The organism is Citrobacter sp. MGH106, from assembly GCF_001037495.1.
Lineage (GTDB): Bacteria > Pseudomonadota > Gammaproteobacteria > Enterobacterales > Enterobacteriaceae > Citrobacter > Citrobacter murliniae.
Genome location: NZ_KQ089822.1, coordinates 3448653 through 3506323, shown reverse-complemented (window position 1 = coordinate 3506323; position 57671 = coordinate 3448653). Strand labels below are relative to the sequence as shown.

Annotated in this window: 52 protein-coding genes and 1 pseudogene (1 of these 53 only partly in view); 30 read left to right on the top strand and 23 right to left on the bottom strand. The window is 47.6% G+C overall.

Annotation, left to right across the window (positions count from 1 at the left end):
* The 12 genes from SK36_RS16420 to kwaB all read left to right on the top strand — a co-directional run.
* Window positions 1–1061, top strand: partial view of a tyrosine-type recombinase/integrase gene (locus SK36_RS16420; RefSeq protein ID WP_048222002.1) — the 3' portion only. The gene continues 121 nt to the left of window position 1, outside the view; the window shows 1061 of its 1182 coding nt (coding positions 122–1182); its start codon lies beyond the left edge, outside the window; it ends in the stop codon at window positions 1059–1061.
* A 3-nt stretch (window positions 1062–1064) separates the two neighbouring features.
* Window positions 1065–1853 carry a hypothetical protein gene (locus tag SK36_RS16415; protein WP_003838766.1) on the top strand — a complete coding sequence of 263 codons (789 nt, stop codon included), beginning with the start codon at window positions 1065–1067 and terminating at the stop codon, window positions 1851–1853.
* A gap of 107 nt (window positions 1854–1960) precedes the next feature.
* Window positions 1961–2161 carry a helix-turn-helix transcriptional regulator gene (locus SK36_RS16410; RefSeq protein WP_000507057.1) on the top strand — a complete coding sequence of 67 codons (201 nt, stop codon included), beginning with the start codon at window positions 1961–1963 and terminating at the stop codon, window positions 2159–2161.
* A gap of 36 nt (window positions 2162–2197) precedes the next feature.
* Complete coding sequence (locus SK36_RS16405; RefSeq protein ID WP_048222001.1) at window positions 2198–3070, top strand: hypothetical protein; 873 nt, start codon at window positions 2198–2200, stop codon at window positions 3068–3070.
* A 22-nt stretch (window positions 3071–3092) separates the two neighbouring features.
* Complete coding sequence (locus SK36_RS16400) at window positions 3093–4097, top strand: P2 family phage major capsid protein (protein ID WP_048222000.1); 1005 nt, start codon at window positions 3093–3095, stop codon at window positions 4095–4097.
* 87 nt (window positions 4098–4184) lie between these two features.
* Window positions 4185–4757, top strand: coding sequence for a host cell division inhibitor Icd-like protein (locus tag SK36_RS16395; RefSeq protein WP_082138889.1), 573 nt, complete (start codon window positions 4185–4187; stop codon window positions 4755–4757).
* On the top strand, window positions 4754–4990 hold the full coding sequence (locus SK36_RS16390) for a hypothetical protein (protein WP_003838756.1): 237 nt from the start codon (window positions 4754–4756) through the stop codon (window positions 4988–4990). The genes SK36_RS16395 and SK36_RS16390 overlap by 4 nt, the downstream gene beginning before the upstream one ends.
* Window positions 4983–5393 (top strand): hypothetical protein, encoded by a 411-nt coding sequence (locus tag SK36_RS16385; RefSeq protein ID WP_048221999.1) that lies wholly within the window; start codon window positions 4983–4985, stop codon window positions 5391–5393. Before SK36_RS16390 ends, SK36_RS16385 begins: the two co-directional genes overlap by 8 nt.
* Window positions 5390–8077, top strand: a complete 2688-nt coding sequence (locus SK36_RS16380; protein ID WP_048221998.1) for a DUF927 domain-containing protein — start codon at window positions 5390–5392, stop codon at window positions 8075–8077. The genes SK36_RS16385 and SK36_RS16380 overlap by 4 nt, the downstream gene beginning before the upstream one ends.
* Before the next feature lie 282 nt (window positions 8078–8359).
* On the top strand, window positions 8360–8632 hold the full coding sequence (locus tag SK36_RS16375; protein ID WP_000783295.1) for an Ogr/Delta-like zinc finger protein: 273 nt from the start codon (window positions 8360–8362) through the stop codon (window positions 8630–8632).
* A gap of 609 nt (window positions 8633–9241) precedes the next feature.
* The gene (gene kwaA / locus SK36_RS16370) at window positions 9242–9844 is read left to right on the top strand and encodes an anti-phage protein KwaA (RefSeq protein ID WP_048221997.1); all 603 of its coding nucleotides are present in this window, start codon (window positions 9242–9244) and stop codon (window positions 9842–9844) included.
* A 9-nt stretch (window positions 9845–9853) separates the two neighbouring features.
* The gene (gene kwaB / locus SK36_RS16365) at window positions 9854–10810 is read left to right on the top strand and encodes an anti-phage protein KwaB (protein WP_050597351.1); all 957 of its coding nucleotides are present in this window, start codon (window positions 9854–9856) and stop codon (window positions 10808–10810) included.
* A 491-nt stretch (window positions 10811–11301) separates the two neighbouring features.
* Here the strand turns inward: kwaB and SK36_RS16360 are convergent, their stop codons facing one another.
* Together SK36_RS16360 and SK36_RS16355 are read right to left on the bottom strand one after the other, a co-directional pair.
* A complete protein-coding gene (locus SK36_RS16360) occupies window positions 11302–11652 on the bottom strand; it encodes a helix-turn-helix domain-containing protein (RefSeq protein ID WP_048221996.1) in 351 nt (116 codons plus the stop codon).
* Between the two features lie 57 nt (window positions 11653–11709).
* A complete protein-coding gene (locus tag SK36_RS16355) occupies window positions 11710–11961 on the bottom strand; it encodes a YdgH/BhsA/McbA family protein (protein WP_045440279.1) in 252 nt (83 codons plus the stop codon).
* Window positions 11962–12410: 449 nt separating this feature from the next.
* On the opposite strand from SK36_RS16355, the gene SK36_RS16350 reads away from it, so the two are divergent.
* Window positions 12411–13304, top strand: coding sequence for a LysR family transcriptional regulator (locus tag SK36_RS16350; protein ID WP_045440282.1), 894 nt, complete (start codon window positions 12411–12413; stop codon window positions 13302–13304).
* A 34-nt stretch (window positions 13305–13338) separates the two neighbouring features.
* Here SK36_RS16350 and SK36_RS16345 read toward each other — a convergent pair whose 3' ends face one another.
* Window positions 13339–14328, bottom strand: coding sequence for an aldo/keto reductase (locus SK36_RS16345; protein ID WP_048221995.1), 990 nt, complete (start codon window positions 14326–14328; stop codon window positions 13339–13341).
* Window positions 14329–14354: 26 nt separating this feature from the next.
* The gene (locus SK36_RS16340) at window positions 14355–15206 is read right to left on the bottom strand and encodes an aldo/keto reductase (protein WP_048221994.1); all 852 of its coding nucleotides are present in this window, start codon (window positions 15204–15206) and stop codon (window positions 14355–14357) included.
* A gap of 238 nt (window positions 15207–15444) precedes the next feature.
* On the opposite strand from SK36_RS16340, the gene SK36_RS16335 reads away from it, so the two are divergent.
* The 3 genes and pseudogenes from SK36_RS16335 (at window position 15445) to SK36_RS16330 (ending at window position 17078) form a co-directional block, all read left to right on the top strand.
* Complete coding sequence (locus SK36_RS16335; RefSeq protein WP_045440287.1) at window positions 15445–15963, top strand: 2-thiouracil desulfurase family protein; 519 nt, start codon at window positions 15445–15447, stop codon at window positions 15961–15963.
* Window positions 15964–16025: 62 nt separating this feature from the next.
* Window positions 16026–16118 (top strand): annotated as a pseudogene (locus SK36_RS25270) (hypothetical protein); the annotation flags it as partial.
* Between the two features lie 33 nt (window positions 16119–16151).
* A complete protein-coding gene (locus SK36_RS16330; protein WP_048221993.1) occupies window positions 16152–17078 on the top strand; it encodes an alpha/beta hydrolase in 927 nt (308 codons plus the stop codon).
* A 245-nt stretch (window positions 17079–17323) separates the two neighbouring features.
* Here the strand turns inward: SK36_RS16330 and SK36_RS16325 are convergent, their stop codons facing one another.
* The 5 genes from SK36_RS16325 to SK36_RS16305 all read right to left on the bottom strand — a co-directional run bounded on the left by SK36_RS16325 (window position 17324) and on the right by SK36_RS16305 (window position 22998).
* Window positions 17324–18388, bottom strand: coding sequence for an alpha/beta hydrolase (locus SK36_RS16325; RefSeq protein WP_048221992.1), 1065 nt, complete (start codon window positions 18386–18388; stop codon window positions 17324–17326).
* A 107-nt stretch (window positions 18389–18495) separates the two neighbouring features.
* Complete coding sequence (locus SK36_RS16320; RefSeq protein WP_048221991.1) at window positions 18496–19080, bottom strand: flavodoxin; 585 nt, start codon at window positions 19078–19080, stop codon at window positions 18496–18498.
* Between the two features lie 275 nt (window positions 19081–19355).
* Window positions 19356–20813 (bottom strand): heavy metal sensor histidine kinase, encoded by a 1458-nt coding sequence (locus SK36_RS16315; protein ID WP_048221990.1) that lies wholly within the window; start codon window positions 20811–20813, stop codon window positions 19356–19358.
* Window positions 20814–20828: 15 nt separating this feature from the next.
* Window positions 20829–21509, bottom strand: coding sequence for a heavy metal response regulator transcription factor (locus tag SK36_RS16310; protein ID WP_045440301.1), 681 nt, complete (start codon window positions 21507–21509; stop codon window positions 20829–20831).
* A 376-nt stretch (window positions 21510–21885) separates the two neighbouring features.
* A complete protein-coding gene (locus tag SK36_RS16305; protein WP_045440304.1) occupies window positions 21886–22998 on the bottom strand; it encodes an agmatine deiminase family protein in 1113 nt (370 codons plus the stop codon).
* Between the two features lie 401 nt (window positions 22999–23399).
* Here SK36_RS16305 and SK36_RS16300 point away from each other — a divergent pair, with 401 nt between their 5' ends.
* Window positions 23400–23963: a DJ-1/PfpI family protein gene (locus SK36_RS16300; RefSeq protein ID WP_045440307.1), complete on the top strand. Its 564-nt coding sequence runs from the start codon at window positions 23400–23402 to the stop codon at window positions 23961–23963.
* A 143-nt stretch (window positions 23964–24106) separates the two neighbouring features.
* Here the strand turns inward: SK36_RS16300 and SK36_RS16295 are convergent, their stop codons facing one another.
* Window positions 24107–24568, bottom strand: a complete 462-nt coding sequence (locus SK36_RS16295; RefSeq protein WP_048221989.1) for a DUF302 domain-containing protein — start codon at window positions 24566–24568, stop codon at window positions 24107–24109.
* Window positions 24569–24611: 43 nt separating this feature from the next.
* Complete coding sequence (rclC, locus tag SK36_RS16290) at window positions 24612–25172, bottom strand: reactive chlorine resistance membrane protein RclC (protein ID WP_404842376.1); 561 nt, start codon at window positions 25170–25172, stop codon at window positions 24612–24614.
* Window positions 25173–26282: 1110 nt separating this feature from the next.
* On the opposite strand from rclC, the gene pepT reads away from it, so the two are divergent.
* The 7 genes from pepT (at window position 26283) to foxA (ending at window position 35746) form a co-directional block, all read left to right on the top strand.
* On the top strand, window positions 26283–27539 hold the full coding sequence (gene pepT, locus SK36_RS16285) for a peptidase T (RefSeq protein ID WP_048221988.1): 1257 nt from the start codon (window positions 26283–26285) through the stop codon (window positions 27537–27539).
* Window positions 27536–28897: a C4-dicarboxylate transporter DcuC gene (gene dcuC, locus SK36_RS16280; protein ID WP_048221987.1), complete on the top strand. Its 1362-nt coding sequence runs from the start codon at window positions 27536–27538 to the stop codon at window positions 28895–28897. Before pepT ends, dcuC begins: the two co-directional genes overlap by 4 nt.
* 574 nt (window positions 28898–29471) lie before the next feature.
* Window positions 29472–30101, top strand: a complete 630-nt coding sequence (locus SK36_RS16275; protein WP_048221986.1) for a DUF2913 family protein — start codon at window positions 29472–29474, stop codon at window positions 30099–30101.
* Window positions 30102–30748: 647 nt separating this feature from the next.
* On the top strand, window positions 30749–31156 hold the full coding sequence (locus SK36_RS25075; protein ID WP_048221985.1) for a Tar ligand binding domain-containing protein: 408 nt from the start codon (window positions 30749–30751) through the stop codon (window positions 31154–31156).
* Window positions 31071–32342 (top strand): methyl-accepting chemotaxis protein, encoded by a 1272-nt coding sequence (locus SK36_RS23125; RefSeq protein WP_231593084.1) that lies wholly within the window; start codon window positions 31071–31073, stop codon window positions 32340–32342. The genes SK36_RS25075 and SK36_RS23125 overlap by 86 nt, the downstream gene beginning before the upstream one ends.
* Window positions 32343–32532: 190 nt before the next feature.
* The gene (locus SK36_RS16260) at window positions 32533–33516 is read left to right on the top strand and encodes a helix-turn-helix transcriptional regulator (protein ID WP_048221984.1); all 984 of its coding nucleotides are present in this window, start codon (window positions 32533–32535) and stop codon (window positions 33514–33516) included.
* A gap of 121 nt (window positions 33517–33637) precedes the next feature.
* A complete protein-coding gene (gene foxA, locus SK36_RS16255) occupies window positions 33638–35746 on the top strand; it encodes a ferrioxamine B receptor FoxA (protein WP_136345275.1) in 2109 nt (702 codons plus the stop codon).
* Between the two features lie 53 nt (window positions 35747–35799).
* Here the strand turns inward: foxA and SK36_RS16250 are convergent, their stop codons facing one another.
* The 4 genes from SK36_RS16250 to SK36_RS16235 all read right to left on the bottom strand — a co-directional run bounded on the left by SK36_RS16250 (window position 35800) and on the right by SK36_RS16235 (window position 39938).
* Window positions 35800–36309, bottom strand: a complete 510-nt coding sequence (locus SK36_RS16250; protein WP_045449462.1) for a hypothetical protein — start codon at window positions 36307–36309, stop codon at window positions 35800–35802.
* Between the two features lie 205 nt (window positions 36310–36514).
* Window positions 36515–37609, bottom strand: coding sequence for a 4Fe-4S binding protein (locus tag SK36_RS16245; RefSeq protein WP_048221983.1), 1095 nt, complete (start codon window positions 37607–37609; stop codon window positions 36515–36517).
* Between the two features lie 229 nt (window positions 37610–37838).
* Window positions 37839–39224, bottom strand: a complete 1386-nt coding sequence (locus SK36_RS16240; protein WP_048221982.1) for a diguanylate cyclase — start codon at window positions 39222–39224, stop codon at window positions 37839–37841.
* A gap of 81 nt (window positions 39225–39305) precedes the next feature.
* On the bottom strand, window positions 39306–39938 hold the full coding sequence (locus SK36_RS16235; RefSeq protein WP_045449464.1) for a LysE family transporter: 633 nt from the start codon (window positions 39936–39938) through the stop codon (window positions 39306–39308).
* A gap of 358 nt (window positions 39939–40296) precedes the next feature.
* Here SK36_RS16235 and yahO point away from each other — a divergent pair, with 358 nt between their 5' ends.
* Entirely contained in the window at window positions 40297–40572 is a 276-nt protein-coding gene (gene yahO / locus SK36_RS16230) for a DUF1471 family periplasmic protein YahO (RefSeq protein ID WP_045440330.1), read from the top strand.
* Between the two features lie 48 nt (window positions 40573–40620).
* On the opposite strand, the gene prpR is transcribed toward yahO, so the two are convergent.
* Entirely contained in the window at window positions 40621–42216 is a 1596-nt protein-coding gene (gene prpR, locus SK36_RS16225; protein WP_048221981.1) for a propionate catabolism operon regulatory protein PrpR, read from the bottom strand.
* Between the two features lie 250 nt (window positions 42217–42466).
* On the opposite strand from prpR, the gene prpB reads away from it, so the two are divergent.
* From prpB to prpE, 4 genes are all read left to right on the top strand, one after another.
* The gene (gene prpB / locus SK36_RS16220) at window positions 42467–43345 is read left to right on the top strand and encodes a methylisocitrate lyase (RefSeq protein ID WP_048221980.1); all 879 of its coding nucleotides are present in this window, start codon (window positions 42467–42469) and stop codon (window positions 43343–43345) included.
* A gap of 109 nt (window positions 43346–43454) precedes the next feature.
* Window positions 43455–44624 (top strand): bifunctional 2-methylcitrate synthase/citrate synthase, encoded by a 1170-nt coding sequence (gene prpC, locus SK36_RS16215; protein ID WP_048221979.1) that lies wholly within the window; start codon window positions 43455–43457, stop codon window positions 44622–44624.
* 38 nt (window positions 44625–44662) lie between these two features.
* Window positions 44663–46114, top strand: a complete 1452-nt coding sequence (locus SK36_RS16210) for a bifunctional 2-methylcitrate dehydratase/aconitate hydratase (RefSeq protein ID WP_048221978.1) — start codon at window positions 44663–44665, stop codon at window positions 46112–46114.
* 40 nt (window positions 46115–46154) lie between these two features.
* Entirely contained in the window at window positions 46155–48041 is a 1887-nt protein-coding gene (gene prpE / locus SK36_RS16205; RefSeq protein ID WP_045440339.1) for a propionate--CoA ligase, read from the top strand.
* 59 nt (window positions 48042–48100) lie between these two features.
* Here the strand turns inward: prpE and SK36_RS16200 are convergent, their stop codons facing one another.
* The 5 genes from SK36_RS16200 to SK36_RS16180 all read right to left on the bottom strand — a co-directional run bounded on the left by SK36_RS16200 (window position 48101) and on the right by SK36_RS16180 (window position 54862).
* A complete protein-coding gene (locus SK36_RS16200) occupies window positions 48101–48373 on the bottom strand; it encodes a YceK/YidQ family lipoprotein (RefSeq protein ID WP_045440341.1) in 273 nt (90 codons plus the stop codon).
* Window positions 48374–48598: 225 nt separating this feature from the next.
* The gene (gene lacA / locus SK36_RS16195; protein ID WP_048221977.1) at window positions 48599–49210 is read right to left on the bottom strand and encodes a galactoside O-acetyltransferase; all 612 of its coding nucleotides are present in this window, start codon (window positions 49208–49210) and stop codon (window positions 48599–48601) included.
* 29 nt (window positions 49211–49239) lie between these two features.
* Window positions 49240–50499, bottom strand: coding sequence for an MFS transporter (locus SK36_RS16190; RefSeq protein ID WP_048222779.1), 1260 nt, complete (start codon window positions 50497–50499; stop codon window positions 49240–49242).
* Between the two features lie 52 nt (window positions 50500–50551).
* Window positions 50552–53629 (bottom strand): beta-galactosidase, encoded by a 3078-nt coding sequence (locus tag SK36_RS16185; RefSeq protein WP_048221976.1) that lies wholly within the window; start codon window positions 53627–53629, stop codon window positions 50552–50554.
* Window positions 53630–53782: 153 nt separating this feature from the next.
* Window positions 53783–54862 (bottom strand): LacI family DNA-binding transcriptional regulator, encoded by a 1080-nt coding sequence (locus SK36_RS16180; protein WP_197086130.1) that lies wholly within the window; start codon window positions 54860–54862, stop codon window positions 53783–53785.
* 175 nt (window positions 54863–55037) lie between these two features.
* On the opposite strand from SK36_RS16180, the gene SK36_RS16175 reads away from it, so the two are divergent.
* Window positions 55038–55646, top strand: coding sequence for a class I SAM-dependent DNA methyltransferase (locus SK36_RS16175; protein WP_045440353.1), 609 nt, complete (start codon window positions 55038–55040; stop codon window positions 55644–55646).
* Here the strand turns inward: SK36_RS16175 and SK36_RS16170 are convergent.
* The gene (locus SK36_RS16170; protein ID WP_045440355.1) at window positions 55643–56593 is read right to left on the bottom strand and encodes a GlxA family transcriptional regulator; all 951 of its coding nucleotides are present in this window, start codon (window positions 56591–56593) and stop codon (window positions 55643–55645) included. The two genes, SK36_RS16175 and SK36_RS16170, sit on opposite strands and share 4 nt — an antisense overlap.
* A gap of 18 nt (window positions 56594–56611) precedes the next feature.
* Entirely contained in the window at window positions 56612–57388 is a 777-nt protein-coding gene (locus tag SK36_RS16165; RefSeq protein ID WP_048221975.1) for an MBL fold metallo-hydrolase, read from the bottom strand.
* Window positions 57389–57671 lie beyond the last annotated feature (283 nt).

Genomic DNA, 57671 nt, shown 5'->3' with positions numbered 1-57671 from the left:
AGTACCGTTTTGCTGGTAAAGAGAAGCGCTTGTCCTTTGGTGTCTATCCAACAGTCACCCTCGCAGATGCCAGACAAAAACGCGAAGATGCAAAGAAACTACTCGCAGCAGGTGAAGATCCTGGCGAAGTGAAAAAAGCAAAGAAGCATGCTTTAAACGCAGCGATCGAGACACTTAACCCATTCAGAGAAGTGGCGTTAGAGTGGCACAAAATGAAATCTCCCAAATGGTCTGAGGGCTATGCTTCAGACATCATTGAGGCGTTTGAGAAAGACATTTTCCCGCATATTGGACACAGGCCTATAGCTGATATTCAGCCCCTAGAACTACTTGAAGTACTGAGGTTGATAGAAGCACGAGGCGCTATGGAGAAAGCGAAGAAAGTCCGTCAGCGATGCGGTGAAGTTTTCCGCTATGCCATCGTAACGGGTAGAGCAATCTACAATCCTGCACCGGATCTTGCCAGTGCGATGCAAGGACATGAAGCAGTCCACTATCCATTCCTCAAAGCCAACGAGCTGCCGGAGTTCTTTACTGCCCTTAACGCTTATTCAGGAAGCCCAATTGTATTGCTGGGGGCACATTTACTTATCCTGACGGGGCTAAGAACAGGAGAGCTAAGAGCAGGTGAGTGGCGTGAGGTGGATTTTGATAATGCGGTGTGGGAGATTCCCAAAGAACGTATGAAAATGCGACGTGCTCATATTGTGCCGCTTTCAAATCAAGCATTAGTCCATCTTCAAACCTTAAAAGAACTGACTGGAAACTATCCTTTGATGTTTCCTGGGCGTAACGATCCAAGTAAGTGCATGAGTGAGGCCAGTATTAATCAGGTCTTTAAGCGTATTGGATATGCTGGCCGTGTTACTGGCCATGGCTTCAGACACACAATGAGCACTATTTTGCATGAAAAAGGCTTCAATAGTGCATGGATTGAAACCCAGCTTGCACATTTGGATAAAAATGCTATTCGGGGGATATACAATCATGCTCAGTATCTTGAGGGGCGTCGGGAAATGATGCAATGGTACAGTGATTTTATTGGTGGAACGGAGTCTTGAGTAATGGCAAATAATACTCTCAAGCTTCATCGAACTCATTATAGCATTAGTGAGACCGCTAAAATATTGGGCTGCGATGAGCAAGATGTTATTTATATTGCGGATGAAAAAGACATTCCATTGTCGCTAAGAATGTGTGGGCGATGGTCTTTTTCAAAGCATAAAGTAAGAGATGTGGACTCCTTTATTCAGAATATAAACTCTTTGAAAAAAGACAAAGATGGTTTTAGTTATATATCTGAGTTTAGTTTGATTAAGATTAATGAAGTTAAAAAAGATAAAAAACTAGTGCTGGCGAGTACAAAAGGCTATTTCCAAATGCCACCAAAAGTTAAAAGTGATTTCGTTTTTTATGAGGGGCAGTTCCCGGAGTACCCATCATTGTTATCTCCTGCTGGTACCACCTATTCTGAAATGGTCAAATATATTCAAATTGACTGGAAAAATGATGATGGGTTTGGATATGAGGGAGATGCGTACCTGGAGCGGGAAGATGTAAAGAAATTGCATCTAATATTAAATGATGATGTTTCTAATGATAAATATAAATCGTTATCAATTGCACAGCAAGAAAGACATGCTACCAAGAGAAATGAGATTCTAAGTGTAGCATTATATCTTTATAAAGAGGATATGGCATACCGAAAGGAAAATGCAGCAGCCCTTGCTGACCTTATCTTTAGTCGGGCTGAGGAATTTTGGCCTGATAAAAAAGAGCCTCCGCTATCACACCCAATTATTAGCAAACTAATATCATCTATATTCAAGAAACCATCATTTACAAAAAATTAACAATTTTGGCGAGTAAGGAGATTTTTCTTACTCGCCTTTTTTATATTTTTGAACGATGTTTTAATCCTCTTCGTTGATATAGATTGATACATAGAGAGGAACTCATTATGGGGTTTACTGATAATCGTCCTTCTGCTGACTCGCTCATTGATATGAAATTCATTACATCTGATTGTCTTTTTACTGATAAATGGATTTATAAACTGATTTCTCTGGGACGTTTTCCTAAACCAATCAAGTTAGGTCGTATGTCCCGATGGCGTGCTGGTGACTACTATGCTTGGCGTGATAGTCATTCTTCAGAGTAAAAACATTAGTATTATAAGCATTTATGAGGAGTTTATATGAATTACCGTCTACAACCGGCGGGGAGTCAATACATATCCCTTCCAATTAAGAATGAATATGTTTCCGTGTTAGGAAACTATAAAGTAAGTCCGTTTAAAGAAACTCATAGCGACACTGCATGTATTGTGCGAATTATTGAAATATTTTCATTGAATAAGCTGCGCGCTAAAGGTGAAAAGCTGTATTCACTTACGGGGTTAACAGTACCTGATACGGAAGCTGTGGCGAATGAGATCAACCTGCTCCTAAGCCGTTATGCCCAGTTGTGTCGTCAGGAAGAGGAAGAGTTATCTTTCCGGCAGCGTGAAGTGACAAATGCGGAAGTTGCATGGAAAAGCACATTCTCAAAAAACGGCGTCAGTAGCATTGCTGAAGCCAAAACGAATAAAACGGGGCATGCTGAACGAGCGGATGCTGAACGGTGTTACCATCTGGCTGTTTCCCGGCTGAATGAGCAACATAGCAGACTGAGCACAATCAAGCTTTTACCGGGCGTACTGGCCGATGAAGTTAACTACATTGGTAAAGGAGTTGAGAAGCGTTTACTGAGCATATTTCCTCAATCCGGCCAGATCCCTGTTGATTTTATTTCTGTGTTTAATGACGGTGACGTTGTCCGTGATATTAAATTTATTACAGATGCACTCAAATCTTTGTCTGATTCTGTGAATGAAATTATTAGCCGTTGTAGCGTTCCAACTGATCGTTATGTATTAAATAACGGTGGAATGGCAAGAGCTATGGCTTACAGGGAGTACTATCGAGCAGATAATTATGTATTACGTTCAGTCGTTAGTGACCGGGATTATGTTGAGCATGTAATGAAATACAATCGGGTTACTGAGTACAAAAATAAAATCTTTTCTTAAATACTAAAAAAGGTGAAAAACTATGTATGCCTTCAAAACTGAAAGGCCGGACGCAGCACGTCGTTATCATAATAAATTCGTCACTGGTACTAACTATCAGGAGGAATCAAACAGACGCTTTGCATTAAGCGAACCCACTGAAAATATACTGCGTACCTCAATTCTGGAATCCGGGTGGCTTATTAAAAATATCACCCTACGTGATGTTAACGCCGTGTCAGGTAATGCCGTCAATATTGGTGCCAGTGAACTGCATACCGGACGTGTGGATGGTGGCCGTTTCCACAAAAAAATGGCAATCAATGGTACGGAGTTCTTTCTGACAGAGACGGATACCTGCGCCCGGATCAGCTATTCCGATATGTCTCATATTTACCATACCGGCGTGCCGGATGAGTTTGATAAAACGGTTGAGAGCTTTTTTTCCCAGGCATATGCGCTGGACATGCTGCGGGTCGGTTTCAACGGTGTGTCGATTGCAAATACTACAAACCCGGAAATCAATAAAAAAGGCGAGGATGTCAATATTGGCTGGCATGCACTGGCGAAAGCCTACGGGAACGGGAAGCAAATCATCTCTGAGTCTCTCACTCTGGGAGAGACTGGCACCTGGAAAAATATTGATGCTCTGGCCAACCATCTGATTACTGAGCTTATTGCTGAGCAGTTTCGTGAAGATCCCCGTCTGGTTGTACTGGTTGGGGCAGAGCTGGCAGCACATCAACGCCTGAAGTTATTTAATGCTGCAGACCGCCCGGCTGATGTGAATGCCGCACAGATGGCTACAAGTTCTGTTGCTGGCCGCTTTGCGTTTATTCCCCCGTTTATGCCGGGTAAGCGTCTGGCAGTAACGACGCTGGATAATCTGCACATTTACACCCAGGCGATAACACGCTGGTTCCGTGCTGAGTTTGATGATGAAAACAGCGAATACGTGCATTCCTACCTGCGCAATGAAGGCTATGCACTCGGTGAACCTGAACTGTACGCGGCTGTCGATGAGGGCGCCCTGACGTTTGCGGATTGACTTAGCAACAGAAAGACCCGCTCAGAGGCGGGTCTCGTTAACATCATCAGGAAAAATGAAGAACTATTTTTAAGCAGAGGCTTAAGCATGCCAGCGTTAATTAATCCAGGCAATGATCAGTTTTCGGTTATAAATTTCTTGCCTCACCAGGAATACGCGAGATATAGTTTAAAGGTTGCCGCAAAATCGGCAGCCGGGCGTGGAAACCCGAGTAATCTAACGGCGACACCAGACGCGCCATGCGTCTTTTTTTGTGTCTTTGCCTTTGTGCACCTGTTACCTGTACAGCGGTTTCTTTACTGCTGTAGCTATCGTGTAATGGTGGCTCAGGCGGGGCTGACCTCGGTCAGGCCGGTATCCGTTAGAGCCGGTATTTCCACCCCCGTCTGGGCTACCACCCATGAGCGTGGAAACTCCGGTGGTAGCGTTACCCGCTATCTAACGGAGGTTGCCATTATGGCTACAGTCCCTGCTTTATCTCACCCTGAATTTACCTTTGTCTTTCTGGCTGTCCGCCGTACAGACCGTGATGCCCGTCCACGTCCTGTGCGTGTAATCGCAGACTGTGAGCATGCTGCACGCCTTAAACTTGCCACTGAATTTATCCTGAGCTTTGCTGCCCGTATCCCTGTGAAAAACGCCGGGGAGGTGGTTGCATGAAATCCATGAATTTTAAGCAAGGCTGCATATTGAGTGAACTGGGGGAGAGTCGTCTGTTACGGGCGGCACTGGCCAGTGAGTTCCTTGCAGAGGTTCTGTCCGTTCCCACAGTGAATGGGGCGAGAACTGTTTCAGCCGAAGGCGCTGCGGCTTTAGTGGCCTGTATTGCCGAACAACTGGATGGCGTTGTTAAGGAGACCAGCACCATTAAGGGAGTGATGCGCGATGAATAATAATCAAAATTTAAAGGCGCATGCTTTACGAACAGCAGTCTTACGGTATTACATTGCTGATGCATTCATTTCCTTAATGGAACGTGTTCATAATGAACCTGTTTATATTGAAGATGGCGAACGAATAGAACTCACCCACGAAAAAGTGGTGAATAATATTATTTACCATATTGAAATGCCGTGGGTGAATGAGTTTGGGGCTGATGCAGGTTGCATACTGGCCGCAGAGAAACTGGAAAAAATGCTTAAACCGGGCTTTATGTCAGAAAATATTCGCCTGTCAGTTTTTGGTGTCACAGAGATGCGTGAGGTTTACCGGGATATTATTTTCGGTGCACCTGATGGCGAACTACCCGAAGGTTTTGAATTTGTGAAGCCGGAAGGTCAGGAGGTGCTGCTGTGAAAACACCGTCTGTATCCACGATTTCCGGGGCTGCAATTGGGCGCTGGCCTTATATCCTGTCAGCATTAGGTATCAAAGTACCGTCCGCAGGACATCATGGGGCTTGCCCTGCCTGTGGTGGCAAAGATCGCTTTCGGCTGGACGATAAAGCGGGGCGTGGGACGTGGTTTTGTAATCAGTGCGGTAATGGCGATGGTCTTGATCTGGTTCGTCTGGTGACAGGAAGAAAGATAAAAGAAGTCGCCGGGATGGTATCTGAGGCGCTTGCATTACCAGAAATACAGGAGAAGCCCGCTTTGCCCGCCAGGAAAAAGGCCGCAGGAAAAGAAGCGGGCGCGGAGCGATATACCAGACTCAGACAGCAGTCCTGCAATGGTGAACCGGTTTATCTGACAAACAAGGGCTTACACGGGTATTCACTTCCCTTGCTGTCACAGCCTTTGAATCTGGCCGGAATAACATTTTCCTCCGGTTCATTACTGCTGCCGTTGACGGATATTTCCGGGAATATTACTGGTGGCCAGCTTATCAATCCTGACGGGGATAAAAGTCTGCTGCCCGGTAGCCAGCTGTCTGGCGCATTCATTGCCCTGACCGATATACCCGCTGAAACACCTGAACAGGTGATTATCACTGAGGGTTTTGCCACAGCACTTACCGTCAGTCTGCTGACTGAAGGATGGATCGTGGCGGCTGTTGCTGCCACCAATTTACTGAAGGTGACGGAGCAGATCCGAAAACGCTGGCCGGAAACCCGGATCATTCTGGCTGGCGATAATGATCTGGCTGACGGGAAAGAAAACACCGGGCGTATTCAGGCAGAGAAAGCCGCCAAAGCAGTGGATGGCTGGGTAACGCTCCCTCCGGTACGCCATAAGGCTGACTGGGATGATTATCGGCAGGAAGTGGGGAAAGAACGGGCGAGAGATGCCTTTCGTGAAGAAATGACGCTGCATGGCAAAGGGCAGACCCGTTTGCCAGAAGGATTCCGGCTGACAAAAGAATATTTGTGGTACGACAAGCTGGTTAATAAATCTGATGGTGATACGGAGATACGTAATATCAAAATTTGCAGTCCGTTGCGGGTGACGGCAATCACCAGTGATGCTGATGGGAGTAATTACGGGCGTTTGCTGGAATGGGAAGATACCAACGGAAACAGCCGTAAATGGGCAATGCCGATGGAGATGCTGGGTGGCAGCGGGGAAGAGTTGCGCCGCGTTCTGCTGGTTAACGGGCTTTCTTACATCAACATTAACGGTATGGCCAGAGCATTCCTGATGGAATATATCTCGCTGTGTAAACCGGACAGAAAAGTAACCTGTGTGAATAAAACGGGCTGGCACGGCGGGGTTTACGTTCTCCAGGATGAAGTGATAGGGCGCGAGGCCCAGTCAGTCATCTTACAAACATCGAGCGTGCAGGGGCGTGATTTTCGTGTCAGCGGCACATCAGAGGACTGGCGTGAAAATATAGGCCGTTACTGCATAAATAATGCCCGTCTTGCCTTTGCGGTGAGTCTGGCATTTGCTGCCCCCCTTCTGAAACTGGTTGGTATCGGCGGTGGAGGTTATCACCTCAAAGGGGAATCAACGGACGGTAAAACCACGACGATGAAAGTGGCTGCATCGGTATGTGGTGGAACAGATTTCTGGCATACGTGGCGGGCGACGGGGAATGCATTAGAAGGAACGGCGAGCCGCCGCAATGATGCCACGCTGATGCTGGATGAAATCCGGGAGGTTGACGGCAGGGAGGCGGGGAATATCGCTTATATGCTGGCTAACGGGCAGGGCAAAGCCAGAGCCAGAACAGATGGATCGGTAAGGGAAACCAACCGCTGGAATCTGTTGTTTCTGTCCACAGGGGAACTGTCACTGGTGGAACATGCGGCAAGTGCCGGGGAACGCACGTATGCCGGGGTTGAGGTCAGAATGATCCAGATCCCAAGCGATTCGGGCAAATATGGCGTGTTTGAAGAACTTCATGGCTTCAGTAGCGGGAAAACCCTGGCGGAGCATCTTGAGCAGCACGTAGCGCATTATCATGGTGCACCATTCCGCGACTGGCTTCATTGCCTGACCGCTGATCTGCCGGAACTGACCAGCCAGGCGAAAGCCTTATTGAAAGAGTACACCCGAAGGCTGACGCCGGAAAATGCCGGGAATCAGGTTGGCCGGGCTGTTACCCGTTTTGCTCTGGTTGCGATGGCCGGGGAACTGGCCACAAAAGCGGGCATCACAGGATGGCCGGAGGGAGAGGCCTTTCGTGCCGCTCAACGTTGTCTGGCTGCATGGATGGCTGACCGGGGCCATACAGCTAATCAGGAAGATAAAGCGGCACTTGAACAGGTACGGGACTTCATGACGCGTAATCAGTTCAGCCGGTTTGCTGACTGGAATGACGACAGGAACCGGCCTGTTTCAATGATGGGATTCAGAAAAGTCGATAAAGGAGACAACGTGACAGAGCCGGTTGTAACGTTCTACGTTCTCCCGTCAGGCTGGAAGGAGATCTGTAAGGGATTTGATTCGCGTAAAGTGGCCAGGTTGTGTGTGGACGCGGGCTGGCTGAAGCCCGGTGAAGATGGCCGGACGCAAAACAGCATTCGCCTGCCAGAAATAGGGCTTAAACGTGTGTACCAGTTCAATACACAGGTACTGGGAAGCGCCGAACCGGAGTAATTATCGCGTGAGTCTTATTTTTATGAGGTAACACTGGTAACAGAGGTAACACCCGCTACTGATACGGTGCTTCAGTGTTACCAGTCAAAAATACTGACTGGTAACAGAGGTAACAAAAAATGGTGTGTTACCACGCGTTACCTCTTGATTATGCTAACTGGTAACAGATTAAATCCTTTTAAATCAATAGCGTTACACGTGTTACCAGTGTTACACGTTCAGAACAAGAGGTAGGGATCCAAATCCCTTCTTCTGGCGGGCAACAGTATAGGGCACAGAACGATGAAGATGATGAGAATGTACTGCCCCACATGTCAGGCAGTAGCGCGGATAGGTAAAACAAACAGGAAACACCCACAGCTGTACGATGTGTATTGCTATTGCTCTAATGTGGAGTGCGGTCACTCGTTTGTGATGAATGTTGCTTTCTCCCATTCCGTTAGTCCAAGCGCGCTGAATGGGCAGGGGAGGGTTAAAGAGTTAATTGATGCCATTCCACCCGAGGAGCGGGAAAAGGCTTTAAAGTTGCTGCTGGCTGCGCAAAAGAATGGGTAAAGTATGCGTCGGGAATGGCCGATCCGTTCCCGGAACCTGAACACAGGATTTCAGTTTATGCGGACATAAAATTATTATTTTTCATATGGTTATATTTTTCGTGTTTCACGAACCTCCATAAAATTACACACCTAAAATAAATTATCCATTTAATATCATAGTGTTACGTATTCAGGCCACAAATGCGACGGACAGTAAAACTGAAAAAAGCTGAATTTCTTTTCATTCTTTTCAGTTCCTGTCTCGCAGAGCATCCCCAGAACGGGCGCGGGCTGGCGGTATCGTTTGTAAAAAATCACAACTGAAAAATTTTAGTAATATGAAAACCGCAGGCGGGTGCGGTGTAGTGCGATTTTGGTCATATGAAGTTTTTTTGGTCAACAATGATTCATAATTTCAACTATTAATTTTTTCATCTATTATGTGATAGACATGTTTGAATTGTGATATGAAAGAGTATATGCTCGATTTAGAGAAATATTACTGTTTTTGTGTTCCAATTGAATAGTGTTGATGTGCCTATAGAACTGGTATTCTATATTTTTATTTTTTGGGAGATATTATTAGTATTTATATTTTTACAAAAGTATTAGTTATAAAGGTGTTAATATGAAAAATGATTCAAAAGAAACAAAGGAGTATGTTAGGCGTAAAATTGATTTATATATTCTATCGCTGGCTATTTTATTCTGTTTTTTCATTTTTATTACATTGAAATTCCCTGTGTGTTTTGGTGCTAAATGTGAGTTTATCGGCTGGTCTTTGTTATTGAAGAATAATGTTGTTCCCTTGGTATGTCTTGGATTGCTCATTTATTGTTGGATTGCCTACCGTAGATTTAAATATGATACTAATAAGACTGTAGAGCTCCCATTAAAAATAATAAAGATAGAAAAAATAAATTACGAGCATCTAACTTTTTTAGCTACATATATTATTCCGTTAATTACCTTTGATTTTGAAAAAGAGAGATATGTTATCGTTCTGGCAGTTCTCTTAATAATCATGGGGGTGATTTATATTAAAACGGATTTGTTTTATGCCAATCCTTCCTTGGCTTTATTGGGGTTTAATATTTATAAGTTGGACGTTAGTATAACTGGAGGTATTAATAAAACAGGGTTGATATTAATTACTAGGCGACAATTGAAAGAAAATGACATGGTAAGTTATATTGTGCTTGATGAAAGAGTTTACTATTCTGGAGATTAAGGATTAAGTATGTCACCACAGCAAATGGATAAGAAAGACTTAGATGACAATCTGAGTTATTATATAAATAATAAAGATGATGTTTCTGTAATTATTTACGCTATTCTTAAAAGCAGCCCTGACGCATATCGTATGGATATCGAAGCGAGCGCTCAGGATAGCTTAAAAGAGTTATTTTTAGATAGTATTAAGAATAATATCATTGATGATGGCGATCTTAGTGTTTTGCCTCTATCGTCAGCGGATGAAAGAAATAATGTTATTTATCAATATGATATAGGGTGGCCTGATGAGTTAACCTCTATGCAAAATATGCTTGGACAACCAGGTGAAGCCGTTTTTGATTTCAAAACACAACAAATAGAAGATATCAGAGTATTGCTAGTTTGCATTGGTAATGCAGATCAGCAAATTGTACTCTACAAAACCATGGCTCCAGTTAATATTTTCTCTCGTACTGGTTTTTTTCTAAAAAAATCAGCTACAAGACTTGAAGAAATTAAGGATGACTTCTTCAGGGTAAGTGATAACTTCCAAATTATTAAAGTAGAAAATGATTTATATGTAGTGGATCTTAAATTAATCGAAAAAATGTTTGGTTTTCATGAGGTTATTAAAAAAGAAGCCACTCTTGGCATGACTGCCATTGAAGGGATGAATATTATCACTGATATAGAGGTGATAAAAGAGTTAATAGATGATATAAAATATGCGCGAAAGTTAACTAGAATAGCAAAATCTTCTCCAGTTATATTAGCCAAGATTGAAAATGAAAAAATTATTGAGTTTTGTAAGACCTATCCTGTATTGATCAACAGAATAAGATTTAACGAAGATGGTACAAAAATCGCCCTTGATACTAAAGTTTCAAAAGATCTGTTTATTAAAATATTGATGGATGACTTTTTAACTTCGCAACTGACTCAGTTCTATTATGAAAGCCTTGCAAAGGATGCTGTAAAGTAGCTGCAGACAATGCAAAAAATAGCTAATAAATATTGTGGTGATATTTTCACCACAATTGAATATTCTCATGTATTGACGAATAATGTGCGGATTTTCATTAATCATAGTGAATCATGAAAAATATAAACTATCTTTTTATATAAGCTTTAACAGCTTTGTATTTTTTGTTTTGACACATGCTCTATGAATCTCAATGAAGGTGTAGCCACATACAAGCCGGAGGGGAGGGGGGCATTTTAGGGGGCATTATTTCGTTGTTAATTTTTTTTGTTATATAAAACAATGCACTGAGGCTGTGTTTCGCTCCTATTATCGGCACCATTTTAAACTCTTCCCTGGTCTACCTAAATCAACGCAAAGCCCGTATGCTGTGGCTTCTGGCCCATATCTATCTGCTGTTATCAACCGGAATCAAGTTATTGTTGGGGGGCATAAGTGGGGGCACTATCGTAGGTTGCATCATTTTAAATGCGTTTAAAATTTTAAATGTATCAGGGAGTTTTTGATTTTTTTATCCTTTTGATTTTTCTATATTTTAAAGGTGACAGTCGATAATTATTTGAAAACACCCTTGTGAACGTCTGTTGAGAGTCAAAACCATACTTAAAAGCGATTTCTATAATCGATTCATTGGTTTCAACAAGATCCCTGGCCGCAAGTCTGAGTTTTTTATCTCTAATATATTTACCAAGACTAACGTCTTTAACCTGCATGAAAACCCGCTGAAGATGCCACTTCGAGTACCCTGCTCGCGTTGCAACATCCTCGATCTTCAGCGGTTTGTGTATGTTTAAATCAATCCATTGGATTATCTCATCGATGATGTCTTCTGTTCTGAACATAAGTTGACGCTCATTATGAAAGGTTTATGACACCATCCTTCTCAGGATATTGATAATTTATTTATAAATTGCTGCAACACCGTGCAAACGATTGTTCCCTGTGATTGACAGAATTTTGAATGATGTTGCACCTTGTTCATCAGCCTTGCGAGAAAGCTCATTCGATAAATCATTAAGTGTATAGGCATTGCTGGTCGAGACTACGCCAATCTTTTGTTTACCATCTGTATGATTAATATGCTGGGCTGCAGATGCAACATTCATTGAAATAAATCCGATGAGGAATGTCGTCACAAATAGTGTTTTCATATTGCGTACCTCTTCTGAGTAAATTTTTTACCAGACCTGAGAACAGAAGGAATTCCTGCTGGTTCTCACAAATAAATATACGGTTCTAAGCTGTCATAAAACTGACAGCCATATGACAAAATTGTCAGGTTTTTAGATGGTTAACTTGTTTTGAATACAGGTTTCTCTGTTGATAATGCACGCATGTTCTTTACCGCGAGGTGTCCATATCTAAAAAAAGTCACGGGGTGATGGGCCAATTTAATGGTAGTGTTCATGACGAAAAGTAATATTTTTAGGTGCCGCGGTAACGCGTATTTTCATGACAAACCTTCTGATAACACAGACTTATTTCTGGTATGAACAGAATATCAATTATCGCTATTGTCAGTAATGAGGCTAAAATGATGGTGCCTGTGAACATCCATCATGGTCCTCTTTGGGGGAATGCTTTAATAAGGAAATAGCCAATGCTTAGAGAAAACTTCAACGAACTGCAAATCTTTCTTGTGGTAGCAAGGGAGAGAAGTTTTACCAAAGCCGCTGGCAAACTTGGTGTTTCTCAGTCAGCACTTAGCCATGCGATAAAAGCGCTGGAGGAAAGGTTAAACATCCGCCTTTTAACCCGAACCACCCGAAGCGTTGCCCCCACAGAAGCAGGTGAGAGAATTATTGCCTGTCTTGAACCGCGTATTGCCGATCTTGAGCAGGAGCTGGAATCGCTCGTGCAACTTAACGGTATTGCCTCTGGCAATATCCGCTTATCCGCCGGGGAACATGCTGCGCGAAGTCTTGTATGGCCGAAGCTAAAACCTTTCCTCAGGGAATACCCGGAAATCAATGTCGAACTGGTTGTTGATAATGGTTTTGTCGATATTGTTGAAGGGCGTTTTGATGCCGGAATTCGTCTGGGCGAGAGCGTGGCTAAAGACATGGTCGCTGTGAGGATCGGACCGGATATGCGGATGGCAGTGGTTGGCGCACCGTCATATTTCGCCGCTAACCCTGCTCCTGAAACACCACACGAATTACAAAATCATCGCTGCATCAATATGCGTCTGCCGACTGCCGGTGGGCTTTACCACTGGGAGTTCGAGAAGGAAGGGAAACCGTTACGGGTCAGAGTTGAAGGGCAGGTGACCTTTAATCTACTGGCAGAAAGGATCGATGCTGTTTTATCTGGTTTTGGTATCGCTTGTGTTCCTGAGGATATGGTTGAGGATTATATAAAGTCAGGAGAACTTATTCTGGTTCTGCAGGAGTGGTGTCCTTCATTCCCCGGTTATTACCTTTATTATCCCAGCCGCAAACAGCATCCACCCGCTTTTGCGCTGATGATAGATGCGCTTCGGTACTCTGAATAGCGGGTCCGTAATTCACGGTGGACCCGCTTAAGTTTTAACGGCCTACACGAGCCTGATGCTCAGGCGAGTAGCGCGCGCCGACGATTTTGATTGTTTCAAGCGCCTGTGTTACCTGAAATAAATCATCCTGCGAAAGAATAAGGTCAGCAGCCCCCAGGTTTTCCTCCAACCGGTGGAGTTTGGTTGTACCCGGAATAGGAACAATCCACGGTTTTTGTGCCAGTAACCATGCCAACGCGATTTGCGCAGACGTTACACCTTTCTCGGCAGCCAGATCACCCAATAAATAGACCAGCTTTTCATTGGCTTCAATCGCTTGCTCGGCGAAGCGCGGCACGGTGCTGCGGTAATCATCCTTCCCAAAAGTCGTTCCTGACTTAATCGAGCCTGTCAGGAATCCTTTGCCTAATGGGCTGAATGGCACAAAACCAATGCCCAATTCCTCCAGCAACGGCAGGATCTCCTGTTCAGGCTCGCGCCACCACATGGAGTATTCGCTTTGCAGGGCAGTGACAGGATGTACAGCATGCGCACGGCGAATGGTTTGTGCTCCCGCTTCGGACAGACCGAAATGTTTGACCTTCCCTTCTGCTATCAGGTCTTTTACCGTTCCGGCAACATCTTCAATTGGAACATCAGGATCGACACGGTGCTGGTACAGCAAATCAATAACGTCTGTCTTGAGACGGCGTAATGATCCTTCAACAGCTTCACGGATATGCTCTGGACGGCTGTTTAAAATCTGCTGCTTGTTGCCATCTCCAAAGGTAAAACCAAATTTAGTTGCGATAACCACGCGGTCGCGAAAGGGTTTTAAGGCTTCGCCGACAACGTCTTCATTCAGAAATGGACCATACACTTCAGCGGTGTCGAAGAAAGTAACGCCACGTTCAACCGCTGCGCGAATGAGTTCGATAGCCTGACGGGTATCTGTCGCCGGGCCGTAGCCGTGGCTGAGTCCCATGCAACCGAGCCCAAGCGCTGACACTTCTAACCCGGATTTACCCAGATAACGTTTTTGCATTTAATGAATACCTCTTTTATCGCGGCTTAAACATCAAGTTTGCGGCCAGTCAGCCATTCCACCATTGCTGGATCGCGGTGTGAGAAGAATGCGCTGGTTGCGGTGTCAAGGGCGGCAATCTGCAGCATATCCTCAGTAGTGAGTTCAAAATCGAGAATGTTGATGTTCTCTTCCATACGTTCTTTTCGTACTGATTTAGCCAGCGAAACGATGCCTCGCTGGAAGATCCACCGCAGAACAACCTGGCCTACGCTTTTGCCGTACTTATGACCAATCGCCGTTAATACGGGATGCTGGAACAGACCATTTTTACCTTCAGCAAACGGAGCCCAGGCTTCCGGTTGAATCCCACGGCTTTGCATCCAGGCAACGGCATGCAGTTGCTGGTTGAAGGGGTTAACTTCAATCTGGTTTACTGCGGGGACAACGCTGTTGAAGGCGATAAGGTCGGCCAGTCTGTCAGGATGGAAGTTACTGACGCCAATGGCGCGAATTTTGCCTGCCTGTTGCAGTTCTTCCATGGCACGCCAGGCACCATGGACATCACCGTAAGGCTGGTGAATCAGGTACAGGTCAACGTAGTCCAGTTGCAGCCGGTTCAATGAACGCTCAAACTGAGCTTTAGCACCTGCGTAATTGGTATCCTGTAGCCAAAGCTTGGTTGTTACAAAGAGCTCGCTACGAGCGACACCGGTCTGTTTCAGTGCGCTCCCAACCTGGGTTTCATTCTGGTATGAAGCAGCGGTATCGATCAGGCGGTATCCCGTATTGATTGCATCAATAACGGCACGCTCGCATTCGGCGGCATCCGTCATCTGAAACACACCAAAACCCAGCAGGGGCATTTCGATACCATTGTTCAGTTTTACAGTTTGCATGACGTTATCTCTCAGCTGTTGTCCGGGAAAAGCATAACGCAAACTGATTTATTCGATTAGATAGGGTAATTAGCTAGGGTTTATTAGATATGTTCATTAATCTTGTGGATATATGACAATAGGCTTAGTACAGGAGCGGAAGTCACTTCTGTCGATATGTGTTGTTAATGGTGAGTAATTAATGCATCGTGACGAAGTGTTATGATCAAAATGTTCTGTACATAAATTGAAAAAAACGATGGTAAATAAAATACTGGTAAGTGCCTGCCTGATGGGGTTAAAAGTCCGTTATAACGGAAGTGAGAAAGCACAGGTGACGGCTCAACTTGCTCGCTGGCAAGAAGAACAACGTCTGGTAATTCACTGCCCCGAAATGGCTGCCGGGTTGCCTGTGCCACGCCCACCGGCAGAGATTATTTCTGCTTGCGGCACAGATGTGATGCAAGGGCGAGCCAGCATAATAGAGAACACGGGGCGAGATGTTACGGAACAATATCGACTCGCAGCCTGGCTGGCATTGCGCACGGCACTGGAATCTGGTTGCACCGCTGCGTTGTTAACTGACGGCAGTCCAACATGTGGTGTCGAGTTTATTTATGACGGCTCTTTCAGTGGCCAGCGTAAATCAGGTATGGGAGTTGCGGCATCGCTACTCTCAGAGCATGGTATAAAAGTATTTTCAGATACACAGGTTGTGGAGCTTATTTCCTGGATTAAGGACAGAGATTTTGAGTTAGCGTCCGCTTCCCGCTCTTAACGGGTATCATCCGTCTTAATTCAGACCGCTTCGTGCCAATCTGTGAATGAGAAGATGATCTTGTTCAGTTTGAAAATCCTGATTACTCTGGCGGGGCTAATACTTTTAGTTTAAACGAGGCAAGATTGATTTTTTTCAAAAGTAAAGGCTGTTAAATGTAGGGCTACTCCTCCCATTGAGTCAAACTTATGACGAATTTACCTTACGAAACTTTCCTGGAAGCAGATGGTCCACTGGGCCCCCTTAAAGGCACTTTACTCAGTTCTTCTCCAAATCCTGAGAATATTATTTTGATCGTTCCTGGCTCAGGACCCACTGATCGTGAGGGCAATAATCCGCTTGGCGTCAATGCCGGGACTTACCGACTTCTTGCGGAAGGGTTGGCTAATAAAGACAAAGCGGTGTTAAGAATTGATAAACGTGGCATGTTTGGCAGTTCATCAGCAGTTATGGATGCGAACTCGGTAGTCTTGAAAGATTATGTCGACGATATTCGGTCGTGGTTGAACATTCTGAACCGCCGATTCAATACAAAATGTGTTTGGCTCCTTGGACATAGCGAAGGTGGGATAGTTACACTAGCTTCAGCTCAGGAAAATCAGATCTCTGGCATAATCCTGGTCGCAACACCATCACGCCCCCTGAGCGAAGTTTTGCGGCATCAGTTCAAAACAAATCTAGAGGACGCGACTCTTCAAACGCTGGGGGGTAAAGTTATCGATGCGCTTGAACAGGGCCAATATATCGATGTTGAAAATATGCCCCCCGTATTACAAAGTATATTCAATCCTTCAGTTCAGGGATTTCTTATAGACCTTTTTACATACAACCCGAGCCAAATGATAGAGGCTGTAACTAAACCGATATTGATCTTACAAGGAGAACGAGATATTCAGGTGGATAAAAACAACGCAGGAGAACTTGCAGCAGCAAACCCTGGAGCAACGGTTGTAATGTTTCCTGATACAAATCACGTATTAAAGCCGGTTACTTCAGATAACAGGCAAGAAAATATTGCTGCTTATACAGACCCATCACTTCCTCTTGCGCCCGGTATAGTTGATGCCATTTCTCAATTTTTGTCTAAAAATGCAGGCAACATTAGCCCTGAATAAGGATATGCAGCCCTGGGAAATTGCACAAGTTTTCAGATTCGAGCGGGTTGGGCGACTACCCACCCCGATATGTATGATTAAACTATGCCTGATGTTATTAGCGCAACGCAGTTTCTCGCTCACAGCAGATAGCCTGATTTGAAAGTCTCACAACTGAGATCAGACTACTTCAAACCAGAGAAAATCTTTATAAATAGGATATTCGTTCTGCGCCTTCATCACTGGAGGCTCAATATTTTCTCGTGCTACTGCAGTTTTTTCTCTTTCAGGAACTGGCTTACTAAATCCGCGATCTGAACATTATTCAGATCAGAAAACGGGAAGTGAGTATTGCCTTTGATCCCTATCTCCGGAAGGTGCGTAACCGTCACATCCCCGCCGTGTTTGTTCACCACGTTGCGCCACTCACGAGCCATTGCCAGGCGTACTCGCCAGCTGTCCTGCGCGGGCATCGCCACGGGTTTATCCGGTATGTTATCGCCGTAAATAATCAGAATCGGGATTTTAGTCAGTGCCATAAACTGTTCCATTGGAACAGGTTCACCTTTCAGCGTGTCGAAAGCACTTGGCATTGGTGCCGGTAATTCTTTCTCCGGAAAAACAAAACTGCTGCCTGGCTCAAAGGCGATAATGGCTTTGACCTTGTCGTTTTTCATCGCGGTATACCAGCCTGGCCCGCCACCCTGAGAGTGGGTGAAGAGGATAGCCGGACCGGATTTATCCACTACTGCGGACATCGCATCAGAAATTACATTGATATCAAACGGCCCTGTATTCGGAGTCATCTGACGGAAATACTGATTCAGTGCCTCTTTGTCGTGAGAGAACTGAACGCCTTTAAAATACTCAGGCCACACGCCAACACGGAACTGATTAAACCACATCTGCTCATCGGGTTTTGGCGTGACAGTACCTTCTACTGTAGAGCGCCCGGCGCTGCCCCGACGCGGTTGATCGACAAGATAAGTAGAGAACCCACGGCGCAGGAATATATTCTGAAACCCTTCGCGACCGTCCGGTGTGCTTTCCCAGGTACGGGAAAACTGACCTGCGCCGTGCAGCATGACAATAGGGTATTTATGCGGATTTTCCGGAATTTGGTAGAAAACAGACGCATGATCACCATGATAAGTTTGACCAGCAGAATCCAGTGGTTTTTTCGCGTTAAATGTACCTGGTGCTGCGATGATAGCGCCGCCAGCAGAAAAGCTTCCTTGTTCCTGAATGATTAATGGCTCTGCATACACCGACTGAACCGCCAGACCACCCGCTATCACGCTGATGGCCAGCGCTTTTAAGATTGTCTTCAAGATTACATCCTCTGTTATGTTTGCAGCTTAATAATATCTGAGTTGGCCCTGGCGATAATTTCGTTCCGATGAATACCCTTATTTGTCCGGTTCATGAATACGAACGATTAGCTACGTATTGTCTCTAACCAGTTAGTTACCATCTCTGTGGTTCTCCGCTCCTGATCGCATTCAATGACCAGCGGTTTTTCCCGGCGCGCGGTTGGGGCAAGTTTTGCAAGGATGCCGTCGCTGTCCCCTTTACCGTAACCGCCGTGGGTGATAAAGGGGATGAGTAATTTTCCCTCGAGGTTATGGCTGCTCAGAAAGGTTTGTACTATGGGTGGCACACTGGTGCTCCAGACGGGAAAGCCTAAATACACGGCCTCATAACGTTCGATATCTGCGACGCTATTTTTTAATGCCGGTTTAATTCCCCGGGCCCGTTCATTTTTTGCTTGTTCAACGGTCTGAAAATAGTCTTCCGGATAAGGTTTCTCCGGCTCGATTGTAAACAGATCGGTATTCAGGCTTCGGTGAATGATACCCGCAACCACCCGTGTGTTCCCGCTACGAGAAAAGTACGCTACCAGAATGCGGCTATTGCCCCGCACGTTTGTGTTTCCAGTTGCCGCTGAAGCCAGAGAAACGTTCGCCAGAGTGAGCCCGGCAAGCGCTGTAAGTAACATTCTTCGGGTGGAATCATGCTCCATAACTCACTCCTCTGTTTGCTTGCCACCGCCCATTCCAATGCTTCTTCAACGTGAATGGCTGCAGAATTTTCGCCATATTCACGCCGAAACTGCGCCAGCGGGTGCAGCATTTGCCGAGAGATTAAAACCAAAGGTCAGCAGTATCGCTGTCCAGGAAGAAAACGTAGAGAAGGGCAGTAAAAGTGCGGGGTAAGGTAAATATCGAGTCATGCAAAGCGTCCTTATCAAGGATGGGAAAGATAGCCTGCGATGATTCTAAAGAGTGGGACATGTCTTCAGGCTGACGACCCCCTGACATCTGTGTCAGTTAATCTTATTTCTGGCTCTGTCCCGGGGGGAGCGTGGCTAAATGCGTTATCCGGCTGCATTGCAAACGTGACACCAAATGTGTTGATACCGTCCTCACTACGCGCAAAGACGTCCCCCTGGTGCATAATGGCGACGGCACGTACGATTGATAAACCCAGCCCGTGATGGGTATCGCTCCTGGCTCTGGAAGTATCGACGCGATATAAACGTTCAAAAAGCCGATGTAAATGTTCCGGCGCAATGGGAGCACCCGGGTTAGAAACTTCAACGCAGGCGTGATTATTCGTTTCGCTCAACCGAACGGTAACCGTGCTGCTGGATGGCGAATGTCTTGCACTGTTTTCCAGTAAATTTGCAAGTGAACGGTGGAACAGCCGTCGGTCGATATGCGCGGTGACGTCACCTTCAATATCAAGGGAAAGCTGTTTTTCAGCAAAGGAAGGCTCTACATACTCCGCTGTTTTAAGGGTCTCTTGACGCAGGGAAACCTGCATAAGCTGGGAAGCGTGTTCACCCGCGTGAGCATGTGACAAAAAAAGCATGTCGTTTACGATCGACGTCATACGCTCAAGCTCTTCGAGATTCGAACCTAAAAGCTCTTCCAACTCATCATGCGAACGTCGGCGTGACAACCCCAGTTGCGTCTGGCCAATCAGGTTGGTCAGCGGCGTACGAAGTTCATGGGCTACATCAGCGTTAAAACTTTCAAGCTGTCGCCAGGCTACCTGCTGCCGTTCCAGCACCCCGTTAAATGATGAAGCGAGTTGCTGCAATTCTTTTGGTAGTGCTTTGGTATCAAGGCGTTGGCCGTGGTCTCCCGGAGCGAGCTGCTGTGCCTGTTTACTGAGTGCGCCTAGCGGACGTAGGCCGATCCTTGAGACCATATAACCCAGCAGCGCTACAATAAACACCCCCAGAGCGGCAATAATCAGCAGGGTGCGCGTGAATGCATCAAGCGTGCCCATATACGGAGTGGAGTCGATGGCAACCACATAGCGCAACTCAGGTCTTTCGCCGTTGGCGGGGATTGTTTTTACCAACAAATGAAGTGAGCATGCCCCTTCGGATGCGCCGGGCATTTTATTAAACCCCTCCCGTAAAGAAGACCACTGGATCCCAGTCGGCGGTGTTCCGCCTACGCTAAAATGTGGGTTATCACTCACTACCCAGTAGCGAACAAGTTCGCCTTCTGAATTGGTTAACATGTTGAATTTACTGGCAAGCGTAGACCAGCCGTCAAGAGAGGTTCGCGCAGTGATCCACGGGCTCATTAATGATTCACGAAACAGTAGCTCGTTGTGTATCTGTTTTTGCAATGAGTCATGCAGCGAGCTTCGTAGTGTTATACCGATAACGGAGAGAATCAGCAGAGCGGATAACGCAAACATCAGTGCCAGATGGACGGATATGGAGCGCTTAAGCATGCTTATCCTCTTCATTTATTCTGGCCTGACTTCGAGAACGTATCCCATACCACGTACGGTATGTAGTAATTTTATGCCGAACGGAGCATCAACTTTGGCCCGCAGACGTTTAATAGCAACTTCAACCACGTTGGCATCGCTATCAAAATTCATGTCCCATATCTGCTCAGCAATCATCATCTTTGACAGAATTTCCCCCTGATGACGGGCCAAAAGGCTCAACAGGGAAAACTCTTTCGCGGTCAGTTCCAGTCGCGTTCCTGCACGAAACACACGGCGAGCCAGTAGATCAAGATGCAGATCGTAGATCTGAAGTTGGGTGATGTCGGCTCCATCCGTTGACCGGCGACGTACCAGCGCCTGAATACGCGCCACCAATTCAATGAGTGAGAAGGGCTTAGGAAGATAATCATCAGCACCAAGTCGAAGCCCTTTAACGCGCTCGTCGACCGACCCTCGAGCAGATAACATTAACACGGGGGTCTGTTTACTAGCCCGTACGCCCTCGAGTACCCGGTAGCCATCCATCCCCGGCAACATCACATCAAGGATTATCGCGTCGTAGTCGAACTCCAGCGCGTAATGGAGGCCTTCTGCACCATCTGCTGAGACATCCACCGTAAATCCAGACTCGCCCAGCGCACGGCTGAGGTAGGTAGATGTTTTTTCTTCGTCTTCTACTAAAAGTAACCTCATCCTGTTTCCTCCATTCGCTGTCCGTTCAGCAGCCGCACCCGGGGGATGGTAATTATTCAGCCCCAACAGCTGGCTGACATTTTTCTGACATTTCTGTCAGTTACAGATTCGGTCTTAAGTGACAATGCCAGTCAGTCTGACTGTTTCATAAGCTTGATTAGTGCTTATCCGCGTGTACATCTAAGACTAACGATGTCGGGATGAAAGATAATTACACACATTAAATAGGCGCTATGAACGAAACTCATAAACCGGACAGGGGCATGTAATCGTTATTTTTACCTGAAAGGGATGTTGAATGCTGTGTTTGTAGCGGCATAAATTTACTGTGCCGCTACAATTTCTGCGATAGCAAAAGTCAGATTGCTGATTGCCGCTAGCGAGGTTGCTGCTGGGTAGTGCAGTGAATGCCACCGCCACCTGCCGCGATGCCGTCGATATTGAGTTGAATAATTTCACGTTCAGCAAACAACTCCTGCAAAATATCGCGAGTATTGCGGTCAGTGCGTTTATCGCCAAATTCCGGTGCAATAATCGCACCGTTGCAGACATAGAAATTGATATAACCTGCGGCGAAATCATTGCTTGCGTAGGCTGGACGGATAGCGGAAGGGCCTTCCAGCGTGATCACCTTCAGGCGCCGTCCTTTTGCATCCGTTGCGGCGCGCAAGATTTCCAGATGACGTCTGGTTACGGCATAATCAAATGAGGACTGATCCTGCTCGAGTCCAGCCACCACCGTACCTGGGTGAGTGAATCTGGCATAAAAGTCCGTATGTCCGTCGGTAATATCTTTCCCGGCAATGCCGGGTAACCAGATGATTTTTTCCAGCCCTAGCAGGTGCTTCAGCTCTCTTTCACACTCGGCTTTGCTGACGCCGGGGTTACGATTCGGGTTAATAACACAGCTCTCGGTGATAATCGCCGTGCCTTCGCCGTCGACCTCAATCCCACCACCTTCCAGCACCAGTGATGAGCGAATAAACGCGGCCCTAGTGTAATCTGTAACGAATTCTGCCACTTCAGCATCTCGAGCGTGCTCTTGCTTATCACCCCAGCCGTTGAAGTTAAACCCAATGCCCCCGAGCTCCCCGCTAGAATTATTCACAAACACTGGCCCGGTGTCGCGGATCCACAGATCGTCAATCGGATGAATCAACAGGTTGACCGTCGACCCGCACAGCCGTGCTGCCAGGTCGCTGTCCTCTTCGCGTACCAGCATATTCACTGGCTCAAATGCGGCGATGGTTTTTGCGATTGTCGCCAGATTTTCCCTAACCACTGGTAGCAGATGAGGTTCCCAGATATCCGCACTGGCGCCAAACGCCATCCAGGTTGCCGCATGAGGTGCGCCTTCATCCGGCATTTGCCATCGGCGGCGTTCTGCAGCACTGGCTAATTTACTGAAGCTGCAGCCCATCATACTGGCGAGTAACATACTCGTTGAAGTTACCAGACTCTGCTTGACGAACGAACGTCTTGTCATCATGGGGAAACCCTTTGTGATTATTCACCCAATATACGGTGAACAGAATAATAATAGATGGTAAATAACACGAGTATATTATTAATAATATAGGTGATATGAAAACCTGAGCGGAATATAACACAGGTGTTATAACTTGCAATTGCTCTGTTTTATATAATGAGAAAAAATGGATGATATTAAAATTTCTCAACTATATATTTATATATAATTTATATTTATTCGCTGTATTTGTCTTGTCAGTAGAGTAACCGCGCCGTCTGACAGCGGGTTGCTGAGCAGAGTGTGATCTGCCCGAATGTTCCGCAGGTCTCGGGGTGGATTTTCAAATAACTTTTTGCCGGTAGACTATAGTAAAGATGGCCATTATTTCTCATCATGAATAACCATGGGCGGGGACGGAAATGAAGAAGATACTGATGCTGGTCGGAGATTATGTCGAAGATTACGAAACTATGGTTCCTTTTCAGGCGCTAAAAATGTTAGGTCATCAGGTTGACGCTGTCTGTCCAGATAAAAGCCTGGGGGATTATGTTCAGACCGCCATCCATGATTTTGATGGGGCACAGACGTACAGCGAGAAACCAGGGCACCGTTTTACCCTGAATGCGAATTTTACTGATGCGCGGGCAACAGATTATGATGCATTACTGATCCCCGGAGGACGTGCCCCCGAGTATTTACGACTGAACCCTGATGTCATTCAACTGGTGCAAGACTTTAACGCGGCGGGTAAACCTATTGCCGCCGTATGTCACGGCCCTCAGATTCTGGCTGCAGCAGGGGTGTTAGAAAACCGTACATGCAGCGCCTATCCAGCTTGTGCGCCGGAGATTCGGTTGAGCGGTGGACATTACGCAGATATCGGGATTGACCAGGCATACGTCGATGGCAATCTGGTTACGGCACCTGCATGGCCTGCGCATCCTGAGTGGCTGGCTAAATTTGTCGAAGTATTAACGAAGTAAGAGGCCCATTGAGTAGAAAGTCGGTATAACCTGTTCGGCTATACCGATTGGGGCATCATGATTGTTTATAAATGAGGCACCAATATATGCAGGTGCCTTTTCTCTGGTGAAGGGGCAGAAATCGGAATACGACGAGACAAAAATTACCGAATCGCATTTTGAACGAGTTTTTCGAGTTTTTTTAGTGTGTTAACCGATGCCGTATCAAGACCATGGACTTGTAGACTTTCCATTGGGTGATAGCTTACTAAAACCCGTCCATCTTGCTGCTGGCTAATCAGAACCCGAAACGGTAGATCAAGAGCCAGATCAGGATGTGCAAGCATTAATGGTGTCCCTGCTAAAGGGGTTCCAAAGACAAGCACTGTTGTCGGTGGCATTGATAACTGGACACTCTGGGCTGCTTTTGCGTGGTCAAATTCACCAAATAACACCAGGTTATTGCGGTTAATTGCGTTTATTAAATGTTCTCTTGTTTGCGGATAGTTATAAGCACTAAAATTTTTTTGCATAGTGTCAGCGTTATTATTTTCAGCATATCCTGTTATTGTTGCAGAGATGTATAGAACCAATAATATGAGGCCTTTTTTGATAAAACGTTGCATTATTACCTCCATAAGTCAGAGTGCGAAAAAATTTTTGCAGATACTAACTTTTTCTCTGACTCTCTCTTTTGACGATACACTTTGCTGAGTGCACCATTACGATAAATCCTGCGGCTAGCATTATTGTATCTTTCAGTACTAGTCGGCCGGCACCAGAAAGATAAGGAAACCCTGTATGGGCATCAGCACCATGCACCCACGTTTCTGGCGTAAATATCAGGAATGTTAACGTTACAAAAGGTGTCAGGAACGCCATGGTCGCTCCCCAGAATCCAGCTTTTGGCGAAATGTAATGAGACAGAATGAGCAATGCAAATATTACTTCTATGACGCCTAATCCAGTTGAGTATCCGTAGGTATTGTTTGCATTATGCCAAGCACGATGAGCTTCGACTAATTCGCCTTCATGATTCATAAACTGTGCATAGTTCATGGGATCATTGTAAAAGAATGACATAAATGGGCTGTTAGCAACAAAGGGGACTATGCTGTCTGCCTCATAAGGTATAAATTTCAATAAACCAATCCACATAAATACAATGGCAATGGAAATACGACACAGGTTAACGCCTATGTTTTCTTTTGTTGAAATATATTTGTAGATATCATTGAGCATTGGATTTTCCTTTTGGGTATTAAACACAATCCTTTATATCAGTAGTTCACGAGCAGACCCTGTTCTGACGTCCATGCTTTTTGTTCAGGAGTCTTTTTTATAAATTAACGTACTTGACCTCACATTTTGAATGTGATTTTAATGTTGCAATAAAGTAAATTATAATCGAGAGTGTAAATTGGATATGGCGGCTTGTGTTGATAGATGTCGTTCAAAATGAGGGTAATTAGACTGATAACTTTAAATTCTCGTTATGTAATGAAGAGATTAATGTATTAATTTATTTTATATTTCTTCAGTATCTGCTGGGCTATCTGTACCAATACAAGAGTGTTGGTCTTCACTAACTTACATAATAGATTAATATGGTTTAATATTCTTGGGAGTGAAATCCTGTTTTTGATAAGCTATTGTTTATTATAAACTCAGTAAAGGTAGTAAATACTATTTTAAGAATTTTCTCTCTGTAATAAATTGTGTATACTCGATCCTGCAAGAAGCTCTTCCGTTATCACTAAAACAATAAATCTGTCCTTAACACCCGTATTGCCTCTACTCTGTATCTCTTCTCAGGGTAGAGGTTTTTTTTTACGTCTATGCAATAAAATATTCACTACACGGGTAAACATTATTATGGCTAATATGATGATTAGCGACGTAAGTTTATAATGCTGCGATATTTTCTGTGTACAGATATATTAAGGCTCAATAGTACCAGCGCGTTTCTATTTGAAGGTGAATTGTTTTGTTGTGGTCTTATATACAGGGGTATAATAAAGATGGGCTTATAATTTCCTTGTTTTCAGTGTGATAGGTATTTTTAACCATTAAAATAAATGTGACTTTGTTCACGGATTTTAATTCATTAAGTGGGTATTCCTAGATTAGTGCAACAGCGTTGCACTTTGTTTTTGAAAATTTGCTCATTGAAAAATATAAAATGATTTGTTTTGAACATAGCATTTGTTGTCGAAATCCCCACAAATAGGCGCTCAGGGATAGGCACTGTTTTTTACTCTCCGGGTTTATCTGGCTCGCGCTGCATGCAGGTCTCCTCTCGCAGTACCTCGTAAATAATACATTAAAGGATGTCCCACAATGGATATTGTTGAACGCTTTATTAACTACACCAAAATCAATACAACGACTTCAAGGGAAAACGGTGCAAACGGGATAATGCCTTCTTCCCCTGGTCAGATGGTGCTGGCAAAGCTGCTTGCAGCAGAGCTTGAAGCATTAGGAATGGAAAACATCGAGGTTAGAGATACTGCTATCGTGACGGCAACATTGCCAGGGAATACTGACGACAGCGTTCCAGTTGTCTCTTTCTTTGGTCATCTGGATACCAGTGCAGAACAGACCGCGAATACGAATGCACAACGTCTCCCCTACAGTGGCGGCGATTTGTGTCTGAACAAAGAGCTGAATATTTATCTTCGTGAAAGTGAATTCCCTGAACTGAAAAATTATATCGGTGATGACCTTCTCGTGACAGATGGAACCAGTCTTTTGGGAGCGGATGATAAAGCCGCTATCGCGGCTATTATGAATGCGCTGCAGTACCTTGTTGAACATCCAGAAATTAAGCATGGCACTGTGAAAGTCGGTTTTGTGCCTGATGAGGAGCAAGGCTTACGGGGGGCAAAAGCCTTTGATGTTTCGGCATTTGGTGCTGACTTTGGCTATACCCTGGATTGCTGTGGAATTGGTGAGTTTGTTTATGAAAACTGGAATGCAGGCGATGCAGAAATTATCTTTACCGGTCAGTCTGCACACCCTATGTCAGCCAAAGGCAAGCTTAAAAACTCTCTGCTGATGGCCCATAAGTTCATTTCTATGCTCCCAGGAGGAGAAGCGCCTGAATATACGGAAGGGCGTGAAGGTTATTATTGGGTGAAACAACTACAAGGCAACAGTGCCCGCACGGTGCTCAAGCTGGATATTCGTGATTTCAGTGAAGAAGGCTATCAGGCACGGATGGAATTTATTCGGCAACTTGCACAGAGCACCAATATGCTTTGGGGTGAAAATAGCGTGGTCTGCCACTTATCCGATCGCTATGCGAATGTTTTTAATAGTCTGCAGGGCAATGCTCACTACCCCATTGATATTGCTCTACGCGCCTATCAGAAATGTGGTATTACACCGGTACCGGTAGCTATGCGTGGCGGCTATGATGGTGCGGTTCTCTCTCAGAAAGGATTGCCTTGTCCGAATATTTTTACCGGTGCCCATAATTTTCATTCAATTTATGAATACCTGCCGGTACGTTCTCTGCGCGCTGCCAGTGATGTCGTTGTGGCAGTCATTGAGGAAACCTTTGCTGAGTTCGCGGAGCGGAGAACTCAGTCATGATTCAGGTACTTATTGCCCTTTTGATTATTGTTGTCGTCGCCCGTCTGATCCTGAAAGGTTATCGCGCTGAGCCGGTGTTATTCATTGCGGGTTTGGTGTTGATGATTTGTACCGGATTGACTGGATGGGGGTCTGTATTGCCGAAAGGGGTTGCCGGTACGGGAATTTCATTTCTCGATCCTTTCGAAGTTATGCGCGATCTTTTCAGTACGCGCGCTGCCGATCTTGGTCTGATGATTATGGCGTTAATGGGATTTGCGCATTACATGGATCATATCGGGGCGAATGAAGCAGTGGTGCGTGTAGTAACGAAACCATTACGGGCGCTGCGGTCGCCATATATTTTACTTTTTTTCTCCTACCTGCTTGCCAGCCTTCTTCAATTGGCCATCCCTTCAGCCACCGGACTCGCGGTGTTACTGATGGGGACGATGTTCCCTATTATGCTGGGATTAGGGCTCTCCGCGGCCTCTGCTGCGGGAGTGATTGCGACCTCGCTTGGTGTGGCGTACACCCCAACAGCGATAGATGCCATCAGGGGATCTAAGGCCGTTAATATGGATGTGGTGGAATATGTTGTCTACCATCAAGGGCCTGCTGCGCTTGCAACCGTTTTGGTCGTGGGGGTCTGTCATTTCTTCTGGCAGCGGCATTGCGATCGTAAAGCGGGGACTTTACCACGGGAAATAGGTACCGCTGAGGTTACCGACTCAGGAACAGCACCGGCTTTTTATGCGCTGCTCCCCATGCTGCCGATATTGATGGCGGTAGGTTCATCCGCAATGTTTGTCAGTGGCATTAACCTGAACATTATCACCATCGTCCTCATTTCCATGGCCATTTGTATGCTGATAGAGTGGTTACGGACCCGTGATTTAAAGTCAGTATGCGAAGGATTCAGCCACTTTTTGAAAGGAATGGGAACCGCGTTTACCGGTGTGGTCGGTCTGCTGGTTGCTGCGGGGGTATTCGCGCATGGTATTAAGGTCATTGGTGCGATTGATCAGTTAATTCTGATGGCAGAACACGTTGGATTACCACCATTTGCCATGGCGGTTGTGTTTGCACTGGTGACGCTTGCTGCCGCGATCATTATGGGGTCAGGTAATGCGCCTTTCCTGGCGTTTGTTGAGCTTATTCCTCAAATTGCTGCAAGTATGGGGGCTAATGCTGTTGCGATGATCCTGCCTATGCAGCAGGCATCTCATATGGGGCGGGCTATTTCACCTGTATCCGGCGTGGTGATTGCTGTTTCAAGTGGTGCGAAGATCACCCCTTTCGATGTAGTTAAACGTACCGCTGTGCCGTTAATTGTAGGCTTTATCACGCATACCCTGATTATCGGTATCTTCTATTAATCGCTCCTGCTAAAAGAACCCTTCCGGCTTGTAGAACGCGGAAGGGGGTTTTTGGGGCCAGAACAGGAACCTTAACTCATCATTTTTATGAATAAAGGGAAATTTATATCTTTAATATTATTGATGCCTCTATATTAAATTTCATTTAAAGCCCATCCTGATCATTTTATGACTTCTGTCGTAAAGGTATGCAATAAAATGATTTCATCAGGAGACTTAATGTCTGCGTGATGGGTGGCTGATCGTTTTCTGAGCGTTGCTGGTGGGATATGTCAGGAAAACATCCGCTAATGAGCGGTTTTTGAGTTTTTATGATAGTTGGGTCCACAATATTTCGTGGTATTAATTGCCTTTGAGTATTATTAGTTTTCATCTTTATCGTATTCTTCTTATTATTTTTTACCATTTCATAAAAAGATGAAAGGTTAAGAAATGTAATATGTTATTTATGTGGTTTTTTTACATGGAAATAAATTAATCTGGATCATATTTTGGTGGTTTCAATTGTAGTATTTTTTTTAATGGAGTAATACAGGATTTAAATGTAATGATGATTTGTGTAGGTGGGTTTTAAGTGGTAAGTGATTCAGGAAAAGTCAGTCAGTTGAGACATAATTATCAGGATGAGCTTGAAACGTTTACCTGGAGTGCGTTAGTCGCAATAGGCATCGCAATAATGGATAATAGAATTTACTCTAAAATGTCAGAGCATATTTTTATTATGAACTGGTTGGCAATTGCAAAAAAGAGGAAGCTCTTTCCAAAGAGTATCGCTAATGAACTGCAATGGCTGATTGATGAAGGAAAGAAAAAAAGTCTCAATGCGCAACTTAAATTTAAAATAGAATACTTATATTCTACATCGAGTAGCGATGTGACAATACAGAATTACTATTTTAAATTTACCCATGCTATTGAAGTGTTGCGAAACAATGGGTGGGAGAGTTTTCTGCTCACCCCAGGGAAGTGGCGTGATCTGGATGATAAAATTAAAGTTAGAAACGGCAATTTTATCTTTATGGATGATGCTCGGCTACAAGAATGCTTTGGTATTCAGGGTGAGATCTTAAAGCCATTCTGTGTCCGGGTTTATGGTGATGTTGAGTTCGCTAAATCACTTTTCATCAAAAATAACCTTCCGGTTGAGTTTGTGAAACACACTTCAAATGAGTTTTATTACTTTCAGTTTCTTTTAGATGAATAAGGTTTCACTAACGAATACATACTGAATATTTTTAGAGCGGAGAATGTCTTTTTATCTGAATATAAAAATATCGACTATAAATCACGAGTAAAGGACCAAGTGATGTTTACGCGAAAGTTAGTGATTACTGATGAATGGGTAAAGTTATCTGATATTCCTGCCAGTGTGTCTATATCCTTTAGGGGGATTATTGAAATATGTGAAAGCACATCGGTCCCGGATGATAATACACCCTTGTTGAGATTTGAGAATGAGATGGCACCGATCGCTGTTGATTCGTTATCCTGGCTAAGGGTTCCACCAGGCAGTCCGGGAAGTGTTATCGTCTATATTCTCTGATTCTGACATCACCTTCGTTTAAATCAATACAAACAGCTCAGGCATTCTTAGCGTCTCAAAGTACTCAAATTAGGTGCCGTTGCTTAATACATAAATGATATTAATGTTCACTTGCTTTAATTTTATTCTTTCAGGTACCAGAAGTATACTGTATGCCGCAGTGTGTATACCTGTGTACTTTACTATATCATAGTGTAAATAGTGGGAAACTTTCTAATAATTAACCATTTTACAGGTTAAGGTATTACGGGCTGAGTCGATAACAATTAAGTCATAGAAGATGTTTTTATTGTTATGGAGATGTTTAAATGTTAAAAAATATGAAGGTTAAAACCAGCCTGTTATTACTATTGTTGTTATTTACATTTATGCAGTTTTTTTCTAATGGACTGGAGTTATTAGATCTCAAAAACACACAGAAAAGTACGCTTTTACTACATAATATAGTAAGAGAGCAGGATTCACTGCATAGTATCACTGGATCTATTAATAAATTAAGGGGCATGCTTGATAATATTCAATTGCATGATTCTGCTGATGTGCAACAGACATTAAAACAAGCACAGGATGAGATTGCTTATGCAAGACAAGAGTTCAATGTTTTCTGGGACATACCTGGATTGACGACGGATGATCCGCAGGCAGGAAAAATCATCAAGACTGCCTTTGAACAACAAATGGATTTTGAAAAAAAAACATATCGATCAGTTAAATGAAGTTATATCGAGCGGACGTATCGCTGATACATCAATAAATTTAAATAATGAATTGCTCGCTTCGCGTAAAAATTTTGATAGCCAACTGGCTAGCTATTATAAATCAACAATGTTGATCAGTGAGAAGATCGTAGGGCAAACACACTCCCAGTTTAACTCATCAATAATTAAAATATCGGTGATCCTGGCGTTTACGATTTTCATCTTCTTTATTTGTAATATCTGGTTGAACCGCACAATCATCCTACCATTACGAACAGTATCTGAACATTTTTCACGGATTGGTAAAGGCGATCTGAGTCATCCTGTTAAGGTACAGAGTAACAATGAAATTGGTCTGTTATGTTTGAATTTACAAAATATGCAGAATGGCCTTCGGGAAACTGTCACAACGATTCGTGATGGTGTCGAGTCTATAAATATCGGTATGCAGGAGATAGCGACAGGTAATACAGACTTGTCTACCAGAACGGAACAGCAGGCTGCAGCTGTCGTCGAGACGGCTGCCAGTATGGAACAGATATCCGCAACAACAAAGAATAATACCGATAAGTCACACCAGGCATCCGCCATGACGAATGAAAGTACCGAAATGGCATTGCGTGGCGAACGCTTAATGAGTGACATGGTTGAGAAGATCCATCTGATTAGCCGCAATGCGCAGAGCGTAAGCGAAATATCGAATGTTATTGATAGTATTGCTTTTCAGACCAATATCCTCGCACTAAATGCAGCAGTGGAAGCCGCTCGTGCAGGCGAATCAGGTCGTGGATTTGCCGTTGTGGCTAGCGAAGTCAGGACTCTTGCCCAACGCAGCGCTGCTTCAGCAAAGGAAATTACGGACTTAGTTGCCAGAGCGGCAATCAGCGTCAAAGAAGGTGTGGAAATAGCCGAAAACAGTGGTGTCATGATGGCGAATATTGCGGAGGCAATACGTAACATCAATATATTGATGGAAGATATATCCGGTGCTTCAGGCGAACAAAATAGCGGCATAGAGCAAATCCGGGTCGCTGTCACTCAAATGGAGCAGGTAACCCAGCAAAACGCATCATTGGTGGAAGAGATTGCCGCAACGACAGGCAGTGTGGAAGAACAGTCGGCAATGCTATCGCAGGCAGTGGCTGTATTTCAGGTAGAGGTAAATCAAGAAGAGGGCCTCAACGGGAGCGACAGCATACGTTAGTCGGGAAATGATTATCTCATCAGCTGTTATTCAGTCTGGTGAGATGCTCGGGGCAACGCCCGAAACGATACCTGGCAGGGGACTCATGTTGTAACATTATTGATAATAATTCTCATTATTGTTGTTGTGCCCTGCGGGTAATGGTAATGTTGCACAACGAGTTAATCCCATTTCCTATGCATAAGACAGCATGAACAACACCACCGCCCAAAATGCTTCCGGACGCTTAGCACGAATTTTCTCCGTCAGTGAATTTATGGATTTTGGCGAGCGCTACGGTATTGATTACCGCTTTCCGATGCTGAAGCAAAAACCTGATTTACCGCATTCCTGCGCCGTGCTGCAAGGGGAAGTTGAGGAGATGACACTTCCTTGCGGTATGTGCGTGACCCATTCCGACGTACAGGTGCTGCAACCTTATGAAACAACCTCCCGCCACAGCAGTCCCCTGTATATGCTGGTGGTACTGGAAGGGTGCGTGATACTGACGCTCAACGGGCAGGAGCATGTGGTGCGTTCCGGCATGGCATTTAGCTCCCGGCTGAGTGAACATCAAACGATGAGTGCCCGCCACCATGCTGACTGCAAACTGCGTACGTTATCGCTGGGACTGTATCCCGACGGCGCATGGCGCACAGGATTGCTCGAGTCGTTGATGCGTGAGTGGGAAAGATGCCAGACGCCAACGCTTATCTGGCAGGTTCCGGGCTTTTTGCTTAGCGGATTACAGTATGCGCAGCAGAGTACGCTCGGTAGCGTGCCCCGGCAACTGATGCTGGAAGGACTTATTTTACAGCTGTTCGGTCACGGCCTGAGCGTGTGCCAGATGGAGAGCGGTAAATATCAGCCTGCCAATGGTGAACAACAACGGCTGGAGATCGTTCGTCGTCTGCTGGAACAGACGCCGGAGAATGACTACACGCTAAACGATCTGGCCCAGCGAGCGGCGATGAGTCCCAGCAGTTTGCGCAGTAAATTTCGGGCAGCCTACGGCTGTTCGGTTTTTGACTATTTGCGCGATTGTCGTCTGGAACGTGCGCGCGGCTATTTGCTGGAAGGGTACAGCGTTCAGCAGGCGGCATGGATGTCGGGTTATCAGCACGCCACTAACTTTTCTACCGCCTTTCGTCGTCGCTATGGTTTTCCGCCTGGCGATGTACTCAAACTTTGCTAATCCATTTTTCTGCTTTGTGCGAAGTCGAGACTAACATTTTGGCACTGCGCATACGCAACCTGGCATCCGGCATAGCTATCTTCGCCACCAAAAAGGTAATAATTCTTATTTACAATTAGAAATGCCTTTGGAGATGTTCATGTTCGCTAAGACTCGATTGGCGCTGTTGGTGGGATGGGTAACCTGCAGCGTGGCTTTTCCTCTGCTGGCGCAGGAAACAACAAAAAACGATACGGTGGTTGTCACCTCGCAGATGCAAAGTGGTGCAACCAAGCTTGCCACGCCGGATATTGAAACCCCGCAGTCGGTGTCTATCATCACCCGCGAACAGTTTGAAGAGCAAGGGGCAACCAGTGTGCGTCAGGCTGTGAGCTATACACCAGGGGTGTACAGCAACCAGATTGGCGCTTCGAACCGTTTTGACTACATTGTGCTGCGCGGTTTCTCTGATGGTAGCCTCGACAACGTCTATCTCGATGGCCTGAAAATGATGGGCGATACCAACTCTCACAGCTCGTTGGTCGTCGATCCTTGGTTCCTTGAAAACATCGAAGTGGTTCGTGGTCCGGCATCCGTGCTGTATGGCCGCTCCTCTCCGGGCGGTATTGTTGCGCTGACATCACGTAAACCCTCGTTTGACCCTGGCGGGGAAGTGAAGTTATTTGCCGGGAACAACAATCAGCGCGGCGCAGCCTTTGATGTGACTGGCGCTCTGGATGATAACGATCGTGTGGCAGCGCGTCTGAGCGGAATGACGCGCTATGCGGACTCGCAGTTTGGTCCGTTGAAAGAAGAACGCTATGCGCTGATGCCAAGCCTGACCTGGCGGATCACCGACCAGACACGCCTCGACCTGATGGCCTATCTGCATCGTGATCCGGAAGGTGGCAGCCACTCAGGTTTGCCTTATGATGGCACCGTGGTTCCCCACTATGGTCAGAAGATCTCTAACACCTTCTTCGAAGGTGAAGATGATTACGACAAATACGATCGCCGCGAAAACATGGTGGGTTACAACATTGAACACATGTTTGACAACGGTTGGTCGGTGCGGCAAAAGCTGCGTTATTTACATACCGATGTCGAACTGAACCAGGTTTATGCGGCAGGCTGGCTGAATGAGACTGAACTCAATCGCGGCTATTCTGGATCCGATGAGAAAATGTCGGCAATTACGCTGGATAACCAGCTTGATGGTAGTTTTGATACCTGGCAGGTGAACCACCGTCTGCTGGTGGGGATCGACTATCAGGATCGCAGCAATAATACCACTGGCTACTACGGCGCATTCCCGCCAATAGATGCCTTTAATCCGGTGTATGGGGCGAAGCCGGATTACATCAGTATGTATGCGCGTGAAAAACACAAACTGCGCCAGACGGGCTATTATCTGCAGGATCAGATGTCCTGGGATCGCTGGCGTATTACTCTGGGCGGTCGTTACGATCAGGTCAGTGTGTCAAATATTGATAAGATCAACGACTCGCGTAGCGATCTGGATAAAAACAACTTCAGCACCCGCGCCGCTCTGCTCTATCTGTTTGATAACGGTTTAGCCCCATACGTGAGCTACTCTACCGCCTTCACGCCGACCAGTTTTGCTGATGAAAACGGTAACCTGCTGGAGCCAATGAAGGGCAAACAGTGGGAAGCCGGGTTGAAATATGAACCAGAAGGGCTGAACAGCCAGTTTAGTGCGTCGGTTTTCCGCATCAATCAGACCAATATCGCCACCAAAGAAGAGCCGACCGATCCGTACCGTTCAATTGGGGAAATTGAATCCGAGGGTGTGGAGCTGGAGGCGATTAGTCAGCTAACAGATAACTTCCGTTTGCAGGCGGCGTATACCTACACCGATATTCGCTATAAGAAAAGCAGTCCGGAAGAGCAAGGTAAGCGCGCTGTTTATGCGCCGCGTAATCAGGCCAGTAGCTGGCTGAGTTACGATGTGAAAAGCGGCCCGCTGGATGGTCTGACGCTGGGTTCTGGCGTGCGTTATGTCAATGGCATTACCAGCGATCGTCTGAATACCCACACTCTACCTTCATACACACTGGTGGATATGGCGATTGGCTACGACTTAACGCATATCGGCCTGAAAGGGGTGAGCGCGCAGCTCAACGTCAATAACCTGACCGATAAACGTTACGTTGCGGCCTGTAACTCACTGTCTTACTGCTACTTTGGTGCTGAACGTAGTATTGTCGGCAGCGTGTCCTGGAAGTTCTGATAGCATAAATGGCCCGGCGTGAGTCTCGCCGGGCAATCCAGGGATCAGCGAGATTACTGAGTAAAGCCGTTATCGATACAAATCTGGGCGTTGGTTCTCAGGGTAAAGGAGAGCTTATTGGGATACTGGCTGTAATAGTTATGTTCTTCTTCCAGCCCCTTCGCCTGGGCCAGGCGTACCGTTTCCAGTGAGCAGGTACGATAAATCAGATCTTTTTTCATGATTGCTTGTTGTTCCAGCTGCTTATTTGCGGGCAGCGCCAGCCAGATTTCTGACAGAGAGTAATCAAACACCACCCGATTGCCTTTAGCCTGAATATTTTCAACCGTAATAGAGTCGTCAACTTTCAGCCTCGGCTGTCCACGCATCTTTTTCTTCTCTTCAGCTGCAGCATATTGGGTTAACGCATCGATATCCATCCCGGCTATTTTTTGCTTATAGATTTCAACATAAGTGGCAGGTTGCTGATAATGGTTAGCGTAGGCGTTTCTTAATTCCCCGTCACTCATCGTACAGCCAGCAAGAAAAACAGGTAATACCAGCGTCAGTTTTATTTTAGTCACGATTTTATTCCCGAACATTATTGTGGTCCCTTATTGCCTGTAATGAAATAAAAATTGGGTTATTACAGTTGATATTTAAGGTTGTATAAACAGGGCGACGGGGGCACAAGTTCATTAGTCTTAAAGTGGCATGATAAACAGAAAACCCTGCCAGAATTAGCAGGGTTTTTGTATGGTATGGGAGCGGGTGTGGTGGTGCAGATTATTAGTGCCCAATCATCCTGGCTTTGGGTATCAGTTGGAAATACATATGATCAGGAATTGGCGTGTCCCAGACCTTCGCATAGACCGCAAAACCGATAGCTGAGAAGAGGATACTCAGTACCAGCATTGCCATGACTACACCGGAGAGCGCAGTTTGACGCCACAAGGGTTTACTGTTTTCTTGCGAGCCTGGCGGCGTTTTTAGTGAAAATGTAAGCGTTGAAGCCACCGGGCAGGATTCTACGCAGGTCATACAACCGGTACATTCAACGGTTCTGACCTGAATCAAACGATCGACAGGAATCGCTGACGGGCAGTTTTTCGCGCATTTTCCGCAGTCTATACAACTGTCTGCATTACGTCGTATTTTAAACGGAGAAAGCAGGGAGAAGAGGCCGAGCAGTGCGCCATAGGGGCACAGATAACGGCACCAGGCATTGCGGATAAATAAACTCATGACGCTGATAACGATCACGAAGATGAGCGTAGCACTGCCGATATTGCGGAAGAAATCGAGCATCTTAACGTCGATGATCATTCCATAAGCTGACATCAGGAAGTACTGAATACCTTGTGCGGGCATTGACAGGGCGATATACAGGAAAAAACTCAACAGCAGATATTTCAGACCGAGCAGCGGGATATCCAGCCAGCGTGGTAACCTGAAATGGCGTCCAAATAGCTTTTTCCCTACATTGCCAATCAGTTCTGAAAGCGTACCCACCGGGCATAGCCACGAGCAGAATGATTTTTTTAACAACAGGCTTATCAGGATAAATGCCACTAACAGCAACATTGAGGCTGCATGAACAGGCGGAAGATAACCGGTCTCCAGGGTGTATCTGATATTCATCAACCCTGCGATGGGGAGCCATCCCTCAATGCCGCCAGGTCTTGGAATATAAACGCTGGTGCCGGCGGTTTCGAAATAGCGGACCCAATAATAGAACGTTATGCCAATGTAGATATTGATGGACAGCAGGAGAAACTGGGTGGCTCTTCTCCAGGTGGTGGCATTGCGCCAGTCATTCCACGGTAGTTTTCCTCCGGTCGTGCCGGGGCGGCGCTGCCAGCGAGTTCTCTTTTTCCCGTTCATGGTGTTGTATTATCCCTCTTTATTTCCTCCACACAGGAGGATGCATCACCGGGATATGCTAACGCCAGACAGATATAGTGTATTTGATTTGCATCTTATTAAGTGACTGTTATTTTTATAGCGTTAAAATGCCTTCATAAAAATAACAGCCGATAGTTATCGCAGGTCAAATAAATACCTCGAACGAGGTATTTATTATTTGGCACTTACTTTAGCTGGATGCCTGGGGTCATTCCTGATAAGTCTCTACGCGATTACGTCCATTACTTTTCGCCAGGTAGAGTGCACGATCGGCTTTATCAACCAGTTGCTTGTAGTCCGGATGATAGTCATATTCGGCGATACCAATACTGACGGTAATAGAGAACGACTCAGCGGCAGAGGCCACCATCCGTAGCTCAGCGATTTTCTTACGCAGGGTTTCCAGAATAATATTCGCCTGTGAAATATCCGGCTCCACCAGCAGGATCATAAATTCTTCGCCACCGTAGCGGAAAACATAATCGCTGCTGCGGATATGTTCATAAATGATGGCCGCTACGTTCTTCAGCGTGATATCACCGGTGTTATGCCCATAGCGATCGTTGATTTGCTTGAAGTAGTCGATATCCAGCATTGCCAGAGTAAAAGGCTTACGCGAATGTAATGCCAGCGAGATTTCGCGGCGCATGATGGTCGGAATAAAGCGACGGTTAAGCAACTGAGTCAGCGAGTCTTTACCATTTTCCTGTTTGACCAGCGCTTCAAACATCGAGGCGAGAAGGAAATGCATTTTTGCAGAAAGCTGTCGAACATCCTGTAGAAGACTCATCCGTTGGGCTTCTGTCGGCTGCTGATTCGACAGTGTCTGCGTCAGGCGATCGTCGATTTCTACGATCAGCGACTCCATCTCAGCCAGCAGATTGCTGTTGCCGAGAATGTGTTTTCCCTTATGCGAAAACCACATGCCAAAATCAGAGTTCGACAGAAAAACTATCTCCGCGGAGGGCAACCCCGTGGCTATATTGTAGATAAACTGGTTTTCCCAGTCGGTAAATGAACGGATTTGCCGCTCGCGCTCTACGTTGACATCATCGTAAATTGTCTGCAGGCGATACTGCTCCTGCGTATGCATCGAGTTTTGATAACTTGGGGAGTAGGAGACCGTCATGGCCTCCAGAGCGGTGTCCATTGCCAGGCTGCTGAAACAGATGGCATCGCTTAACAGGCCGGGTGGGTAGTTTGCTTTCTTTTTAAGTACCCGATACAGCTCATCTTTCAGCTTACGTGCGCCGCGATTAACCAGATCGATTGGTAGGCCAATTCGCGCATGGACCACGCCAATATTGCGTTGTTTCGCCAGCAACTGTGAAATATCTTCCTGCGCACTGCCGAGTACGCTGCGAAGCCAGTCAAACATACTGCCGCTGAGGCGGGTGCTGACCTGTTCGGTATTAAGGAATAACGCGCTCTCAGCATGGGAGAGCATGTAGTCATAAAAAACAGTTACTAAATGGCGGATCTCCTGATCGGTTAATGATGTCAGGAGCGTGTGAACTTCAGGAGGTGTCTGGCGCAACAGCGCCTGCCATTCCGAAAGGAGTAATGTGTCGTTTACCGGATCAACCTGTTCCATCTCACAGCCACTCAAAAATACGATTGAAAAATTCAGGCGGTATTACGGACAATTACGTCACGATGGTCAAGTTAAACTCTCTTAACGATGGCTAATACCTTCATAAATCAGCCTTAAAGCGAAGACGCCGATAATGGCGCCAATCACCCGACTGGCAACCCGTTGAATACGTCCGTATGCACGACGCACTGCGGGTAGAGAAAACGCCTGGCTGAGAAAAATACGCCAGATAACGGAAGAAAAGACTATTCCTGCCCACGCCATTAACCTGGCCCAGGTCGGGGTTTCTGCACTTAACGTTACTGAGAAGATACTAATAAAAAACAGCACGGTCTGTGGATTGGACAAATCCGTTAATAATCCACGACGGAAGAAAACATACCAGGGAGCGGAGAGCGGCTGCTGTAATGTGGGCATTTGTGGTGTGGCCTGATGCCGTATGCTATTCCACGCAAACCACAGCAAATAGGCGCCACCGATAATTTTTATCAGCGAAAATATCTCTTCACACTGGGTGATAAGCGTCGCCATCCCAAAGAGTCCCAGACCGGAATAGAAGGCATCGCCTAATGCAACGCCCAGTCCTGTCATTACGCCTGCTCGCCGCCCTGATGCCAGACTGGTTTGCACCACCACGAACAGATTCGCGCCGGGGTTAAAAAAGGTTAAAACAAATAAACTGACGGTAAGTACGACGGCGTGTAGAGGTTCCATAAACAGCGCTTCCATCTGTGAAAAAATTGGCGTTTTACCTTCAATCGTAATTGAGGTCGTTCTGAATCAACCCATACTATAGTTTTAGTGTAAGCATGATTCTGAGTATGTACTCACACTGTTTTATGAAACGCCGCCGATGTTGCAAACGGGCGTCTGGGGTGTTTTCAATAGACCGGGCGGGGTGGCGCACGCAGCGCTACAGGAATCTCTGCCATCATTGTTTTGCAAAATATCTTTATATTTCTGTTAGCTCTGGATTTTTTATTCGGGCTGAACTACTTATTAATCATCCTTGACTCGCACGATGGATGCTCAGGGGTCGATAATGGCGTAAAACAAAACCTGGAGTTTTTATATGAAAACTGGATATAAGTTATTAATTGGTGCGTTAGCTTTTGTCGTGACCAACGTGTATGCAGCAGAATTTATGACAAAGGTTGAGTTTGAAAAGGTTGAGTCGCAATATACAAAAATTGGTGATATCTCAACAAGTAATGAAGTTTCCGTTGCAGATGCCAAAGAAGAACTTCTGAAGAAAGCAGAAGAGAAAGGTGCTGACGTTGTGGTATTAACATCCGGTCAAACGGATAATAAAATCCATGGCACTGCCAATATTTACAAGAAAAAATAATGCGCTGTATTGAAAGATAAAATACCCGCCAGTCCTTGTACTGGTGGGTTATTCTTTTAGCCTGCGCCAGAATGTGGTTCTGCTGATACCGAGATATCGTGCTGCCGCTGTTTTATCGCCATTGAATTGTGCCAGTACCTGCTGTGGCGTCAGCGATGGTGATATCAGGGGGATTTCGGCGACATTGGTCAGTTCCGGCATTAACTGCTGTAAGAAATGGACGTTCAGCTCCGGCTGTGGATCCTCACTTAAAAATAGCGCCAGACGCTCCATCATATTGCGCAGTTCACGAATATTCCCCGGCCAGCCATAATTCAGCAGAGTATGCTGACTCAGACTCAATCCCTTGCGCACTGTCTCTGAAAACGGCACATCTAATTCCGCCAATGACTGTTTTAAAAATCCTTCTGCCAGCGGCAAAATATCGGGCAGACGCTCGCGCAGCGGCGGCAACTGCAGACGCAGAATGCTCAGGCGATAAAACAGATCGGTACGAAACTTTCCCTGTTTCATCTCCTGCTCAAGATGACAATGCGTGGCGCTAATCACCCGCACATCCACCGGGATTGGCTGATGTCCGCCCACCCGCGTAACCTCTTTTTCTTCCAGCACGCGCAGTAGTCGGGTTTGTAGCGGCAGCGGCATCTCGCCAATCTCATCGAGAAACAGCGTTCCACCGTGGGCGATTTCAAACAGACCCGCGCGTCCTCCCCGGCGCGAGCCGGTAAATGCGCCATCCTCATAGCCGAACAGCTCAGCTTCCAGCAATGATTCGGTGATGGCCCCGCAGTTGACGGCGACAAACGGCGGTGAGGGCTTCCCGCGTCGATTCTCCTGGCGGGTGAAATATTCACGATGAATGGCCTGCGCCGCCAGCTCTTTACCGGTTCCGGTTTCGCCCTGAATCAATACCGGCGCGCGGGAGCGGGCGTACAGCATAATCGTATGCCGCATCTGTTCCATCTGCGCAGAGTGACCGCGCATGTCCACCAAGGCATAGCGGGTACGCAGCGTCTCACCAGAAGCATACTGGCCGTTTCGCCGTAGCGTCATTCGGGTCATATCCAGCGCATCGCTGAAGGCCTGGCGCACGGTGGATGCCGAATAGATAAAGATGCCGGTCATACCGGCTTCTTCCGCCAGATCGGTAATCAGTCCCGCGCCGACCACCGCTTGTGTACCGCAGGCTTTCAGCTCATTGATTTGTCCACGGGCATCCTCTTCAGTGATATAGCTGCGCTGCTCAAGCTGTAAATTGAATGTTTTTTGAAAGGCCATCAGCGCGGGGATGGTTTCCTGATAGGTGATGACGCCAATCGACGAAGTGAGTTTTCCCGCTTTCGCCAGCGCCTGTAACACATCAAATCCGCTGGGTTTAATCAGGATCACCGGAATGGACAAGCGGCTCTTCAAATAGGCACCGTTGGAGCCTGCGGCGATGATGGCATCGCAACGCTCAGTGGCCAGCTTTTTACGGATCCAGGTCACTGCCTTTTCAAAACCAAGCTGAATAGGGGTGATAGTCGCCAGGTGATCAAACTCCAGGCTAATGTCGCGGAAAAGTTCGAACAGACGCGTGACGGAGACCGTCCAGATAACCGGTTTGTCGTCGTTCACCCGTGGAGGAAGATGTGTATCAGCCATAGCTAACCCAAAAAGTCAGGAACCGAATATTGGGTTTAGTTGTGTTTCATAAATGTTGCAATGAAACACTTAAACCAGTTTCATGAAACGATAGCTGACACGCTTTTGTGCAACAAAGATATAAAGATTGAATTTAATTTATTGTTTTTAAAAACAAAAACAGAAAATGAATAAAAATTAAGGTCTTTGGCATACCCCTTGCTTTAGTTAATCAACGAACGATAACAAGTTGATAACAAGAGGATGGGATATGTCTCTACACTCCCCAGGGCTGGCGTTCCGCGCCGCGCTCACCAAAGAAAATCCATTACAAATCGTTGGCACCATTAACGCCAATCACGCGCTGTTGGCTCAGCGTGCCGGGTATCAGGCGATTTATCTGTCGGGTGGTGGTGTCGCTGCCGGATCGCTGGGCTTGCCGGATCTCGGCATCTCCACTCTGGATGATGTTCTGACTGATATTCGCCGTATTACCGATGTCTGCCCGTTGCCGCTGCTGGTGGATGCAGATATTGGTTTCGGATCCTCGGCATTTAACGTGGCGCGTACTGTGAAATCAATGATCAAAGCCGGCGCCGCTGCGCTGCATATTGAAGATCAGATCGGCGCTAAGCGCTGCGGTCATCGTCCGAATAAAGCGATCGTCTCCAAAGAAGAGATGGTTGATCGTATTCGCGCCGCAGTGGATGCGCGCACCGATCCGAACTTTGTGATCATGGCGCGTACCGATGCGCTGGCGGTGGAAGGGTTGGAAGCGGCAATCGATCGTGCGCGGGCGTATGTCGAAGCGGGTGCTGACATGCTGTTCCCGGAGGCCATCACCGAGCTTTCTATGTACCGCCAGTTTGCTGATGCGGTGCAGGTACCGATCCTCGCCAACATTACCGAATTTGGCGCCACGCCGCTGTTCACCACCGATGAATTGCGTAGCGCTAACGTCGCAATGGCGCTCTATCCGCTGTCTGCTTTCCGTGCCATGAACCGCGCCGCAGAAAGGGTTTACAACGTGCTGCGCCAGGAAGGCACGCAAAAGAGCGTGATCGACATGATGCAGACGCGTAACGAGCTGTACGAAAGCATCAATTATTACCAGTACGAGGAGAAGCTCGACGCCCTGAATCTCAAGTAGGCCTGATAAGGCGCAGCCGCCATCCGGCACTGCCGGATGGCACTACGTTTATCCGGTCTACGGCGTACACCCTCAATACCCTACACATTAAAATAATGACGAGGACAACATGAGCGACACAACGATCCTGCAAAATAATACCAATGTCATTAAGCCTAAAAAATCAGTCGCGCTGTCAGGCGTGCCAGCCGGAAATACCGCCCTGTGTACCGTCGGTAAAAGCGGTAACGATTTACACTATCGTGGCTACGATATTCTCGACCTGGCGCAACAGTGCGAATTTGAAGAAGTTGCACATCTGCTGATCCACGGAAAATTACCCAACCGTGATGAACTCAATGCCTATAAAAGCAAATTAAAAGCGCTGCGCGGTTTACCGGCTAACGTACGTACCGTGCTGGAAGCGCTGCCCGCAGCATCGCACCCTATGGATGTGATGCGCACCGGTGTCTCCGCGTTAGGCTGCACGCTACCGGAAAAAGAAGGGCATACCGTTTCTGGCGCACGTGATATTGCCGACAAGCTGCTGGCCTCGCTCAGTTCGATCCTGCTTTACTGGTATCACTACAGCCACAACGGTGAGCGGATCCAGCCCGAAACCGACGATGATTCTATTGGCGGTCACTTCCTGCATTTGCTGCATGGCGAAAAGCCGCCGCAAAGCTGGGAAAAAGCGATGCACATCTCGCTGGTGCTTTACGCCGAACACGAATTTAACGCCTCCACATTCACCAGCCGGGTGATTGCGGGTACTGGCTCCGATATGTATTCAGCGATTATCGGTGCTATTGGTGCTCTGCGTGGCCCAAAACACGGCGGCGCGAACGAAGTGTCGCTGGAGATCCAGCAGCGCTACGAAACGCCGGATGAAGCCGAAACCGATATCCGCAAGCGTATTGAAAATAAGGAAGTGGTGATTGGTTTTGGCCACCCGGTTTATACCATTGCCGATCCACGTCATCAGGTAATCAAACGCGTGGCGAAGCAGCTTTCTCAGGAAGGTGGTTCGCTGAAGATGTACAACATTGCCGATCGCCTGGAAACCGTGATGTGGGAGTCGAAAAAGATGTTCCCCAACCTCGACTGGTTCTCGGCGGTCTCCTACAACATGATGGGCGTTCCGACCGAAATGTTCACCCCATTATTTGTTATCGCCCGCGTTACCGGCTGGGCGGCACACATTATCGAACAGCGTCAGGATAATAAAATTATCCGTCCTTCTGCCAATTATACCGGCCCGGAAGATCGCGTTTTTGTCCCGATTGATCAGCGTTGCTAATTCAATTCCTCAAATTATAAAACTCAGGAACTCTTGTTATGTCTGCACAAATTTCGAATGTTCGCCCAGAATTTGACCGTGAAATCGTTGATATCGTGGATTACGTCATGAACTACGAAATCACCTCGAAAGTGGCGTATGACACTGCGCATTATTGTCTGCTTGATACCCTCGGCTGTGGCCTGGAAGCGCTGGAATATCCGGCCTGTAAAAAGTTGTTAGGGCCGGTCGTTCCGGGGACGGTAGTGCCGAACGGTGTTCGCGTACCGGGTACTCAGTTTCAGCTTGATCCGGTGCAGGCGGCATTTAACATTGGCGCGATGATCCGCTGGCTGGACTTCAACGATACCTGGCTGGCCGCTGAATGGGGTCATCCTTCCGATAACCTCGGCGGTATCCTGGCGACGGCAGACTGGCTGTCTCGCAATGCGGTGGCTGTTGGAAAAGCGCCGTTAACCATGAAAAAAGTGCTGACCGGGATGATCAAAGCCCATGAAATTCAGGGCTGCATCGCGCTGGAAAACTCCTTTAACCGCGTCGGGCTGGATCACGTTCTGTTGGTTAAAGTCGCGTCGACCGCTGTGGTGGCCGAGATGCTGGGGCTGACTCGTGACGAGATCCTCAATGCGGTATCACTGGCGTGGGTCGACGGGCAGTCGCTGCGTACCTACCGCCACGCGCCGAATACCGGCACGCGTAAATCCTGGGCGGCAGGCGATGCGACTTCCCGCGCGGTACGTCTGGCGCTGATGGCGAAGACCGGTGAGATGGGCTATCCGTCGGCGCTGACGGCAAAAACCTGGGGCTTTTATGACGTTTCTTTCAAAGGGGAGTCGTTCCGCTTCCAGCGTCCATACGGCTCGTACGTGATGGAAAACGTGTTGTTTAAAATTTCCTTCCCGGCAGAGTTCCACTCACAGACTGCGGTAGAAGCGGCGATGACCCTTTATGAGAAGTTGCAGGCGGCAGGGAAAACCGCTGCGGATATCGAAAAAGTGACGATTCGTACTCACGAAGCCTGTATTCGTATCATCGATAAAAAAGGCCCACTAAATAACCCGGCGGATCGCGACCATTGCATTCAGTACATGGTGGCGATCCCTCTGCTGTTTGGACGTTTGACGGCAGCAGATTATGAAGACGGTGTGGCGCAGGATAAACGCATTGATGCCCTGCGCGAGAAGATCAACTGCTTCGAAGATCCTGCCTTTACCGCTGATTATCACGACCCGGAAAAACGCGCTATCGCTAACGCCATCACTCTCGAGTTTACCGACGGTTCACGTTTCGAAGAGGTGGTGGTGGAGTACCCAATTGGCCACGCGCGTCGTCGTCATGACGGTATGCCAAAGCTGGTCGAAAAATTCAAAATCAACCTGGCGCGTCAGTTCCCAACTCGCCAGCAGCAGCGCATCCTGGATGTCTCCCTGGACAGAACACGCCTGGAGCAGATGCCGGTCAATGAGTATATGGATCTTTTCATTATTTAAACCTGCGTGCGGCAAGGCGTAAGTTCAACAGGAGAGCGTTATGTCTTATAGCGATTTTTATCAGCGTTCGATTACCCAACCAGAGTCGTTCTGGGCCGAGCAGGCCCAGCGTATTGACTGGCAGCAGCCGTTTACCCAGGTGCTGGATCACAACCATCCGCCGTTTGCCCGCTGGTTTTGCGGCGGGACGACGAATTTGTGCCATAACGCCATCGACCGTTGGCTGGATAAGCAACCTGATGCGCTGGCGCTGATTGCCGTTTCATCGGAAACCGAAGAAGAACGCACGTTTACCTTTAGCCAGTTGTATGACGAAGTTAACGTAACAGCAGCGATGCTATTGTCGCTGGGCGTTCAACGTGGCGATCGGGTGCTGGTCTATATGCCAATGATTGCCGAGGCGCACATTACGCTACTGGCCTGTGCACGTATTGGGGCGATCCATTCGGTTGTGTTCGGTGGATTCGCTTCACATAGCGTGGCGGCGCGGATCGACGATGCCCGACCAACGGTTATCGTATCAGCAGATGCCGGAGCGCGTGGTGGCAAAATACTGCCGTATAAAACGTTGCTCGACGATGCGATCAATCAGGCGCAGCACCAGCCACGCCATGTGATTTTGGTCGATCGCGGTCTGGCGAAAATGGCGCAGGTGGCGGGGCGTGACCTCGATTTTGCCACGCTGCGTCAGCAGCATCTCGGGGCGCGTGTGCCGGTAACCTGGCTGGAGTCGAACGAAACATCCTGCATTCTCTACACCTCCGGCACGACCGGCAAACCGAAAGGCGTACAGCGTGATGTCGGCGGCTACGCGGTGGCGCTGGCGACCTCAATGGACACCATTTTTGGCGGCAAAGCTGGTGGCGTCTTTTTCTGTGCCTCGGATATCGGCTGGGTGGTTGGACACTCCTACATCGTGTACGCCCCGCTGCTGGCGGGGATGGCGACTATTGTCTACGAAGGGTTACCAACGTATCCGGACTGCGGGGTATGGTGGAAAATCGTCGAGAAATATCAGGTCAGCCGGATGTTCTCGGCGCCGACCGCTATCCGCGTGCTGAAGAAATTCCCGACTGCGCAGATCCGCAACCACGATCTCTCCTCGCTGGAGGTGCTGTATCTGGCGGGTGAGCCGCTGGATGAACCGACCGCGAGCTGGGTAACGGAAACGCTGGGCGTACCGGTTATTGATAACTACTGGCAGACCGAATCCGGCTGGCCGATCATGGCGATTGCTCGTGGACTGGATGACCGGCCTTCGCGTCTGGGTAGTCCTGGCGTGCCGATGTATGGCTACAACGTACAGTTGCTGAATGAAGTGACCGGTGAACCCTGTGAGGCAAATGAGAAGGGAATGCTGGTGATTGAAGGGCCTCTGCCGCCGGGGTGTATTCAAACTATCTGGGGCGATGACACGCGCTTTGTGAATACCTACTGGTCGCTGTTTTCTCGTCAGGTGTACGCCACGTTTGACTGGGGGATCCGCGATGCCGATGGTTATTACTTTATTCTTGGCCGGACGGATGATGTGATTAACGTTGCCGGACATCGACTTGGCACGCGCGAGATCGAAGAGAGTATTTCCAGCTATCCGAACGTTGCGGAAGTGGCGGTAGTGGGCGTAAAAGATGCGTTGAAAGGGCAGGTGGCTGTGGCATTTGTTATTCCGAAGCAGAGCGACAGTCTGGAAGATCGCGATATCGCGCATTCAGAAGAGAAGGCGATTATGGCGCTGGTGGACAGTCAGATTGGTAACTTTGGTCGCCCGGCACATGTCTGGTTTGTTTCTCAACTCCCCAAAACTCGCTCCGGAAAAATGCTGCGGCGAACGATCCAGGCGATCTGTGAAGGTCGCGATCCCGGCGATCTGACCACCATTGACGATCCCGCGTCGTTACAGCAAATCCGTCAGGTAATTGAAGAATAACCTAGCATCTTAACCGTAGGCCGGATAAGTCGCATCAGCGATGAATCCGGCACTACATCTTAATTCGCCTTCTTATACGGTCCGTGATCGCTATCAAATGGCGCATATACAGTGTCCGCCACAAAAGATAACGGCACATCAACAAATAACAACGCTAAATCGAAATAGTTATAATCGTAAGCACCCGGGTTTTTTATTTTATCAATGTCGTGATGCATACCCACGTAATATGTATTTGACTCTTTACCTTCCGTGCGTGCATTAATGCTGCCACATCCCGAAAGTAATGTGCTGATAAATAGCGCTATTACCGCAACTGTCTTTCTGCTCATGCTCTGACCTAGCTTACCACCTTGTTTTACCATAACAGTAGAAAAGCGGCTTTTTGTCGGCAAAACTTAAGCTGTCAGGTAAGTGATAAGGGGGAGTGACAATCTGTCAGGAACAGAGTTGAACGCTGCGAAGCTGTGGCCCGTAAAGGCGTAGCCAATACCCTGGCGACTTGAAGGATGACGGGTATAAGTCTACCCCTTTACGTTTATTGGATAGTAATCTGTTTAAATGGACAGCTCCGTTTTGTAGTCTTTGTAATAATATTGCTTGTCTCTGTCGCTGATTTCTCGGATGACCCGACAGGGTACGCCAGCCGCAACGACATTGGGTGGGATGTCTTTAGTCACGACACTACCCGCGCCGATGACCGTGTTCTCGCCAATCGTAATTCCGGGATTGATAACAACATTACTGCCAATCCAGACATTATTGCCGATCGTTACCGGAAAAGAATACATCTCGCCAAACTTTCTCAGCTCATGATGAACAGGATGCCCGGTTACAGAGATCGTGACGTTGGGTGCAATTAAAACGTTATCGCCTATGGTAACCGTGTAATCATCTACAATGGTGAAGTTAAAATTGGCATAGAAGTTTTTACCAATGTGAATATTGCTACCGTAAGAAAAATAAATGGGGGGCTCTATCCACGCATGTTCTCCCACGGTGCCAAACATTTCATGAATCAGTTTCTCTCTCTTTTCAACTTCTGATGGACGCGTGTGATTAAATTCATACATTAACTCTTTTCCGCGCAATCTCTCTTGCGGTAACCCTTCACACATATCGGTAAACAGCTTTCCTGCTTTTATTCTGTCTCTCATGGCGGTGCTCATTAATGCGACTCCATCCTTGTATGTTAAATTCAGACCTGTCTGTCCATTTGCGTGACATAACGAGAGAATGGTTTTGCGCCGCTAAGCGTAAAGACTGAAATCAGCGTGAAGCTCAGGGCGATGATTCCCAGTACCAGATAAGCTCCCTTAAAACCGATACTTTCGTACATATTACCGGCCAGTATGGACATGAAAATCATTGCCAGCTGTTTGAAGAAACAGAAGCACACCAGATAAATAGTGGCGGAAAAACGAACTTCAAACTGGCTGGTGATGTATTTGAAGCAGCCGACGATCAAGAAGGGGATTTCAAACATATGAAGCGTTTTGAGGATAACAACTTCCAGCGCGGAGGTGGCAAACGCGGAACCGATAATCCTCACTGACATAATAGTGCCTGCCAGCAACAGGGCGTTTTTCCCACCGATGCGATTCACAATTAGCGGGGCAAAAAACATGATGGAAGCGTTGAGTAGCTCTCCCATGGTGGTGACGTAGCCAAATACGCGAGTACCTTGTTCACCAGTGGCAAAGAATGAGGTGAAAAAATTGGCGAACTGCTGGTCGAACACATCGTAAGTGCAGGAAACACCGACGACATACAGTGAAAGGAACCATAGTTTAGGTTGTTTAAATAACTCCAGTGCCAGTTTCAGGCTGAAAGCTGAATGATTGGCGCCGACTGCGTCCGCAACCTTTGCAGAAGAAGGCACTTCCGCTTTCGAAAAGAACAGAAGTATTGCCAGAATTATCGCGCAACCCGATCCCAACCAGAAGACAAACTGGTTGTTAATAGTAAACATAATCCCGGCAATTGAGGCGCACAATGCCCAGCCCACGCAACCAAACATACGTGCGCGGCCAAATTCAAAATGACTTCGGCGACTCGCTTTTTCAATATAGGCTTCGATTGCCGGAGCCCCTGCGTTGTAAATAAAACCCAGGTAAATTCCCCCGACAATAGAGCCGAGTAAAATATTAAACTGCAGTAGTGGACCAAAAACGTAAATAAAGAACGGGGCAAACATTACCAGCATCCCGGTAATGATCCATAGCAGGTGTTTTCGCAGTCCGAGTTTATCGGAGAGCAGACCAAAAATGGGCTGAAAAAGCAGTGAGAATAAAGAGATGCAGGCGAAGATGACGCCGGTATCCCCTTTGCTGATATGGTTTATATCGTGTAACCAGATAGGGAAAAATGGGAAATAAGCCCCCATAATAAAAAAGTAAAAGAAGAAGAAAAAACCGAACATCCAAAAGTTAGTGTTTTTAAATAATACATAATGGATTTCCTTACGCAAAATAATGGCAGGTCGCAACCTGCCCAATTATTTATTATTTTTAGCGCCAGTTGACCTGGTAGTGATAGTGTCCGGCACTCAGTTGATATTCCGGCGAAACGGAAGGACTCCATGAGTCATCCCCGCCGACGCCCATATGGAAACCATCAATATTGAGCCAGGTCCCCGCCTCTGGTTGCAGCAGATGGCGATGGCTGGTTTCCATCAGTTGTTTCTGACTGTAGCGACTGATGTTGAACTGGAAATCACCGCGCCACTGATGAGCACCGTAGCGCAATTCGCGCGTTCCACAGCGCAGGCCGTTTTCACTCGGAAAAACGTAAGGGGTATACATCTCATCCAGCGAAAGATCCCACTTGCCAAAACAGGCCGCGCTCAGGCGGTCCGGGTAGTTCTCGTGGGGACCGAGACCTGTCCAGTTTACCCGCTCAGCGACCAACGCAAGCTGACAGCTAAGACCAATCCTCGCCGGATGCGGTGTTCCGCTGGCGACATCGACATCTATTGTCATTTGCATCTCGCCGTGTCCGTCAATACGGTAGGATTTACGGCTGATAAACAGTGTGTTACCAAGGTACTGCCAGGCATGTACGGTGGTAATCAGTACGCTGCTGGACAGTGTTTCGGCTTCACAAACCAGTAGCTTTGGCTCTGTGTGATAGTGACCTGCCGCCTTCCAGCGTTCGACCCAGGCGTTGGGATCGATACGGGTGACTTCACTGACACCAATGTCGTTATCCAGCGGTGCGCGGATGAACTGATCGATTAACGGGGTTAATAACTGCGGCGTATCATCCATCCAGTATTGTGTTAGCAGACCTGACTGACGGGAGAATTCCCAGCGTTTGTTATTGACTGCCGCTGTAAATGCGCCCTCGCTGACGGTCAGCTCTGGCGTTGTACTGGCATGTGATGGAAGTGTCAGACTGAATTTTTCTTCCAGTTTCCACTGATACCAGGCACTGATATGTCCAGCTTCTGACCACCCGGTCGCCTGGGGCTGAGCAACGTGCACCGTCAGCCACAGCTGGCCCGCGGTTTCAGGCATCGGGATTTCCGGCAGGGTGATTATCTGGCTGCCCTGCGGAGCGATATCCAGTGCCTGCTCTCCGCTGGCCAGTGGATTACCGTCCTGAGCGATAGACCAGTGCAAAACTTCGTTATCGCTGCGACGGAACAAATATTCACTGGTGACCTCAATCTTCCATTGCGCGCCAGGGAGCAACGTGAACTGGAAAAATTGCTGCGCGTGTTTAGCCTCGTACAGTGATGGATGCGGTGTGCGATCGGCAAACACCAAACCGTTCATACAGAACTGACGATCGTTCGGCGTGTCGCCAAAGTCACCGCCGTAGGCAGACCAGGGCTTACCTTCGTCATCGTATCTGATGAGCGACTGATCCACCCAGTCCCAGACGAAACCGCCCTGTAAGCGAGGGTACTGGCGAAACGCCTGCCAGTATTTAGCGTAACCGCCGAGGCTGTTGCCCATCGCATGGGCGTATTCGCAAAGGATTAACGGGCGCTGCTCACCGGGCATCGACAGCCATTTTTTGATTGACCATTTTGGCACAGCCGGGAAAGGCTGATCCTGGTCGACGCGGGCATACATTGGGCAGATGATGTCTGTTGCTGCGGTATCCGCGCCCCCGCCTTCGTACTGCACCGGGCGCGACGGGTCTTCTGATTTAAGCCAGCGGTAGAGGGCATCGTGGTTCACGCCGTGACCGGATTCATTTCCCAGCGACCAGATAATGATACTGGGGTGGTTGCGATCGCGCTGCACCATACGCGTGACGCGCTGACTCATGGCTGGCAGCCAGTCTGGATTGTCGGTCAGGCGATTCATCGGCACCATGCCGTGGGTTTCGATATTGGCTTCATCCACTACGTACAGCCCGTAGCGATCGCACAGGGTGTACCACAGCGGATGATTCGGATAATGGGAGCAGCGTACGGCATTGAAGTTGTTCTGCTTCATCAGGATGATGTCCTGCAGCATCGTCGCTTCGTCCATCACCTGACCGTTTTTCGGGTGATGTTCATGCCGGTTGGTTCCGCGAATCAATAGTGGCTTGCCGTTTAACAGGAGCAGACCATTTTCAATGCTCACCTGACGAAAGCCAACATCACAGGCTTCTGCTTCAATCAGTATGCCGTTGGCTGTATGTAACTGCACAACAGCGCGGTACAGATTGGGTGTTTCTGCGCTCCACAGCGCCGGGTTTTCAACATTCAGACGCAGCGAAGTGCGATCGTTGTAAGCCCCGCGCTCATCAATGATCTCGCTGCCTAACAGGGCGGTGGTATCGCTGATCAGTGTTTCACCATCCCACAATTGCAGGGTGACGCGTAAATCTTCGCTCTCGTTGCCCGCCACCCTGACTTCCGCTTCCAGCACTGCGCGACTGAAGTCATCGTTAAAGCGGGTGTTGACACGCAGATCGCGGATTTGCGTCGTGGGTTTGTGCAGCAGAGAAACGTCGCGGAAAATACCGCTCATACGCCACATGTCCTGGTCTTCCAGGTAGCTACCATCGCTCCAGCGTAGCACCATCACCGCCAGACGGTTTTCACCGCGAGTCAGGAAATTGCTGAGATCAAATTCGGAAGGCAGACGACTGTCCTGACCGTAGCCGACCCAGCGACCATTGCACCACAGATGAAATGCAGAATTAACACCATCAAAAATAACGCGAGTCTGGCCCTCAAGTAGCCAGCCTTCATCTACACTAAATGTGAGCGAGTAACATCCAGTTGGGTTCTCAGCCGGAACGTACGGGGGATTGACCGGAAACGGATAGGTAATGTTGGAGTAGATTGGTGCGTCATAGCCGCTCATCTGCCAGTTAGAAGGCACCACGATGGTATCCGCCTGCGGCAGATCGTTTTCAAGCCAGCTTTCAGGTACCGCTTCTGGCGAAGCAAACCAGGCAAATTCCCACTCACCATTCAGTGAACGCAATTGCGCAGAGCGACTGTTCCTGCGGGCATCATCCGCTGAGCGCCAGCTACAAAAAGGCGGGTGAGCCTCCAGACGATTGAGTTGTGTCACGCCGGGGTTTTCCCAGTCGCGGCGTTTCAGTACGGCGGCGAGTGAATCCGTGTTCAGGGTCATGGCAGTATCCTGGTTAAATTTGTTATCCGCTCACAATTTTATTGAACATACGTGGAAGTCGATTATTTTGTAAAGGGGAGGGCGGATAATAATTGAACTGAATCACATAAATTCAGGTATGCGAGATAAAGGTGATAACTTCCCCATGGAGTGTTAAAGACGAGAAATTTGGCGGGCCAGCTGCATTAAAGACTCCGCGAGTACCTGAGCGGTAGCGGTCTGAGTATTCGGCGGCAGAACGGTTTTTCGCTCAACCAGCGTAACGGGCAGAAGCTGGTTACCCGGGGCGGATCCACCCTGTGAAAGCTGTAATAGTTTGTCGACGCTGGTTTGTCCAAGCATCGGGAAATCCTGCTTTATTGTGGTCAGCGGCGGGATATAACAGGAGCTGTCTTCGGTGTCATCATAGCCAATTACCGAGATGTCGGTTGCGACCCGCAGGCCAAATTCGCTTATTGCCCGCATCGCGCCCAGTGCCATTTGATCATTGGCGACCAGCATAGCGGTAGGGATGTTACCGTCGTTAAGCATCTGCATGGTTTGATGAAAACCGGACATAGCGCTCCAGTCGCCTTCCATTTCCACCGTCGGTTGTAGCTGGTAGTGCGCCAGATACTTATGCCAGCCCGCGTGTCTGAGCCGTGCCGAGACTGAGGTATTCGGTCCGGCTAACAGAGCGATACGTTGATGGCCATGCTGTACCAGATGTTCTACGCCCAGTCGCGCGCCATCGTCATGGGAGAAAATCACGCTGTTAATTGGGGATTGATCCGAGACATCAAGAAACAGCACCGGCACCGGGGCGCAGGAGGCGGCAACGGCAATGGCGTCCTCTTCATCAAGCGGATAGTTGATGATAAGCCCGGTCACACGCTGTGACAGCAGGTTATGTACCGCCGATTTACACGCTTGCATACCGCTACGCTCAACCATCGCAATTACCACACTGGCCCCGGACTGGTCGGCGCGAGATTTAATGGCGGCAACAATTTGCGAGGGTGCATGCAGAGCAAGGTTTGCGGTCACCACGCCGATAAGCGGCGTTTGCTTGCCCGCAAGCTGCTGTGCGACGCGGTTGGGGATATAGTTAAGTTCCGCCATTGCGGCCTCAACTTTCTGACGGGTTTTCGCGGAAACGTGGCTGGCCTGATTCACGACGCGGGAGACGGTCTGGTAAGAGACTCCTGCATGGTCTGCAACATCGTATAGCGTTACCGGTTTCACATTTACCACCCTGATTTCCATGTTATCCACGCGCTATCATGCCACACCATGAAAGGTTTTTCGTCATTTGTGGCATTGTTCTGCGAGGCTCATTTCGGAGAAAGAAGCTTTCAGCAAATCGCTCCCTGTGGTCTATGGTTGCCATATTTAACATAATGATATATCAAAAAATAGTGAGGAAATTGTGAGTGATCTGGAGGCAAAGAACATTCTGTCCATTTACCGACGCCACGCAGCTGCGTTTGCCTGCCAGCGCTCGCGCACGCTTTTTGAAAAACACTGGCTGGATAAATTCATTGCGGCAATGGGCGGGCTGGGCAGCATTGTAGATATTGGCTGTGGGAACGGTCAGCCGATTGCCGACTATTTTATCCAGCAAGGTTTTCAGCTTACCGGTGTGGATGGTTCAGCGGCGATGCTGGCGCGCGCCCGGCAAGCTTTTCCCGACCAGCGCTGGCTGGAGCAGGATATGCGCGAATTAACGCTGAATGAAACTTTCGAGGGTTTGCTTGCCTGGGACAGTTTTTTCCATTTAACCCAGCAGGACCAACAAAACATGTTCCCGATTTTTGACCGGCTCAGCCATCCCGGTAGCGCACTCATGTTTACCAGCGGCACCAGTAACGGCATCGCCATGGGACAGTTTGAAGGCGAACCGTTGTTTCACGCCAGTCTGGCGCCCGACGAGTACCGCGCACTGCTGTCAGCGCACGGCTTTGAGGTGATTGATATGGTGATGGAAGATCCGCAATGCGCCGGGCATACGGTCTGGCTGGCGAAGAAAAGGGGTTAAACGCCGCGAAAAGTTTTGCGCCACTCAGCGGGACTGACACCGAAGTGTGATTTAAAATGCTGGCGCCAGGTTACCGGCGACAGAAAGCCAACCTGTTCGGCAATTCTTTCAACGGGTAACGGGCTGGACTCAAGCAGTTCCTGACTGCGACGCAGGCGTTCGGCAATCAGCCACTCTGCCACGCTCGACCCGGTAGCTTTCATAAAATGGCGGGTTAAAGTTCGCCGACTCATCATTACCCGCTGCGCCAGCCCGTCGAGGTTATGTTGTTCGTGGATATGCTGGCGCAAATAGTCGAGCAGAGCGTTGATGCGCTGATCCTGGGTACTTTTCGCCACTGGCTGTTCGATAAACTGCGCCTGTCCTCCTTCGCGATGTGGCGGCACAATCATCCGTCGGGCAATCTGATTCGCGACCGTACTGCCAAAGCGTTGGCGGATCACATACAAGCAGCAATCAAGTGCGGCTGCGGTGCCTGCCGAGGTGATAATGCCGTCGTCATCCACATATAAGGCGTTGATATCCAGACGAGCGGCGGGAAAACGTGCCTGAAAGTCTTGTTCAAACTCCCAGTGCGTGGCCGCTCGTTTGCCGTCCAGCAATCCGGCATAGCCGAGAACAAATGCACCCAGGCACAATCCGACAATTTGGGCGCCGTTTTGCCGCGCGCGATTGAGTGCATCAAGCAGACTTTGTGCCGGGCGATGGGCCGTGGTGCCCCAGTATGGGATCACCACAATGTCGGCCGCCTCCACGGCTTCATAACCGTGAGAGGCGGTGACGGAAAAGCCGTCCTGAGAAGCGATGATGCCAGGTTTCTCGGCGCACAGTTGCACCTCAAAGCGTTTTTTTGCCGCCACTTTGTCACTGAAAATGATGCACGGCACCGAGAAGTGAAACGGGCTGAAATCTTCAACGGCGACGATAGCGACGGTGAGCGGGAGCATACGATTCCTCTGTTGGCATTAAAACGTCAGGGTTTCACCATCTTCCGGCACGTTGACGAATTCCGCAATCTGGTTGTCGTGGGCATAATCTTTCAGAGCTGAACGGGTGAGCAGGCAGTGGTTAATCGCTTCCATGTGGGTCGCGACAATCTGTGCCTGCGGCAGCGTGAAGTGCGTTTTTAGTACATCCTCAGCACCCATAATAATTGGCCCAAAACCGATAACGTGGGCAAAGCCTGCGTTCAAAATAACCACGTCTGGCTGGAAAGTCTGCATATTGGTTTCCACCTCGTTGCGCCAGATGGTGTCCCCGACCAGATACAGCGTTTTTTCCGCCGGATGCTGGAAGATAACCCCGCAGGCATCACCCAGACGCTCCGCCATTTGCGGGATGGCGTAAGCGCGATCCGAGCCGTGCTGGCCGCCGGTTTTACGCAGGGTGATGTCGCCCAGCGTAGTGCTGTGCGTCAGTACGGTCAGTTGTGTGAAACCCTGCTCCCGCAGCACGTGCTCATCCTGCTCATTTTGCACATAGATCGGTTTATCTTTCGGCACGACGTGAGTGGCAACCTCGTCCCAGTGATCCTCATGCAGATGGGTCACGATCAGCGCATCGACGTTAAGCAGGGTATCGATGTCGATGGGCAGATCGACGGTTGGGTTACGGATCTCTGCGCGCGCTGTTCCGGCAAAACCCGGATAAGCACTTTTTGGCGCCAGCATAGGATCGACCAGAAAGGTTTTGCCGCCAAAGGTGATGCGTTGCGTGGCATTGCGTATTTGCGTGATGTTCATGGTGTTTGCTCCACGTTTTGGGTCAGTGGTGTCATCGTAGAGTGTTGTCCAGAAGATAAATGTGGGCAAATGGGCGATTAGCGATGGGATTGGGCCAACCGGATGCTATGATTACCGACGCCGTGACGTAAAGTGTATGCCGCGATAGTAAATTAAATGATAGCCAACCTGCTTAATATTTATTTAATACCAGACAATGATACCGTGCTGAATAAATCAGAGTGAATTAAATGTAAGTTATTTTATTAAATGAAAAACGGCTGCAGAGAATATTTTGATATAT

Coding starts and splice junctions, on each gene's coding strand:
- SK36_RS16305 (WP_045440304.1), bottom strand. CDS start 22,998: ATGATGACAAGACGTTCGTTCGTCAAGCAGAGTCTGGTAACTTCAACG.
- prpB (WP_048221980.1), top strand. CDS start 42,467: ATGTCTCTACACTCCCCAGGGCTGGCGTTCCGCGCCGCGCTCACCAAA.
- SK36_RS16330 (WP_048221993.1), top strand. CDS start 16,152: ATGACGAATTTACCTTACGAAACTTTCCTGGAAGCAGATGGTCCACTG.
- SK36_RS16355 (WP_045440279.1), bottom strand. CDS start 11,961: ATGAAAACACTATTTGTGACGACATTCCTCATCGGATTTATTTCAATG.
- SK36_RS16340 (WP_048221994.1), bottom strand. CDS start 15,206: ATGCAAACTGTAAAACTGAACAATGGTATCGAAATGCCCCTGCTGGGT.
- yahO (WP_045440330.1), top strand. CDS start 40,297: ATGAAAACTGGATATAAGTTATTAATTGGTGCGTTAGCTTTTGTCGTG.
- prpC (WP_048221979.1), top strand. CDS start 43,455: ATGAGCGACACAACGATCCTGCAAAATAATACCAATGTCATTAAGCCT.
- SK36_RS16295 (WP_048221989.1), bottom strand. CDS start 24,568: ATGCAACGTTTTATCAAAAAAGGCCTCATATTATTGGTTCTATACATC.
- SK36_RS23125 (WP_231593084.1), top strand. CDS start 31,071: ATGATCCGCAGGCAGGAAAAATCATCAAGACTGCCTTTGAACAACAAA.
- dcuC (WP_048221987.1), top strand. CDS start 27,536: ATGATTCAGGTACTTATTGCCCTTTTGATTATTGTTGTCGTCGCCCGT.
- SK36_RS16300 (WP_045440307.1), top strand. CDS start 23,400: ATGAAGAAGATACTGATGCTGGTCGGAGATTATGTCGAAGATTACGAA.
- SK36_RS16235 (WP_045449464.1), bottom strand. CDS start 39,938: ATGGAACCTCTACACGCCGTCGTACTTACCGTCAGTTTATTTGTTTTA.
- pepT (WP_048221988.1), top strand. CDS start 26,283: ATGGATATTGTTGAACGCTTTATTAACTACACCAAAATCAATACAACG.
- SK36_RS16170 (WP_045440355.1), bottom strand. CDS start 56,593: ATGCTCCCGCTCACCGTCGCTATCGTCGCCGTTGAAGATTTCAGCCCG.
- SK36_RS16385 (WP_048221999.1), top strand. CDS start 4,983: ATGAATAATAATCAAAATTTAAAGGCGCATGCTTTACGAACAGCAGTC.
- SK36_RS16310 (WP_045440301.1), bottom strand. CDS start 21,509: ATGAGGTTACTTTTAGTAGAAGACGAAGAAAAAACATCTACCTACCTC.
- SK36_RS16400 (WP_048222000.1), top strand. CDS start 3,093: ATGTATGCCTTCAAAACTGAAAGGCCGGACGCAGCACGTCGTTATCAT.
- SK36_RS16405 (WP_048222001.1), top strand. CDS start 2,198: ATGAATTACCGTCTACAACCGGCGGGGAGTCAATACATATCCCTTCCA.
- SK36_RS16410 (WP_000507057.1), top strand. CDS start 1,961: ATGGGGTTTACTGATAATCGTCCTTCTGCTGACTCGCTCATTGATATG.
- SK36_RS16345 (WP_048221995.1), bottom strand. CDS start 14,328: ATGCAAAAACGTTATCTGGGTAAATCCGGGTTAGAAGTGTCAGCGCTT.
- SK36_RS16350 (WP_045440282.1), top strand. CDS start 12,411: ATGCTTAGAGAAAACTTCAACGAACTGCAAATCTTTCTTGTGGTAGCA.
- SK36_RS16415 (WP_003838766.1), top strand. CDS start 1,065: ATGGCAAATAATACTCTCAAGCTTCATCGAACTCATTATAGCATTAGT.
- lacA (WP_048221977.1), bottom strand. CDS start 49,210: ATGAGCACCGCCATGAGAGACAGAATAAAAGCAGGAAAGCTGTTTACC.
- SK36_RS16315 (WP_048221990.1), bottom strand. CDS start 20,813: ATGCTTAAGCGCTCCATATCCGTCCATCTGGCACTGATGTTTGCGTTA.
- foxA (WP_136345275.1), top strand. CDS start 33,638: ATGCCTTTGGAGATGTTCATGTTCGCTAAGACTCGATTGGCGCTGTTG.
- SK36_RS16240 (WP_048221982.1), bottom strand. CDS start 39,224: ATGGAACAGGTTGATCCGGTAAACGACACATTACTCCTTTCGGAATGG.
- prpR (WP_048221981.1), bottom strand. CDS start 42,216: ATGGCTGATACACATCTTCCTCCACGGGTGAACGACGACAAACCGGTT.
- SK36_RS16335 (WP_045440287.1), top strand. CDS start 15,445: ATGGTAAATAAAATACTGGTAAGTGCCTGCCTGATGGGGTTAAAAGTC.
- SK36_RS16245 (WP_048221983.1), bottom strand. CDS start 37,609: ATGAACGGGAAAAAGAGAACTCGCTGGCAGCGCCGCCCCGGCACGACC.
- SK36_RS16395 (WP_082138889.1), top strand. CDS start 4,185: ATGCCAGCGTTAATTAATCCAGGCAATGATCAGTTTTCGGTTATAAAT.
- prpE (WP_045440339.1), top strand. CDS start 46,155: ATGTCTTATAGCGATTTTTATCAGCGTTCGATTACCCAACCAGAGTCG.
- kwaA (WP_048221997.1), top strand. CDS start 9,242: ATGAAAAATGATTCAAAAGAAACAAAGGAGTATGTTAGGCGTAAAATT.
- SK36_RS16165 (WP_048221975.1), bottom strand. CDS start 57,388: ATGAACATCACGCAAATACGCAATGCCACGCAACGCATCACCTTTGGC.
- SK36_RS16390 (WP_003838756.1), top strand. CDS start 4,754: ATGAAATCCATGAATTTTAAGCAAGGCTGCATATTGAGTGAACTGGGG.
- SK36_RS16200 (WP_045440341.1), bottom strand. CDS start 48,373: ATGAGCAGAAAGACAGTTGCGGTAATAGCGCTATTTATCAGCACATTA.
- SK36_RS16320 (WP_048221991.1), bottom strand. CDS start 19,080: ATGGAGCATGATTCCACCCGAAGAATGTTACTTACAGCGCTTGCCGGG.
- SK36_RS16185 (WP_048221976.1), bottom strand. CDS start 53,629: ATGACCCTGAACACGGATTCACTCGCCGCCGTACTGAAACGCCGCGAC.
- SK36_RS25075 (WP_048221985.1), top strand. CDS start 30,749: ATGTTAAAAAATATGAAGGTTAAAACCAGCCTGTTATTACTATTGTTG.
- SK36_RS16260 (WP_048221984.1), top strand. CDS start 32,533: ATGAACAACACCACCGCCCAAAATGCTTCCGGACGCTTAGCACGAATT.
- SK36_RS16210 (WP_048221978.1), top strand. CDS start 44,663: ATGTCTGCACAAATTTCGAATGTTCGCCCAGAATTTGACCGTGAAATC.
- SK36_RS16375 (WP_000783295.1), top strand. CDS start 8,360: ATGAAGATGATGAGAATGTACTGCCCCACATGTCAGGCAGTAGCGCGG.
- SK36_RS16360 (WP_048221996.1), bottom strand. CDS start 11,652: ATGTTCAGAACAGAAGACATCATCGATGAGATAATCCAATGGATTGAT.
- kwaB (WP_050597351.1), top strand. CDS start 9,854: ATGTCACCACAGCAAATGGATAAGAAAGACTTAGATGACAATCTGAGT.